The 57518-nt window shown below is 71.8% G+C and carries 48 protein-coding genes (2 of these 48 only partly in view); 10 read left to right on the forward strand and 38 right to left on the reverse strand.

Annotation, left to right across the window (positions count from 1 at the left end; translation table 11 throughout):
* The 4 genes from cimA to ACZ6MA_RS16425 form a co-directional block, all read right to left on the reverse strand.
* Positions 1-293, reverse strand: partial view of a citramalate synthase gene (gene cimA, locus ACZ6MA_RS16410; protein ID WP_469434326.1) — the start only. It extends 1360 nt beyond the left edge of the window; 293 of the gene's 1653 nt are visible here — the first part of the coding sequence; its start codon is at positions 291-293; the stop codon falls past the left edge of the window.
* Positions 294-693: 400 nt separating this feature from the next.
* Positions 694-2058, reverse strand: a complete 1365-nt coding sequence (locus tag ACZ6MA_RS16415; RefSeq protein WP_469434328.1) for an MFS transporter — start codon at positions 2056-2058, stop codon at positions 694-696.
* Positions 2059-2255: 197 nt separating this feature from the next.
* Positions 2256-3362, reverse strand: coding sequence for a branched-chain amino acid aminotransferase (locus tag ACZ6MA_RS16420; RefSeq protein ID WP_469434329.1), 1107 nt, complete (start codon positions 3360-3362; stop codon positions 2256-2258).
* Between the two features lie 262 nt (positions 3363-3624).
* Entirely contained in the window at positions 3625-4677 is a 1053-nt protein-coding gene (locus ACZ6MA_RS16425; protein WP_469434330.1) for a 3-isopropylmalate dehydrogenase, read from the reverse strand.
* Positions 4678-4817: 140 nt separating this feature from the next.
* Between ACZ6MA_RS16425 and ACZ6MA_RS16430 the strand changes: the two genes are divergently transcribed.
* Positions 4818-6398 carry a purple acid phosphatase family protein gene (locus tag ACZ6MA_RS16430; RefSeq protein WP_469434332.1) on the forward strand — a complete coding sequence of 527 codons (1581 nt, stop codon included), beginning with the start codon at positions 4818-4820 and terminating at the stop codon, positions 6396-6398.
* Positions 6399-6724: 326 nt separating this feature from the next.
* Here the strand turns inward: ACZ6MA_RS16430 and ACZ6MA_RS16435 are convergent, their stop codons facing one another.
* Positions 6725-6883, reverse strand: coding sequence for a hypothetical protein (locus ACZ6MA_RS16435; RefSeq protein ID WP_469434333.1), 159 nt, complete (start codon positions 6881-6883; stop codon positions 6725-6727).
* 350 nt (positions 6884-7233) lie between these two features.
* Here ACZ6MA_RS16435 and ACZ6MA_RS16440 point away from each other — a divergent pair, with 350 nt between their 5' ends.
* On the forward strand, positions 7234-8118 hold the full coding sequence (locus ACZ6MA_RS16440; protein WP_469434334.1) for a phosphatidate cytidylyltransferase: 885 nt from the start codon (positions 7234-7236) through the stop codon (positions 8116-8118).
* Between the two features lie 126 nt (positions 8119-8244).
* Positions 8245-8595 carry an SH3 domain-containing protein gene (locus ACZ6MA_RS16445; RefSeq protein ID WP_469434336.1) on the forward strand — a complete coding sequence of 117 codons (351 nt, stop codon included), beginning with the start codon at positions 8245-8247 and terminating at the stop codon, positions 8593-8595.
* A 143-nt stretch (positions 8596-8738) separates the two neighbouring features.
* Here ACZ6MA_RS16445 and pruA read toward each other — a convergent pair whose 3' ends face one another.
* Together pruA and ACZ6MA_RS16455 are read right to left on the reverse strand one after the other, a co-directional pair.
* Entirely contained in the window at positions 8739-10370 is a 1632-nt protein-coding gene (gene pruA, locus ACZ6MA_RS16450) for an L-glutamate gamma-semialdehyde dehydrogenase (protein ID WP_469434337.1), read from the reverse strand.
* A gap of 43 nt (positions 10371-10413) precedes the next feature.
* Entirely contained in the window at positions 10414-11340 is a 927-nt protein-coding gene (locus ACZ6MA_RS16455) for a proline dehydrogenase family protein (RefSeq protein ID WP_469434338.1), read from the reverse strand.
* A gap of 189 nt (positions 11341-11529) precedes the next feature.
* On the opposite strand from ACZ6MA_RS16455, the gene ACZ6MA_RS16460 reads away from it, so the two are divergent.
* Complete coding sequence (locus ACZ6MA_RS16460) at positions 11530-12789, forward strand: helix-turn-helix domain-containing protein (protein WP_469434340.1); 1260 nt, start codon at positions 11530-11532, stop codon at positions 12787-12789.
* Positions 12790-12861: 72 nt separating this feature from the next.
* Here ACZ6MA_RS16460 and ACZ6MA_RS16465 read toward each other — a convergent pair whose 3' ends face one another.
* The 5 genes from ACZ6MA_RS16465 to ACZ6MA_RS16485 form a co-directional block, all read right to left on the reverse strand.
* On the reverse strand, positions 12862-13734 hold the full coding sequence (locus ACZ6MA_RS16465) for a hypothetical protein (protein WP_469434341.1): 873 nt from the start codon (positions 13732-13734) through the stop codon (positions 12862-12864).
* 10 nt (positions 13735-13744) lie between these two features.
* Positions 13745-14305, reverse strand: coding sequence for a papain-like cysteine protease family protein (locus tag ACZ6MA_RS16470; RefSeq protein WP_469434342.1), 561 nt, complete (start codon positions 14303-14305; stop codon positions 13745-13747).
* A 283-nt stretch (positions 14306-14588) separates the two neighbouring features.
* Positions 14589-14783: a ferredoxin gene (locus tag ACZ6MA_RS16475; RefSeq protein ID WP_469434343.1), complete on the reverse strand. Its 195-nt coding sequence runs from the start codon at positions 14781-14783 to the stop codon at positions 14589-14591.
* An 80-nt stretch (positions 14784-14863) separates the two neighbouring features.
* Complete coding sequence (locus tag ACZ6MA_RS16480) at positions 14864-16123, reverse strand: cytochrome P450 (RefSeq protein ID WP_469434345.1); 1260 nt, start codon at positions 16121-16123, stop codon at positions 14864-14866.
* A 155-nt stretch (positions 16124-16278) separates the two neighbouring features.
* Positions 16279-16887 (reverse strand): TetR/AcrR family transcriptional regulator, encoded by a 609-nt coding sequence (locus tag ACZ6MA_RS16485; RefSeq protein ID WP_469434346.1) that lies wholly within the window; start codon positions 16885-16887, stop codon positions 16279-16281.
* A 94-nt stretch (positions 16888-16981) separates the two neighbouring features.
* On the opposite strand from ACZ6MA_RS16485, the gene ACZ6MA_RS16490 reads away from it, so the two are divergent.
* Positions 16982-18502 (forward strand): MFS transporter, encoded by a 1521-nt coding sequence (locus ACZ6MA_RS16490; RefSeq protein ID WP_469434347.1) that lies wholly within the window; start codon positions 16982-16984, stop codon positions 18500-18502.
* 91 nt (positions 18503-18593) lie between these two features.
* Here ACZ6MA_RS16490 and serA read toward each other — a convergent pair whose 3' ends face one another.
* The 6 genes from serA to ACZ6MA_RS16520 form a co-directional block, all read right to left on the reverse strand.
* On the reverse strand, positions 18594-20198 hold the full coding sequence (gene serA / locus ACZ6MA_RS16495; RefSeq protein ID WP_469434349.1) for a phosphoglycerate dehydrogenase: 1605 nt from the start codon (positions 20196-20198) through the stop codon (positions 18594-18596).
* Between the two features lie 319 nt (positions 20199-20517).
* Positions 20518-21519: a ketol-acid reductoisomerase gene (gene ilvC / locus ACZ6MA_RS16500; protein WP_469434350.1), complete on the reverse strand. Its 1002-nt coding sequence runs from the start codon at positions 21517-21519 to the stop codon at positions 20518-20520.
* 146 nt (positions 21520-21665) lie between these two features.
* Complete coding sequence (gene ilvN, locus ACZ6MA_RS16505; protein WP_469434352.1) at positions 21666-22190, reverse strand: acetolactate synthase small subunit; 525 nt, start codon at positions 22188-22190, stop codon at positions 21666-21668.
* A gap of 50 nt (positions 22191-22240) precedes the next feature.
* Positions 22241-24100 (reverse strand): acetolactate synthase large subunit, encoded by a 1860-nt coding sequence (locus tag ACZ6MA_RS16510; RefSeq protein ID WP_469434353.1) that lies wholly within the window; start codon positions 24098-24100, stop codon positions 22241-22243.
* A gap of 253 nt (positions 24101-24353) precedes the next feature.
* On the reverse strand, positions 24354-27311 hold the full coding sequence (locus ACZ6MA_RS16515; protein ID WP_469434355.1) for a putative bifunctional diguanylate cyclase/phosphodiesterase: 2958 nt from the start codon (positions 27309-27311) through the stop codon (positions 24354-24356).
* A 269-nt stretch (positions 27312-27580) separates the two neighbouring features.
* Positions 27581-28567 carry a 2-hydroxyacid dehydrogenase gene (locus ACZ6MA_RS16520; protein ID WP_469434357.1) on the reverse strand — a complete coding sequence of 329 codons (987 nt, stop codon included), beginning with the start codon at positions 28565-28567 and terminating at the stop codon, positions 27581-27583.
* Positions 28568-28639: 72 nt separating this feature from the next.
* Between ACZ6MA_RS16520 and ACZ6MA_RS16525 the strand changes: the two genes are divergently transcribed.
* The 3 genes from ACZ6MA_RS16525 to ACZ6MA_RS16535 all read left to right on the forward strand — a co-directional run bounded on the left by ACZ6MA_RS16525 (position 28640) and on the right by ACZ6MA_RS16535 (position 31384).
* Positions 28640-29632: an aldo/keto reductase gene (locus tag ACZ6MA_RS16525; protein WP_469434358.1), complete on the forward strand. Its 993-nt coding sequence runs from the start codon at positions 28640-28642 to the stop codon at positions 29630-29632.
* Positions 29633-29969: 337 nt separating this feature from the next.
* On the forward strand, positions 29970-31145 hold the full coding sequence (locus tag ACZ6MA_RS16530; protein ID WP_469434359.1) for a PQQ-dependent sugar dehydrogenase: 1176 nt from the start codon (positions 29970-29972) through the stop codon (positions 31143-31145).
* 74 nt (positions 31146-31219) lie between these two features.
* Positions 31220-31384, forward strand: a complete 165-nt coding sequence (locus tag ACZ6MA_RS16535; protein WP_469434361.1) for a DUF6191 domain-containing protein — start codon at positions 31220-31222, stop codon at positions 31382-31384.
* On the opposite strand, the gene ACZ6MA_RS16540 is transcribed toward ACZ6MA_RS16535, so the two are convergent.
* From ACZ6MA_RS16540 to ACZ6MA_RS16605, 14 genes are all read right to left on the reverse strand, one after another.
* Positions 31362-34391 carry a helix-turn-helix transcriptional regulator gene (locus ACZ6MA_RS16540; protein WP_469434362.1) on the reverse strand — a complete coding sequence of 1010 codons (3030 nt, stop codon included), beginning with the start codon at positions 34389-34391 and terminating at the stop codon, positions 31362-31364. The genes ACZ6MA_RS16535 and ACZ6MA_RS16540 overlap by 23 nt on opposite strands.
* A gap of 149 nt (positions 34392-34540) precedes the next feature.
* On the reverse strand, positions 34541-34759 hold the full coding sequence (locus tag ACZ6MA_RS16545; RefSeq protein ID WP_469434364.1) for a hypothetical protein: 219 nt from the start codon (positions 34757-34759) through the stop codon (positions 34541-34543).
* A 149-nt stretch (positions 34760-34908) separates the two neighbouring features.
* Positions 34909-37179: an MMPL family transporter gene (locus ACZ6MA_RS16550; protein WP_469434366.1), complete on the reverse strand. Its 2271-nt coding sequence runs from the start codon at positions 37177-37179 to the stop codon at positions 34909-34911.
* Between the two features lie 293 nt (positions 37180-37472).
* Positions 37473-38063 (reverse strand): AMIN-like domain-containing (lipo)protein, encoded by a 591-nt coding sequence (locus tag ACZ6MA_RS16555; protein ID WP_469434368.1) that lies wholly within the window; start codon positions 38061-38063, stop codon positions 37473-37475.
* Positions 38064-38277: 214 nt separating this feature from the next.
* On the reverse strand, positions 38278-39786 hold the full coding sequence (gene gatB, locus ACZ6MA_RS16560; RefSeq protein WP_469434370.1) for an Asp-tRNA(Asn)/Glu-tRNA(Gln) amidotransferase subunit GatB: 1509 nt from the start codon (positions 39784-39786) through the stop codon (positions 38278-38280).
* A 14-nt stretch (positions 39787-39800) separates the two neighbouring features.
* A complete protein-coding gene (locus ACZ6MA_RS16565) occupies positions 39801-40055 on the reverse strand; it encodes a hypothetical protein (protein ID WP_130880055.1) in 255 nt (84 codons plus the stop codon).
* Positions 40052-41551 carry an Asp-tRNA(Asn)/Glu-tRNA(Gln) amidotransferase subunit GatA gene (gene gatA, locus ACZ6MA_RS16570; RefSeq protein WP_469434372.1) on the reverse strand — a complete coding sequence of 500 codons (1500 nt, stop codon included), beginning with the start codon at positions 41549-41551 and terminating at the stop codon, positions 40052-40054. Before gatA ends, ACZ6MA_RS16565 begins: the two co-directional genes overlap by 4 nt.
* 1 nt (position 41552) lies before the next feature.
* Positions 41553-41849: an Asp-tRNA(Asn)/Glu-tRNA(Gln) amidotransferase subunit GatC gene (gatC, locus tag ACZ6MA_RS16575; protein WP_469434373.1), complete on the reverse strand. Its 297-nt coding sequence runs from the start codon at positions 41847-41849 to the stop codon at positions 41553-41555.
* 289 nt (positions 41850-42138) lie between these two features.
* Positions 42139-44268 (reverse strand): putative bifunctional diguanylate cyclase/phosphodiesterase, encoded by a 2130-nt coding sequence (locus ACZ6MA_RS16580; RefSeq protein ID WP_469434375.1) that lies wholly within the window; start codon positions 44266-44268, stop codon positions 42139-42141.
* Between the two features lie 297 nt (positions 44269-44565).
* Positions 44566-46863: an NAD-dependent DNA ligase LigA gene (gene ligA, locus ACZ6MA_RS16585; protein WP_469434377.1), complete on the reverse strand. Its 2298-nt coding sequence runs from the start codon at positions 46861-46863 to the stop codon at positions 44566-44568.
* A 33-nt stretch (positions 46864-46896) separates the two neighbouring features.
* On the reverse strand, positions 46897-47919 hold the full coding sequence (locus ACZ6MA_RS16590; protein WP_469434379.1) for a methionine synthase: 1023 nt from the start codon (positions 47917-47919) through the stop codon (positions 46897-46899).
* A 61-nt stretch (positions 47920-47980) separates the two neighbouring features.
* Complete coding sequence (locus tag ACZ6MA_RS16595; protein ID WP_469434380.1) at positions 47981-48670, reverse strand: SDR family oxidoreductase; 690 nt, start codon at positions 48668-48670, stop codon at positions 47981-47983.
* 15 nt (positions 48671-48685) lie between these two features.
* Positions 48686-49225 carry an LOG family protein gene (locus tag ACZ6MA_RS16600; RefSeq protein WP_469434381.1) on the reverse strand — a complete coding sequence of 180 codons (540 nt, stop codon included), beginning with the start codon at positions 49223-49225 and terminating at the stop codon, positions 48686-48688.
* Between the two features lie 259 nt (positions 49226-49484).
* A complete protein-coding gene (locus tag ACZ6MA_RS16605) occupies positions 49485-49790 on the reverse strand; it encodes a hypothetical protein (protein ID WP_469434383.1) in 306 nt (101 codons plus the stop codon).
* On the opposite strand from ACZ6MA_RS16605, the gene ACZ6MA_RS16610 reads away from it, so the two are divergent.
* Positions 49780-50073 (forward strand): hypothetical protein, encoded by a 294-nt coding sequence (locus ACZ6MA_RS16610; RefSeq protein ID WP_469434385.1) that lies wholly within the window; start codon positions 49780-49782, stop codon positions 50071-50073. The two genes, ACZ6MA_RS16605 and ACZ6MA_RS16610, sit on opposite strands and share 11 nt — an antisense overlap.
* Before the next feature lie 118 nt (positions 50074-50191).
* On the opposite strand, the gene mnmA is transcribed toward ACZ6MA_RS16610, so the two are convergent.
* Positions 50192-51349 (reverse strand): tRNA 2-thiouridine(34) synthase MnmA, encoded by a 1158-nt coding sequence (gene mnmA, locus ACZ6MA_RS16615; protein ID WP_469434387.1) that lies wholly within the window; start codon positions 51347-51349, stop codon positions 50192-50194.
* Positions 51350-51648: 299 nt separating this feature from the next.
* Here mnmA and ACZ6MA_RS16620 point away from each other — a divergent pair, with 299 nt between their 5' ends.
* Entirely contained in the window at positions 51649-52290 is a 642-nt protein-coding gene (locus tag ACZ6MA_RS16620) for an N-acetylmuramoyl-L-alanine amidase (protein WP_469434388.1), read from the forward strand.
* Positions 52291-52300: 10 nt separating this feature from the next.
* Here ACZ6MA_RS16620 and ACZ6MA_RS16625 read toward each other — a convergent pair whose 3' ends face one another.
* The 5 genes from ACZ6MA_RS16625 to ACZ6MA_RS16645 all read right to left on the reverse strand — a co-directional run.
* On the reverse strand, positions 52301-53470 hold the full coding sequence (locus tag ACZ6MA_RS16625) for a cysteine desulfurase family protein (RefSeq protein ID WP_469434389.1): 1170 nt from the start codon (positions 53468-53470) through the stop codon (positions 52301-52303).
* Positions 53471-53631: 161 nt separating this feature from the next.
* The gene (locus ACZ6MA_RS16630; protein WP_469434390.1) at positions 53632-54483 is read right to left on the reverse strand and encodes a thioesterase family protein; all 852 of its coding nucleotides are present in this window, start codon (positions 54481-54483) and stop codon (positions 53632-53634) included.
* A gap of 70 nt (positions 54484-54553) precedes the next feature.
* Positions 54554-55213 (reverse strand): trimeric intracellular cation channel family protein, encoded by a 660-nt coding sequence (locus ACZ6MA_RS16635; protein ID WP_469434392.1) that lies wholly within the window; start codon positions 55211-55213, stop codon positions 54554-54556.
* 92 nt (positions 55214-55305) lie between these two features.
* Positions 55306-56718 carry a M1 family metallopeptidase gene (locus tag ACZ6MA_RS16640; RefSeq protein WP_469434394.1) on the reverse strand — a complete coding sequence of 471 codons (1413 nt, stop codon included), beginning with the start codon at positions 56716-56718 and terminating at the stop codon, positions 55306-55308.
* 93 nt (positions 56719-56811) lie between these two features.
* A protein-coding gene (locus tag ACZ6MA_RS16645; protein WP_469434395.1) for an ABC transporter ATP-binding protein crosses the window boundary here: on the reverse strand, positions 56812-57518 show its 3' portion. It continues 397 nt past the right edge of the window; 707 of the gene's 1104 nt are visible here — the last part of the coding sequence; its start codon lies off the right edge, out of view; the stop codon is at positions 56812-56814.

Here is a 57518-nt window from a genome sequence, read left to right on the forward strand (position 1 = left end):
CCGAACGCGACGAGCTGCGCGTGCCGGAAGTCGATCTCGGTGGCGGCCCGCTGGAAGAACTCGGTGTCACGGGGGTTGGCGCCGGGCCAGCCGCCCTCGATGAAGCCGACGCCGAAGTCGTCCAGGTACCGGGCGATGGTCAGCTTGTCCGCGACGGTGAGGCTGATGCCCTCGCGCTGCGCGCCGTCGCGCAGTGTCGTGTCGAAGACGTGGAAGCCGTCGTCGATCCGCCGGCCGTCCTCGACCTGGGGGCCGTCCTCGGCGGGAAGGCCGTCCTCGGGTGCGTCCGTCATGCTGCTCTGACTCCTGTCGGGATCTCGGTCTACCGGAATGACCGGTTCCACCGTCCCCCTATGATCCCGCGCGGTACGCCTCCGGCGTGGTGGGCCGGGAAACGAAAAGACCTCTCGCGGGTGCGAGAGGTCTGCGCGCGGGTCTGGGACGACGGTGTCCGCGTCGTACGGGGTGGTACGAGGCGGTCACTGCGGACCGGCGCGCCTGCTGCCAATAATCATGGCGAACGAGAGCATGGCGCCATCCTGGCACGGTGTCTCGTATCGGCGCTGCCGGGTCTCACGATGTGGATGCGGTGGCCTCCAGCGGTCCGGCCGGCTTCCTCACACGCCGGTCGGTGTCGCCCTCAAACGCCGGGCGGGCTCGATTTCCGCGGGCTCGTGCGGGCTTACGACGTCGTCAGACACACGGCGGGCTGGAGGGTGCCGGGCTCGGCTTCGCCGGGTCGGGCGTGTCGTCGGTCGCCGCGCGGGCCGGGATCACGGCACCCGTGGCGCCCACGTTCTTCAGGTCGATGTCCCGCGTCTCGCGCATGCTCAGGTAGACGACCAGCGAGACGGCCGCGCAGCCCGCCACGTACCAGTAGTAGCCCGATTCCATGCCGCCCTTCTTGAACCACAGCGCCACGTATTCCGCCGTCCCCCCGAAGAGCGCGTTGGCGATGGCGTAGGGCAGGGCGACGCCCAAGGACCGCACGCCCGTGGGGAACAGCTCCGCCTTCACGCAGGCGTTGATGGAGGTGTAGCCGGTGACGACGATCAGCGCCAGCAGGGCCAGGCCCAGGGCCGGCCAGAAGGAACCCGCGTGCCCGAGCAGCGTCATGATCGGCACGGTCAGAAAGGTGGAGCCCACGGCGAAGGTGACGAGCAGCGGGCGGCGGCCGATGCGGTCCGAGAGGGCGCCCGCGAGGGGCTGGAGGCACATGAAGACGAAGAGGGCGCAGAAGCTGACGAGGGTCGCCGTCTGCTTGGACAGGCCCGCGCTGTTGGAGAGGTACTTGGTGAGGTAGGTCGTGTACGTGTAGTACGCGACCGTGCCGCCCATGGTCAGCGCGACGACGAGGAACGCCTCGCGCTTGTGCCGCAGCAGTGCCTTGATCGTGCCGCGTTCCTCGTGCGAGGTGTCGCCCGACTCCTCGTACACGTCCGTCTCCAGCATGTTGCGCCGCAGATAGAAGATGACGGCCGCGCCCACCGCGCCCACGACGAAGGGGATGCGCCAGCCCCAGCTGTGCAGGGCGCTGTCGGAGAGGGTGTGCTGCAGGAGAATCTGCAGCGCGAGGCCGACGAGCTGGCCCGCGGTCATGGACACGTACTGGAAGCTGGAGGCGAAGCCGCGGCGGCCGGGCGCGGACGCCTCGGTGAGGTAGGTGGCGCTGGCCGCGTACTCGCCGCCGACCGAGAGGCCCTGGAGCAGGCGGGCGACCAGCAGGACGGCCGCGCCGCCGTAGCCCGCGACCGCGTAGGTGGGCGCGACGGCGATCAGCACGGCGGAGGCCGACATCAAGGTGACGGTCAAGGTGAGCGCGGACTTGCGGCCGCGCCGGTCACCGACGCGGCCGAGCAGCCAGCCACCCAGGGGGCGCATGAAGAAGCCGACGGCGAAGAGGCCCGCGGTGTTCATGAGCTTCGCCGTGTCGTCCCCCGAGGGGAAGAAGGCGCCCGCGAAGTAGGTGGCGAAGCTGGCGTATACGAACCAGTCGAACCATTCGACCATGTTGCCGGCCGAGCCGACCCAGATCTTCTTCCAGTGCTGTCGTCCCATGGTCGATCACGGTGGCGGAGCGACACGTGTCGGGCAAGGGGCCCGGTGGCAACGATCATGCCAACTTGCGTGCGTTGCGTTCACGGCCCCGCCCGTACGGCCGGCGCGAACGTCCCGGCCGCGTACGGCCGCCGCATACGGACGAGGCCGCCCCGGCGCTCGGTGTCGGGACGGCCTCGGCGGTGACGGAAGGGGGTTCAGCCCAGCGGGTGCATCCAGCCGCGGGTGTCCTCGGCCTTGCCGGTCTGGATGTCGAGCAGCGCCTCGCGCAGCTTCATCGTGACCTCGCCCGGCTGCCCGTCGCCCTGGGTCCACTCGGCGCCCGCGGACTTCACGGAGCCGACCGGGGTGATGACCGCGGCCGTGCCGCAGGCGAACACCTCGGTGAGCGTGCCGTTCTCGGTGTCGCGCTTCCAGTCGGCGGTGGAGACGCGGCCTTCCTCGGACTCGTAGCCGAGGTCCTTGGCGAGCTTCAGCAGGGAGTCACGGGTGACGCCGGCGAGGAGCGAGCCGGTGAGTTCGGGGGTGACGATCCGGGGGTTCTCGTTGGCCTCGGCCCCGTACACGAAGTACAGATTCATGCCGCCCATTTCCTCGACCCAGCGGTGCTCCAGGGCGTCGAGCCAGACGACCTGGTCGCAGCCCTTCTCGGCCGCCTCGGCCTGGGCGAGCAGGGAGGCCGCGTAGTTGCCGCCGGTCTTGGCGAAGCCCATGCCGCCGGGCACGGCGCGGACGTAGTTCTCCGAGAGCCAGACGGAGACCGGCTTCACGCCGCCGGGGAAGTACGCGCCGGCAGGCGAGGCGATGACGATGAAGAGGTACTCGTTGGCGGGCCGCACGCCGAGGCCGACCTCGGTCGCGATCATGAACGGGCGCAGGTAGAGGGACTCCTCGCCGCCGTGCGCGGGCACCCACTGCTTGTCCTGCTGGACCAGCAGGTCACAGGCCTCGATGAAGGTCTCGACGGGCAGCTCCGGCATGGCCAGGCGGCGGGCGGACTTCTGGAAGCGCTCGGCGTTGGCCTCGGGGCGGAAGGTGGCGACCGAGCCGTCGGGGCGGCGGTAGGCCTTCAGGCCCTCGAAGATCTCCTGCGCGTAGTGCAGGGTCATGTTGGCCGGGTCGATCGACAGCGGCGCGTACGGCACGAGCTGTCCGTCGTGCCAGCCACGGCCCTCGGTCCACTTGATGGTGACCATGTGGTCGGTGAAGTGCCTGCCGAAACCGGGGGCGGCCAGGATCTTCTCGCGCTCCGCGTCGGACAGCGGGTGCGAGGAGGGCTTGAGCTCGATCGTGGGCGTCGTCATGAATGCGTGTCCTTCACCTTGGTGTGTGGCGGACCGCGCTATTCCGTCCCGATCGGCTCGAGGACGTCCGAGCTTCCCCTCATACCGCGGCCCCACGTTCGATTATCGCTCGACGTGGGGCCGTGGACGAAAAAACTGTGCGCGGCCCTGGATGGATGGTCGCACCCAACCGCGCGGTAGCACAGCGACCCATCTCATACAGCGGTGCTCCGCGTGCGCGGCACTGCCGTCGGGGAGGGGCGCCGGATCCGGGGCGGCCGGGTCAGCCGGATACTCGTGCGGCGAGTGCGTCGCCGATCTCGTCGGTCGTACGGGGGGCGCCGTCGCGTGCGGCGAGATCGTCGGCGACGGCGGCCTCGACGCGGGCCGCCTCCGTCTCGTGGCCGAGGTGGCGCAGCAGGAGCGCGACGGAGAGGACGGCGGCCGTGGGGTCGGCCTTGCCGGTGCCGGCGATGTCGGGCGCGGAGCCGTGGACCGGCTCGAACATCGACGGGAAGGCGCCGGTCGGGTTGATGTTCCCGGAGGCGGCCAGCCCGATGCCACCGGTGATCGCGGCGGCCAGGTCGGTGAGGATGTCACCGAAGAGGTTGTCGGTGACGATCACGTCGAAGCGCTCGGGCTGGGTGACGAAGAAGATCGTCGCGGCGTCGACATGCAGATAGTCGGTGGTGACCTCGGGATATTCCCGGCCGACCCGGTCGAAGACGTTCTTCCACAGGTGGCCCGCGTAGACGAGGACGTTGTTCTTGTGGACGAGGGTCAGCTTCTTGCGCGGCCGGGCCTGGGCCCGCTCGTACGCGTCGCGCACCACGCGCTCCACGCCCAGGGCCGTGTTGAGGCTGACCTCGGTGGCGACCTCGTCGGGGGTGCCGGTGCGCAGGCTGCCGCCATTGCCCACGTAGGGGCCCTCGGTACCCTCGCGGACGACGACGAAGTCGATGGCGCCCCGCTGCTCGTCGCGCACGGCCAGCGGGGTGTCCGTGTTGGGGAAGAGCTTCGACGGGCGCAGATTGACGTAGTGGTCGAAGGCGAAACGCAGCTTGAGCAGCAGCCCGCGCTCGAGCACGCCGGACGGTACGGAGGGGTCGCCGACCGCGCCGAGCAGGATCGCGTCGTGCTCCTTGAGGGAAGCCAGCTCGGCGTCCGTCAGCGTCTCGCCGGTCGCGTGCCAGCGCCGGGCGCCGAGATCGTACTCACGGGTCTCCAGCTTCATGTCCGAAGGAAGGACGGACCTGAGGACCTTGAGGCCCTGGGCCACGACTTCCTGGCCGATACCGTCACCGGGGATCACTGCGAGGCGCATGGTGCGAGACATACGGGGACCGTACTCCGCCGTCCCGGTGGCTGACACACATTGTCCACAATGCGGACGGACGGGGGGACACTCAGGTCCGGTCAGGTCATGTTCACCCCAAGTTCGGGACGATGCCGCTCGTTCCTGGGACGTTTTCGAGCATGGAGACACCACGGGTAGGCATCCCCGATCACCTCGCCGTCCGGATGACCATGGCCGAGCAGCACGAGTACCTGCGGGCGAAGCTGACCCGGCGCGGGCTGCTGCGCGCCGGTGCCGCCACGGCCGGCACGGTCGCCGGGGTGGGCGTCCTCGGTGGGGCGAGCGCGTACGCGGGGACCGGGCCCACCCTGGTCGGCGCGCCGGCGGCAGCCCGGGTGGACGGCGCGCTGGTGGCTCCCTTCGGCCGCCATCTCGCCTTCGGCGCCGATCCGAAGACGCAGATGCGGATCTCCTGGCAGGTGCCGTTGGCGGTCAAGGGCCCCTTCGTCCGGGTGGGCCTCCAGCCGTGGGACCTCGGCTCGCGCGTCGAGGCGGAGGTGCGCGCTCTGCACACGCCCGCGCTCAGCGCCAAGCTCCCGGCCGTCGACCAGTTCTATCTGCACGCCGCGCTGGACGGGCTGCGCCCCGGCACGACCTACTACTACGGTGTCGGCCACGCGGGCCACGACCCCGCCGACCCGCGCCACTTCGCGACCGTCGGAACCTTCCGCACCGCCCCGGAGCGGGCGGAGAGCTTCGTCTTCACCGCCTTCGGCGACCAGGGCGTCAGCTACGACGCGCTCGCCAACGACCAGCTGATCCTCGGCCAGAACCCGGCCTTCCATCTCCACGCGGGCGACATCTGCTACGCCGACAACAGCGGCGCGGGCAAGCCGACGGACGTCTACGACGCCCGGGTGTGGGACCAGTTCCTCGCGCAGACCGAGTCGGTGGCGGCACGCGTGCCGTGGATGGTGACCACCGGCAACCACGACATGGAGGCCTGGTACTCCCCCAACGGCTACGGCGGACAGCGCGCCCGCTGGACCCTGCCGGACAACGGCTTCGACGCGCGCCACGCACCGGGGGTCTACTCCTTCACCTACGGGAACGTGGGCGTCGTCGCGCTGGACGCCAACGACGTCTCGTACGAGATCGCCGCCAACACCGGCTACAGCGGCGGCAGACAGACCGCGTGGCTGGACCGGCGGCTGCGGGAGCTGCGCGGGCAGCGCGGCATCGACTTCCTCGTCGTCTTCTTCCACCACTGCGCGTTCTCGACGACGAAGGCACACGCGTCGGACGGCGGGGTGCGCGACGCGTGGCTGCCGCTGTTCGAGAAGCACCGGGTGGATCTGGTCGTCAACGGCCACAACCACGTCTACGAACGGACCGACGCGATCCGGGGCAAGCGGGTGGGGAAGAAGGTCCCGATCGGCGGGAGTGTCGACTCGACGCGCGACGGCATCGTGTACGTCACCGCGGGCGGGGCGGGCAAGGCGCTGTACGACTTCCCCGTGCCGGACAGCTACGAGGGCCATGTGAAGGACCTCGACGGTGTCGCCAGCTACCACTGGGAGAAGGGCCGGGTGAAGAGCCCGGAGACGGTGGAGTGGTCACGGGTGCGCTACACCGGCTTCTCCTTCCTGGCCGTCGAGTCCGAACCGGGCCGCCGGCCGCGGCTGCGGGTGACGGCACTGGCGGAAAGCGGGGCGCGGGTGGATCACTTCACGGTTTCCCACGGGGCCGGGCAGGGATAGGGCCCCTGCCCGGCGGGGTGTCTGCCGACGGGCGCGGTGCCGCCTGCGGCGGTCGGCGGGCCTGATGGGGCTGAGCCCAGCCAACCAGCCCGTCCGGCGCTTGAGGACACCGCCGCGCAGCGGTGGTTCCGGCGGTTCTTCGGCTGCCGGCCGTCCTGGCCGCCTGCGGCGGCTCAGCGCCCTGCGGGCGCGTCCTCAATCGCCGGACGGGCTTGATGTGGCCGGCCTCAGCCGCCAGCCCGCAGGCCTGCAGACAGCGGCCAGTCCAGCCAACCAGCCCGTCCGGCGCTTGAGGACACCACACAGCAGCCCGTCCGGCGTAGCGCTCAGTGGCCCGTCGCGCCGCCGTTGTCGCGGCGGTCGAGGGCTCGCTGGAGGGCGGCGGCGGCGTTGGCGCGGTCGGTGGTGCGGGCGGTGTTGTCGGTGGTGGGTGTGGCGCGGCGGGTCCTGCGGGCGGCGGGCTCGCGGACGGCGGTCTCGGCCATGAAGTCACGTCTCCTCTTGATGGAAGCCCCGAGAAGTGCGGATGAATGCCGGAAGGAGTGCGGGGGCCCGCGTACGGCAGGGGTCACCTGCGCCGACGCACCGGGCCGCAACCGCCTTCGCTCGATGGAGCGGGACGTTCGGCTTCTTCCACGCTAGGTCAGCGACGCCGCGCTGTCTGCGGATTTAGTCGGTCTTCCTACTATCTGAGACGGCGGCGGGGTGCACGGCGGGGCTCCCCGCCCGCTCGGCGCGGAACCGGGTCGGCGACAGTAGGGCCCATGAACGGCCAGTACGTACCCGGACCCTGGGCCCCGGCCCGGCTCACCCTCCTCGCGCCCGACGAGGCACGATGAGCGCTCTGTTGGAGAACAAGGAGGCGTACGGGCGCGCCCTGCCCGTCGTCGCCGCGGCGTTGGCCGTCGGGGGTGTGGCCGTGGCGGCCCTCCCCGCGCGCGTCACGGCCCGGCGCGCGCTGCGCCGCGGTTGGGGCACCTCGGTCGTGGTGGCGCTGTTGTTCGGCGCCGCGTGGTACCCGGTGGACTCGCCGGGGCGCGTGCTGCTGCCCGCCGTGCTGGGGCTGGTCGCGGTCGCCGAGTACGCGCGGCTGATGCGTCTGGGCGGGGGCGAGCGCGTGGTGCTGGGTGTCGCGGCCGTGCTGCTGCCGCCGCTGGCGGGGGTGGCCCACGCGCTGCCGCACACCTTCGCGTCCGCTCTGCGGTTCCCGGTGTTCGTCCTGGTCGCGTGCGTGCTGGCGGCGGTGCTGTCCGGGGACCGGGCGCGGGCCGGTGAGCGGGCGGCACGCACCGTCTTCGGGCTGTTGTGGATCCCGGTGACGCTGACCGGGCTGGTGGTGCTGGAGGGCACGGCGATCGCCGTCACCGTGGCCGTCGCCTTCGGTGACGTGGCGGCCCGGGCCGGAGGGGCCCTGCCGGCCGGATGGGGCGGCGGGCTCGCCCGGCCGCTGTCCGGGCTCCGCCCCGGCCGGACCTGGGCGGGGGTGCTCACCGGGGGCATGGGCGTGGCCGTCGGCCTGAGCGCGGTCGGCGGGTTCACGGTCACGCTGTGGGCCGCGGTGCTGTGCGGCTGCGTGGTCGGGGACCTGCTGTGCTCCGCGGTCGTCCGTGAGGCGGGAGCGCGCGAGGCGGGCGGCCCGCTGCCGGGTTCCGGCGGCCTGCTCGGCCGGTCCGGTCCTCTGCTGTTGGCGCTGCCGCTCGCGATGACGGTGGCGCTGTGACGGCCGCCGCCGTGACAGGGGCGTGACAAAACCGCCATACGCGCACGACCCGGCGGCGTTTAAGGTGATCGCCGCGGCGTCAGCCGTGATCTTCACTTACCGTTCCACCCACCGGAGGACATGCCCGTGCGTCGAATATCCCTCGCGCTCACCACGGTCGCGCTGATCGGCGGGGCCGCTCTGGCCGCCCCGGCCCAGGCGGCCACGGCGGCACCACAGCGCGCGGCGGCCGCCAAGCCGTGCAACGAGGACAACGCGGTCATCTACACCGACGGCACCCGGCTGCGCGCCAAGGCGAGCGCGTCGAGCGCCGTCAAGGGCCAGCTGTACTTCAAGGACCCGATCCGGATCCTCGGCAAGTCGGGCAAGTGGGACTACGTCCAGCTGAAGGCCAAGAGCAGGGGCGGGCTGCCCAAGGGCACCCGCGGTTACGTGGCCCACGCCAACATCATTCCCCCGTACTGCGGCGGGCTGTAGCACCACCGCGGCACTCCCCCACGGCCGGTCCGGCGGCCCGCCGTGGGGGGCCGGGGACACGCCGCGTCAAGACGCGGCCGCGAACGGCGACGCCCCCGCCCGGCTGGGGAGCCGGGCGGGGGCGTCGTCGGTCACCGGGCGGATCAGCCCATGTGCGGGTAGCCGTACTCGGTCGGCGGGACCAGCGTCTCCTTGATGGAGCGGGTCGAGGTCCAGCGCATCAGGTTGGACGCGGCACCGGCCTTGTCGTTGGTGCCGGACGCGCGGCCGCCACCGAAGGGCTGCTGGCCGACGACGGCACCGGTCGACTTGTCGTTGATGTAGAAGTTGCCCGCGGCGAAGCGGAGCTTCTCCATCGCGTCGGCCGCCGCGTAACGGTCCTGGGCGATGATCGAGCCGGTCAGGGCGTACGCCGAGACGGACTCCATCTGGGCCAGCATCGCGTCGAAGTCGGCGTCCTCGTAGACGTGGACGGCGAGGATCGGGCCGAAGTACTCGGTCGTGAAGACCTCGTTCTCCGGGTCCGTGCACTCGATGACCGTCGGGCGGACGAAGTAGCCGACCGAGTCGTCGTACGTGCCGCCCGCGACGATCGTGCAGGTCGGGTCTGACTTGGCACGGTCGATCGCGGCCTTGTTCTTGGCGAACGAGCGGTCGTCGATGACGGCGCCGATGAAGTTCGACAGGTCGGTGACGTCACCCATGGCGATGCCGTCGACCTCGGCCGCGAACTGCTCCTTGAAGCCGTTGTCCCAGAGGGAACGCGGGATGTAGGCGCGGGAGGAGGCCGAGCACTTCTGACCCTGGAACTCGAAGGAGCCGCGGGTCAGCGCGGTCTTCAGGATCGCCGGGTCGGCGCTCGGGTGCGCGACGACGAAGTCCTTGCCGCCGGTCTCGCCGACCAGACGCGGGTAGGACTTGTACTTCTCGATGTTGTTGCCGACCGTCTTCCACAGGTACTGGAAGGTCTTGGTCGAGCCGGTGAAGTGGATGCCGGCCAGCTCGGGGTGGTTCAGGGCCACCTCGGAGACGGCGAGGCCGTCACCGGTCACCAGGTTGATGACGCCCTTGGGCAGGCCCGCCTCCTCCAGGAGCTGCATCAGCAGCACGGCGGAGTGGGTCTGGGTGGGGGACGGCTTCCAGACGACCACGTTGCCCATCAGGGCCGGTGCGGTCGGCAGGTTGCCCGCGATGGCGGTGAAGTTGAACGGCGTGATCGCGTAGACGAAGCCCTCGAGGGGGCGGTGGTCGCTGCGGTTCCACACGCCGGCGGAGTTGGCGACCGGCTGCTCGGCGAGGATCTGGCGCGCGAAGTGCACGTTGAAACGCCAGAAGTCGACCAGCTCACAGGGGGTGTCGATCTCCGCCTGCTGGGCGGTCTTCGACTGGCCCAGCATGGTGGAGGCGGCCAGCGTCTCGCGCCAGGGGCCGGCCAGCAGCTCGGCGGCGCGCAGGATGATCGCCGCGCGGTCGTCGAAGGACATCGCGCGCCACGCCGGGGCGGCGGCCAGGGCGGCGTCGACCGCGTCCTGGGCGTCCTGGGTGGTGGCGTTGTTGAAGGTGCCGATGACGGCCGCGTGGTTGTGCGGCTGTACGACCTGGAACGGCTCGCCGCCGCCCATCCGCTTCTCGCCGTTGATGGTCATCGGCAGGTCGACGGGGTTGCCGGCCAGCTCCTTGAGCTTGGCCTCGAGGCGGGCACGCTCCGGGGAACCGGGGGCGTAGCTGTGCACCGGCTCGTTGACCGGCGCGGGGACCTGGGTGACGGCGTCCATGAGTTCCGTGTCTCCTTCGGGGCTCTTACGGGGGGTCGGGGGGTCAGCCCGTGGTGAGGATGGAACGGGCGAAGAACAGCAGGTTCGCGGGCTTCTCGGCGAGGCGCCGCATGAAGTAGCCGTACCAGTCGGTGCCGTAGGCCGTGTACACCCGCATCCGGTGGCCCTCGGCGGCCAGCCGGACGTGCTCGTCGCTGCGGATGCCGTACAGCATCTGGAACTCGTACTCATCCAGTTTGCGCCCCGCCTGCCGGGCCAGCTCCTGCGAGATGGCGATCAGACGCGGATCGTGCGACCCGATCATCGGGTAGCCCTCGCCCTGCATGAGGACCTTGACGATACGGACGAACGCCTTGTCGATCTCGGCCTTGTCCTGGTACGCGACGGAGGCGGGCTCCTTGTACGCACCCTTCACGATACGCACCCGGCTGCCGGCCGCGGCGAGCCGGCGGGCGTCGTCCTCGGTGCGGAAGAGGTAGGCCTGGATCACACAGCCGGTCTGCGGGAAGTCCTTCCGCAGCTCCTCGTGGATGGCGAACATCGAGTCGAGGGTGGTGTGGTCCTCGGCGTCCAGCGTGACCGTGGTGCCGATGGCGGCGGCGGCCTCGACGACCGGGCGGACGTTGGCGAGCGCCAGCTCGTGGCCGCCTTCCAGGGCCTGGCCGAACATGGAGAGCTTGACCGACATCTCGGCCTTGGTGCCGAGGCCGAGCGTCTTCAGGCGGCCGACCAGCGCCAGGTAGGCGTCACGGGCGGCGTGCGACTGCTCGACCGTGGTGATGTCCTCGCCGACCACGTCCAGGGTGACCTCGAGGCCCTTGGCCGCGGCGTCCTGCACGATCGGGATGACCTGGTCGACGGTCTCGCCGGCGATGAACCGGTCCACGACCTGCTTGGTGCCCGGGGCGGCCGACACGAAACGGCGCATCTTGTCGCTGCGCGAAGCGGCGAGAATCACGGGAGCCAGCACGGGCACCTCCACAAGGACGGCCGCCCCCACGTGGGGAGTCGGCAGAAGTAACTCAACGTGAAACGTAGAGTTCACGCCACCGTGCGGCCATCGACAGCTGTCACGCATCCGTGGCCGGGATCTCAGACATATGTATGACAATGGGGAAGGGGGCATGGGGAATACCCGAGGAAAGGAGCGGAGCACGGCATGCGGGGCGACTATCAGCAGCTCGTGGACGACATCTCGGCGGCGCTCGGCGCGCCCGCGACGCTTGAGGACCGTGACTTCGGGCTGATCGCGTTCGGCGCCCACGGCGGTGACGACGATCTCGACCTGATGATGGACCCGGTCCGTACCCGCTCCATCCTGCAGCGCCGGTCGACGGCGGCGGTCCGGGCGTGGTTCGAGGCGTTCGGCATCGCCCGGGCGCAGTCGCCGCTGCGGATTCCGCCGGACCCGGCGGCCGGGGTGTTCAAGGGGCGCGTCTGTCTGCCCGTGCGCCACCGGGGGGTGGTGCACGGCTATGTCTGGCTGCTGGACGACGAGCAGCTGGCGGGGCTCGATCTCAGCCTGCCGTACGCGGACCCCCGGCTCGCGCACGCCATGGAGACCGCCGACCGGATCGGGGCGCTGCTGGCCGCCGAGGCCAGGGCCGGGGCCGAGCTGGGCGAGCTGCTGCGGGAGCTGCTGACGGCCCGCCCCGCCGGGCGGGACGCGGCGCGCGGCGCCCTGCGGGAGGCGCTCGGCGCGGCGGCGGACGGCCCGCTGGCACTCGTCGCGGTGGCCCCGTGGCACCCGGTGGGCGAACCCGGCTCCGCCGCCGACGAGCCGGACCGGCCGACGGCGCAGCCGGACGCGGGCCCCGGTTCGCTGCTCGCCGCGCAGTCGGGGGTCGCCGCGCTCTGCGCGGTCCCGGACTGTCTGCCCGACGGCTCGGCGGCGCTGGCCGCCCTGGTCCGGCTGCGTGCCGTCACCACCCCCGCGCCGGCCCGCACGGCGGCCGAGCGGCTGCTGCGCTCGCCGCGCGCGGCCGGCACCGCCCCGGCCGCGGCGGCGGGGATCGGCACCCCGCGCCGGGGCCTGGCCGAGCTGCCCACGGCCTGGGCGGAGGCGTTGGCCGCGGCCCGCGCGGCGGGTGCCGCGGCCGGATCGGGGCGGCGGCTGGGGCCGGTGGCGGAGTGGGAGGCGCTCGGCGCGTACCGGGCGCTGACGGCGCTGCCGGCCGACCGCGCGGCGGATCCGGCGGTGCTGCGTCTGCTGGAGCCCGCGCACACCGAGCTGGCCCGCACGGCGGAGACCTTCCTCGACTCCGCGGGCCAGGCGGGCCGGGCGGCCGCCGCCCTCGGCATCCACCGCCAGACCCTCTACTACCGCCTCGCGCGCGTGGAGCAGCTGACCGGCCTCGACCTGGACGAGGGCGAGGACCGGCTGCTGCTGCACATGTCGCTCAAGGCGTCCCGGCTGTGACACCGGTGACCGGGCACGGCTTCGCCCCGGCGCCCGGCGGAGTGCCGGGGGCCGGGGCGAAGGGGACCGGGGTCAGCCAGTGGCGGTGCGCCGACGGCGTCGCAGTACGAGCGCGCCGCCCGCGAGCACGAGCGCCGCGCCCGAACCGCCGACGAGTACCGGTGCCGAAGGCGCGGCGTCCCGCGTCTTCTTCGCGGTGCCGTAACCGCTGGACATGCCCTTGGTGTCGTACTCCGAGCCGGGCAGCTTGTCCGCGTACCGGGCCTTGACCAGCTTCTGGTAGTCGCTCAGCGAGACCGACGACTGGCCGCCCAGGCCCTGCCGTGCCTGGTCGTTGAGCGGCTCGACCGTGGTGAGCTTCAGCTGGTACCAGCCGCGGATCTGCGGCTCGGTGAACACCAGGGTTCCCAGCGCGGCCTTGCCGGCGTACGTGGCGTCGCTGTCACCGTCGCGCACGCCCGCCAGATGCCAGCCGCCGCCCTGGGTGGGGGCGAGCATGACGGTGGCGTTCCGCCCGTTGACCGAGGCGCTGAGCGCGGAGACCAGATAGCTCAGCTTGACCGCCTCGGTGGCGATCGGCTGGGACGTCCCCGCGACGAAGCCCGGGGTGATCTCGTTCAGGGCCAGCGGGTCCTTGACGGTGAACGCCGGCATGCCCTCGCAGGGGTTGGCCTTGTCGGGGAGCGGCTGTACCGTCCCGCCCCCGTCGCCCTGGGGCACCGGGACGCTGAGGAAACGGCAGACGGCGTTGCGGACGGCGGTCGACTTCACCAGGTCGAGGGCGGCCTGGTAGTCCGGGATGTCCGCCGGGAGGGGGTCCTTGGCCGGGGCCGCCTGGGCGGGGCCGACGACGGGCAGCAGTGCGGAGGCGCCCAGTACCAGGACGGTGGTCAGGCGGGCGAGGCGGGAGGCCGCCCGGCCGCTGGACGTTCTTGTTTCGCGCATGTCGCCTGCCTTAGCGGGAGATGCCGACGCGGGAGTGGGTCCACTTGGACGAGCTGTTGCTCACGTAGTCGTTGTAGTTCCACCACGTGTAGGTGGCGGTGTCCGGCCAGGGGTCGGCCACGGCGATGGTGTTGTTCGACGTGTCGAAGCCGTAGACGACGTTCATGTGGCCACCGCCGGAGGTCCACCCGATGCGCGCGCCGATGGGGCGGGCCGCTTTGACGTCGGTGTAGATCTGGTTGAACGAGGCCGCGCTGCTCAGGCCCGAGCCGGTGTGGGTCAGCCCGAGGCTGCCCCAGCCCCTGGCCATGTCGTCGAGGGTGGCGGGCTGGTTGTTGCACCCGTAGGCGGGCTGGGCCCGGGTGCAGAAGTCCGTCTGCGTGCTGCCGTAGCCCTGGAACTTGGCGATCGTCAGGCCGGAGGCGACCCAGCACCACTGGGTCTTCTCCTGCTTGTACATTCCGATGTTGTCCTGCCCCGCTTCGGCGTGTGCCGTGCCGGTGGCGCCGAGCAACCCCGAGACCGTCAGCGCGAGAGCCGACGCCGTGGTCGCGTATGCGAATCTGCCCATCTTCCTGCCTTCCCGCGTAAGTGCGATGAGTGCCGGGTGAGCTGGCAGAAATATGACAGCGTGAAATGGCGCCGACATACAGAAGCGGTACAGAACTACACCCATAAGGGCAGCTCGTCGTATAAGCGGGATATTCCTTACGGGTCGGGCGGCCCGGACCCTTCCGAAAGCCCCGCCGACCGTCGCCACCGCTGGTCAAGGGCCCGCGACCGCACAAGGAATCGCGGGCCCCGGACGTGGCCCCGTGGGTGGCCGGGGGCCGGGTCGGTGCTCCGGTGTGCCGTCAGTCCTGCCCGGTCGTGATCGCCTGTACGGGGCAGGCCCGCGCCGCCTCCCGCACGAGCGGTTCCCCGGCGCCGTCCTCCCGGCCCGGCAGGACGGCGCCGAATCCGTCGTCGTCCTGGGTGAAGACACCGGGCGCGGTGAGGGCGCACTGGCCGCTCCCGATGCAGGTGTCCGTGTCGATGGCGATCCTCATGACGGGCTCCGTTCCTTCCATGCCGCTTCGGGCCCCGGCCGGCTGCGGCCGGCCTCCGCCGGCCCCGGGGGTCGCGCTCGTCACCACGCCACCGGCAGGCTGAACAGCCCCTGCAGGGTGGTCGCGGGCTTGATGCGCACCTCGTCACGGGCAACGGTGATCCGCAGGGTGGGGATGCGGCGCAAAAGGGTGGTGAGGGCGATTTCCAGTTCGGCGCGGGCCAGGTTCTGCCCCAGGCACTGGTGGATGCCGAAGCCGAACGCGACGTGATGCCGGGCCGAGCGCCGGACGTCGAGCACCTCGGGCCGCTCGTAGACGCCCGCGTCCCGGTTGATCAGCGAGACACCGAGGACGACGCCCTCGCCCGCCCGTACCGTCTCACCGGCGATTTCGATGTCCGAGGTGGCGACCCGCACCATGAAGTCGGCGATGGACAGATAGCGCAGCAGCTCCTCGACCGCGCCCGGCATCAGTGCCGGATCGGCGCGCAACGCGGCGAGCTGCTCGGGGTGTTCGTGCAGGGTGTACAGGCCGAGGGAGATCATGTTGGCCGTGGTCTCGTGCCCGGCGACGAGCGTGACCATGGCCGTCATGACCAGCTCGCGGCGGTCCATCTGGCCCTCCGCGAACCGGTCGGCGATGAGTTCGTCGAGCAGCCCGTCGCCCGGATCCCTTTCCTTGCGGGCGATGAGCCCTTCGAGGTAGGCCTCGAACTCCCGTCGCGTCTCCCGCGCTTCGGCCGCCGTCTCCGCGATCAGCAAGCCCCGCGACAGGGATTCGAAGAGTTCGTGCTCCTCATAGGGGGCGCCCAGCAGTGAACAGATGACCATGGACGGCAGGGGCAGGGCGTACGCGGAGACCAGCTCCGCCTCCGTTCCGCCCGCGAGCATCGCGTCGATGAGCTGGTCCGCGATCCGCTGGATCTGCGGACGCATGGCGGCGACGCGCTTCAGTCCGAAGCTGGGAATGAGCATGCGGCGCTGCCGGGCGTGCTCGGGGTCGTCGAAGCCGATGAGCGGGGCGGGTGCCTCGCCCTGCCCCTCGGCGCGGGGCGCGAACACCGGAAAGGCCGGATTCTGCCGGTCCGAGGAGAGCCTCTGGTCGGTGAGCAGGGCCCGCCCCTCGGCGTGCCCGGTCACCAGCCACACCTCACGGCCGTCGTACAAGGTCACCCGTGACAGGGGGCCGCGCGCGGCGAGGGCCTGGTGGTCGGCGGGGGGCTGGTAGGGGCAGGTGCGGGCACGGGGGAAAGCGGGGGCGGGGGCTTGCTCCACGCCGCCGTCGGCGTCGGTGGTGCCGTCGTCGACAACGACATCGCTGCTGGTGTGGCTCCGGTTCACGGTCGACCTCCCGGTTCGGGACTGACGACTTGTCATTCCCTACCCGGGTCCTACCCATGACGGTGGCCGGACTGCCCGGACTGCATACGGTTCGGGCCATATTTCCGTTCAACCGCCAACAAGTCCCCCGCGCCCCTCGGGCACCGGTGCGCCCCTCAGGACTCCGGCACCGGTTCACCGCTCAGGGCCGTGCCGGCCATCACCCTGCGCATGCCCTCGACCAGCTCGGCACCGGTCGGCGCGGACGAGGGGTCCATGAGCCACTGCACGAACAGGCCGGTGAACAAGGCGTGATAGAAGGCACCCGCGGTCCGGGTCGCCTCCGCGGGGACCTCCGTGTCCTCGACGCCCTCGAACATGGCGACCATGCCCTCGCGGCCACTGGGCAGCACCTCGGCGAACCTCCGCTTGAGGTCGGGATTGCCCTCCAGCTGCCCGATCACTTCGAGCTGCGCGGCCCAGAAGGGCCGGTTCGTCGCGAACCCGGCGAGCAGCGCGTCGAGCACCGTCGCGAGATGCTCGCCCCGCGATCCGCGGGGCGAGTCCTCGGCGGCGGCCAGCGAGCGGCCGACCTCGTCACCCCACTCCTCGGTCACCTTCACGAACGCCGCCATCATCAGCGCGTCCTTGGAGCCGTAGTGGTAGCCGATGGAGGCGAGGTTGGCGCCGGAGGCGGCGACGATGTCGCGCGCGGTGGTGCGCACCCAGCCCTTCTCGAGCAGGCAGCGCTTCGCGCCTTCGAGCAGATCTTCGCGATGTCCCATGCCGGAACCCTACGCCGCCCCATACGCCCGTACCAGACGATCGTCTTATACGAGCGTCATAGACAAGCGTTTAAGACACTTGTATATTCGCGGCATGACGAACCCCAGCACACGCGCCGGGCGCAGGGAATGGACGGCTTTCGTCGTCCTCCTGCTGCCGCTCCTCCTGGTCTCGATGGACGCCTCCGTCCTTTTCTTCGCGGTCCCCTCCATCAGCGAGTCGCTCGACGCCACCGCCACCCAGCAGCTGTGGATCTTCGATGTCTACGCCTTCGCCCTCGCCGGGCTGCTGATCACGATGGGGTCGCTGGGCGACCGGATCGGCCGGCGCCGACTGCTGATGTACGGGGCGGCGGCCTTCGGAGTGGCCTCGGTGGCGGCCGCGTACGCGCAGAGCGCGGAGATGCTGATCGCGGCGCGTGCCGTGCTCGGGATCGGCGGGGCCACCTTGATGCCGAGCACCATGGCGCTGGTGCGGAACCTGTTCCACGACGACGCCCAGCGCACCAAGGCCATCGGCATCTGGTCCGGGGCGATGGCTGGCGGGATCGCGCTCGGGTCGGTGCTGGGCGGTGTGCTGCTGGAGCACTTCTGGTGGGGCTCGGTCTTCCTGATCAACGTCCCGGCGATGATGCTGCTGCTGGTGCTCGTGCCGTTCCTCGTGCCGGAGCACAAGGACCCGGATCCCGGCCGGTTCGACCTGCTGAGCGTGCCGCTGTCGATGGCCGCCGTGCTTCCGGTGACCTACGGGCTCAAGGAGATCGCCGCCGACGGGCTCGACGCGCCGAGGGCGCTGTGCGTCGCCGCGGGGCTGGTCGTCGGCTGGCTGTTCGTCCGGCGCCAGCGCACCCTGCGGTCCGCGATGATCAGTCGTGAGCTGTTCCGCCACCGCGCCTTCGGGACGGGTATCGCGCTCAACACGGCCGCGGCCTTCGGCATGATGGGGTCGGTCTACTTCACCACCCAGTACCTGCAGTCCGTGCTCGGCAAGGGCCCCATGGAGGCCGCGCTGTGGAGCGTCGTGCCGTCCCTCGCGGTCGGTGTCACCGCACCCGTCGCGACGGTGGTCGCGCAGAAGGTCGACAAGGCGTACGTCATCGCCGCCGGGTTCGTCGTCGCCGCCCTGGGCTACGCCGTGCTGACCCTGGCCGGTACCGACTCGCTGTGGACCACGCTGATCGGCGCCGGCGTCATCGGCTGCGGCATCGTGACGGTCATGGCCGTGGTCTCCGACATGGCGCTGGCCACCGCCCCGACGGAGAAGGCCGGTTCGGCCGCCTCACTGCTGGAGACAGGGCAGGAGTTCGGCGGTGCGCTCGGCATGGCGGTCTTCGGCAGCGTCGGCGTCGCCGTCTACCGCCGCGACATGACCGGCTCCCTGCCCGCCGACGTGCCGCACGGGGCGATGGAAGCGGCCCGCGAGACGCTCGGCGGGGCGGCGGGCGCGGCGGCCGGGCTGCCGGGCCGGGCGGGTGAGACGGTCATGACCATCGCCCGCGAGGCCTTCACCCACGGCATGCACGTCGCCGCCTTCGGCGGAGCCGCCGTGCTGGCCCTCGCCGCGGTGGGCGCGGTGGCGCTGCGGGGCGGTTATGGCCGGCGGATCTCCGGCTGACAGCCTGTTGCGGCGGCGAGGCGCCCTGCGGGCGCGTCCTCAAGCGCCGGACGGGCTTCATAGCCCGTCCGGCGCTTGAGGACGCCATGACTCAGTCGGTCAGATTCACCGCGCGAGCGGACACCGCGCCGATTTCCTCGGCGATTTCCGCGAGCACCGGCGCCGGGATCGACTCGTCGACCGTGAGGGCGACCAGCGCCTCGCCGCCCTCCGTCGCGCGGGAGACCTGCATTCCGGCGATGTTGATGCCCGCCTCACCCAGGATGCGGCCGACCGTGCCGACGACGCCGGGGCGGTCGCCGTAGCGGAGGAAGGCCATGTGGTCGGCGAGCCCGAGGTCCACATCGTGCTCACCGACGGCGACGATCTTCTGGAGGTGCTTCGGGCCGGCCAGCGTGCCGGAGATGGACACCTCGCCGCCGTCCGAGAGCGTGCCGCGCACGGTGACCACATTGCGGTGGTCGGGCGACTCCGAGCTGGTGGTCAGCCGGACCTCGACGCCGCGCTCCTGCGCGAACAGCGGGGCGTTGACGTAGCTCACCGTCTCGTCGACGACGTCCTCGAACACACCCTTGAGCGCGCTGAGTTCGAGCACCTTCACATCGTGCTGGGTGATCTCGCCGTAGACCTCGACGTCGAGGCGGACCGCGACCTCGCCCGCGAGGGCGGTGAAGATCCGGCCCAGCTTCTCGGCCAGCGGCAGCGCGGGCTTGACGTCCTCGGCGATGACACCGCCCTGGACGTTGACCGCGTCCGGCACCAGCTCGCCCGCGAGCGCGAGCCGCACCGACCGCGCGACCGCGATGCCCGCCTTCTCCTGCGCCTCGCCCGTGGAGGCGCCGAGGTGCGGGGTGGCGACCACGTTGTCGTACTCGAAGAGCGGGGAGTCGGTGCACGGCTCGGTGGTGTAGACGTCCAGGCCCGCCGCCGCGACCCGGCCCTCCTTCAGGGCCGTCGCCAGCGCGGCCTCGTCCACGATCCCGCCGCGCGCGGCGTTGACGATGCGGACCGAGGGCTTGACCTTGTGCAGCGCGTCGTCGCCGATCAGCCCGAGGGTCTCGGGGGTCTTCGGCAGGTGCACGGTGATGAAGTCCGCGACCTCCAGCAGCTCGTCGAGGGTGAGGAGCTTGACGCCCATCTGCGCGGCGCGCGCGGGCTGCACGTAGGGGTCGTAGGCGACGACCTTCATGCCGAACGCGGACATGCGCTGGGCGACGAGGACACCGATCCGGCCGAGGCCGACGACGCCGAGGACCTTTTCGGACAGCTCGACGCCGGTGTACTTCGAGCGCTTCCACTCACCGTTCTTGAGCGCGGTGTTGGCCTGCGGGATGTTGCGGGCGGTGGCGATGAGCAGACCGCAGGCCAGCTCGGCGGCGGTGACGATGTTGGACGTCGGGGCGTTGACGACCATCACGCCGGCCTTGGTGGCGGCGGAGACGTCGACGTTGTCCAGGCCGACTCCGGCGCGGGCGACGACCCGCAGCTTCTTCGCGGCCGCGATGGCCTCGGCGTCGATCTTGGTGGCGGAGCGCACGAGGATGGCGTCCACGTCGGCGACGGCGGGCAGCAGCTCGGCACGGTCCGCGCCGTTGCAGTGCCGGATCTCGAAATCCGGACCGAGGGCGTCGACGGTGGCGGGCGACAGCTCTTCGGCGATGAGTACGACGGGTTTACGGGACGAAGCAGTGCTCACGTGGTCCTCACAAGTCCATTGCGGACGGCCGTCCCAACGGCCGAAGGCGGTGAAGGGGGCAGCCGCGTGGAAGACGCACGACGCTGTGAGCCTGACGCGTTTGTGCTCCGCAGTGTATCGGGGGTTGCGCCCCGGCCCCGTGCCGACGGGAAAACGTCACCCGCCCGGTACGGACAGGTGGTAACCCGCTCGCATACGGACACGTGCCGCCCCCGGTCGCCGGACGGGCTCGTCGTCGAGCCCGCCCGGCGACCGGGGGCGGGGGCCCGGGGGCCGGGCCCCGGACGGCCCGCACACCGGGACGAAGGCGCCGGAGCGCCTACTCCTTGTCGTCCACCCAGCTCATCAGCTTGCGGAGCTTCTTGCCGGTGGTCTCCAGCAGGTGGTCCTCGTCGGCCTTCTTGTACTCGTTGTACTTCGGCAGACCGTCGTTGTACTCCTTCATCCAGTTGTTGGCGAAGGTGCCGTCCTGGATCTCCCCGAGGACCTTCTTCATCTCGGCCTTGGTCTGGTCCGTGATGATCCGGGGGCCGGTGATGTAGTCGCCCCACTCGGCGGTCTCGGAGACCGACCAGCGCATCTTCTCCAGGCCGCCCTCGTACATCAGGTCCACGATCAGCTTGAGCTCGTGGAGGCACTCGAAGTACGCGATCTCCGGCTGGTAACCCGCCTCGACCAGGGTCTCGAAGCCGGCCTTGACCAGCGCGGAGGCACCGCCGCAGAGCACGGCCTGCTCACCGAACAGATCGGTCTCGGTCTCCTCGGTGAAGGTCGTCTTGATGACGCCGGCGCGGGTGCCACCGATGGCCTTGGCGTAGGAGAGCGCCAGGGCGAAGCCGTTGCCCGTGGCGTCCTGCTCGACGGCCGCGATACACGGAACGCCACGGCCCTCCTCGTACTGACGGCGCACCAGGTGGCCGGGGCCCTTGGGGGCGACCATGCAGACGTCGACACCGGCCGGGGGCTTGATGAAGCCGAAGCGGATGTTCAGACCGTGGCCGAAGAACAGCGCGTCGCCATCCTTGAGGTGCTCCTTGACGGACTCCTCGTAGACCTTGCCCTGGATGGGGTCCGGAACGAGGATCATGATGACGTCGGCCTCGGCCGCCGCCTCGGCCGGGGTGACGACCCGCAGGCCCTGCTCCTCGGCCTTCGCCTTGGACTTGGAACCCTCGTGCAGACCGACGCGGACGTCCACACCGGAGTCGCGCAGCGACAGCGCGTGGGCGTGGCCCTGGCTGCCGTAGCCGAGAACCGCGACCTTGCGGCCCTGGATGATGGACAGGTCGGCGTCGTCGTCGTAGAACAGCTCGGCAGCCACGTGGGGTATCTCCTTGATTTCCGGTTGTACGTCCCACCGTATGACGGGCGGGTGCGGGAAGGTGTTCGGGTCTCGGTATCCGGGCGCGTCCCGGTCCGGGGCGGGCGGCGGCGCCCGCCGGGGGCGCCGCGCACGGGGGGTGCGGGTCAGGCCGAGCGGTCCAGGGCACGCAGGCTGCGGTCCGTGATGGACCGGGCGCCGCGCCCTATGGCGATCGTCCCGGACTGCACCAGCTCCTTGATGCCGAAGGGCTCCAGCATCTTGAGCATCGCGCCGAGCTTGTCGCTGCCGCCGGTGGCCTCGATGGTGACGGCCTCGGGGGAGACGTCGACGGTCTTGGCGCGGAAGAGCTGGACGATCTCGACGATCTGGGAGCGGGTCTCGTTGTCGGCGCGGACCTTCACCAGGACCAGTTCGCGCTGGATCGCGTTGCTGTCCTCCAGCTCCACGATCTTCAGCACGTTGACGAGCTTGTTGAGCTGCTTGGTGACCTGTTCCAGCGGCAGCGTCTCGACGTTGACGACGATGGTGATGCGGGAGATGTCGGGGTGTTCGGTGACCCCGACCGCGAGCGAGTCGATGTTGAAGCCCCGGCGGGCGAACAGGGCGGCGATCCGGGTGAGGATGCCGGGGGTGTTCTCCACCAGGACGGAGAGCGTGTGCTTGGTCATCTCGTTCTTCCTCGTCGTCCTCGAAAGTCCTCGGTAGTCCTCGGCGGTCCTCAGTCGTCCTCGTTGTCGCCGAAGTCCGGGCGGACCCCGCGCGCCGCGAGGATCTCGTCGTTGGAGGTGCCGGCGGCGACCATCGGCCAGACCATCGCGTCCTGGTGGACGATGAAGTCCACCACCACGGGGCGGTCGTTGATGGCGTTGGCCTGCTCGATGACGGCGTCGAGCTGGGCCGGGTCCTCACAGCGCAGCCCCACGCAGCCCATGGCCTCGGAGAGTTTGACGAAGTCGGGGACCCGGGTGCCGGCGGCCGCCGCCTTGCCGTCGTGCTCGGGGCCGGAGTGCAGCACGGTGTTGGAGTAGCGCTGGTTGTAGAAGAGCGTCTGCCACTGGCGGACCATCCCGAGCGCGCCGTTGTTGATGATCGCGACCTTGATCGGGATGTTGTTCAGCGCGCAGGTGACCAGTTCCTGGTTGGTCATCTGGAAGCAGCCGTCGCCGTCGATGGCCCACACCGTGCGCTCGGGCACGCCGGCCTTGGCGCCCATGGCGGCCGGGACCGCGTACCCCATCGTTCCGGCGCCGCCGGAGTTCAGCCAGGTGGAGGGCTGCTCGTAGTCGATGAAGTGCGAGGCCCACATCTGGTGCTGGCCGACGCCGGCCGCGTAGACGGTGCCCTCGGGGGCGAGTTGCCCGATGCGCTGGATGACCTGCTGCGGGGAGAGGCTGCCGTCCTCGGGCTGGTCGTAACCGAGCGGGTAGGTGTCGCGCCAGCGGTTGAGGTCGGTCCACCAGTCGGTGTAGTCGCCCCGGTGCCCGGCCGCGTGCTCCGTCTGGAGGGCGACGATCAGGTCCGCGATGACCTCACGGGCGTCACCGACGATGGGGACGTCGGCGGCACGGTTCTTGCCGATCTCGGCGGGGTCGATGTCCGCGTGGACGATCTTGGCGTAGGGGGCGAAGGAGTCGAGCTTGCCGGTGACGCGGTCGTCGAAGCGCGCACCGAGGGCGACGATCAGATCCGCCTTCTGCAGGGCGGTGACGGCGGCGACCGCACCGTGCATGCCGGGCATGCCGACGTGCAGCGGGTGGCTGTCGGGGAAGGAGCCCAGCGCCATCAGGGTGGTGGTGACGGGCGCGCCGGTCAGCTCGGCGAGGACCTTCAGCTCGGCCGTGGCCCGGGCCTTCTGCACACCGCCGCCGACGTACAGCACCGGCCGTCTGGCCTGCGTGATCAGCTTGGCGGCCTCACGGATCTGCTTGGCGTGCGGCTTGGTGACCGGACGGTAGCCGGGCAGGTCGGTGTGCGGCGGCCAGACGAAGGTGGTCTGCGCCTGGAGGGCGTCCTTGGCGATGTCGACGAGCACCGGGCCGGGCCGGCCGGTGGAGGCGACGTGGAAGGCCTCGGCAATGGTCCGGGGGATCTCGGCCGGGTCGGTGACCAGCCAGTTGTGCTTGGTGATCGGCATGGTGATGCCGCAGATGTCCGCCTCCTGGAAGGCGTCCGTACCGATCGACTTGGACGCGACCTGACCGGTGATGGCGACCAGCGGGACGGAGTCCATGTGCGCGTCGGCGATCGGCGTGACGAGGTTGGTGGCCCCGGGGCCCGAAGTGGCCATGCACACCCCGACCTTGCCGGTGGCCTGCGCGTAGCCGGTGGCCGCGTGACCGGCGCCCTGCTCGTGCCGGACGAGGATGTGGCGGACCTTCGAGGAGTCCATCATCGGGTCGTACGCGGGGAGGATCGCACCGCCCGGGATGCCGAACACGGTGTCCGCCCCGACCTCCTCCAGCGCACGGATGAGGGACTGCGCGCCCGTGACGTGCTCGACGGTGGCGGGCTGCTGCTGCGCCGCGCCGCTACGGGCTCGCGGCTGCGGATGATGGGCCCCGGTGGCCTGCTCGGTCATCGACTTCTCTTCTCGAAGGATTCGGCGATTTCGGCGGATTCGATGGATGCGATGGAAATACGGCGGGGATTTGTGGGGGTCTGCGAGGTTCCGGTGCAACAAAAAACCCCTCGTGCCGGGAGGCAAGCGAGGGGAGCGCGTCGGGGTGGTCGACAGGGGATCAAGACGATGCCCTGCTTCAGCCGACGCGCTTTCCAAGTACGAGAATTCGGGTGCGCATGGCACTGACCCTCCCCCCGCCGCCCACAAGGTGTCAAGTGGGTGGGACGGGCGTCTCATTATTTGAGCGCAATGGAGCATGGGCGAGCGAACCCGCGCCGCCCGCCGCCCCGGATCGTACGGGCAGCGAACCCCCGACGAGCACCTGTTCCACGTCGTCCATCGGGACGGACTCGGCGGCCGGTACGGGGTACGCGCCCCGGTCGAGGGCGTGGCGCAGCCGGTGCTCGTCGACGGGGCCCGCGAAGGCGGCGCCCAGGGCGTGGGTGCAGCCCATCGTGCGCAGGGCGTGCGCCTGCTCGGGCACGTCCACGCCCTCGGCGACGGACTGCATCCCGAGGTCGGCCGCGATCTTCAACAGCCCGGCGGTGATCTTGTGCAGCCGGGGGGATTCGATGACCCCTTCGACCAGCCCCCGGTCGATCTTGAGCACATCGATCGGGAGCCTGCGCAGCGCGCTGATCGCGGCGTAGCCGCTGCCGAAGCCGTCGAGGGCGATCCGTACGCCGAAGCGGCGCAGGGCGACCAGCCGGCGTTCCAGCTCGTCCAGCGGGATCCGCGGATCGCTGCCGGAGAGTTCCAGGGTGAGCGCACCGGTGGGCAGGGCGTGCCGGATGAGCAGCGCCTCCAGGTTCTTGGGGGGCTGCGACTTGTCCAGCAGCCGGGCGCCGGACAGCCGGACGTAGACGGGCACCGCGTAGCCCGCGAGGCGGCGCTGCGCGGCGTGCTCGAGGGCCTTCTCCAGCGTCCAGCGGCCCAGCTCGGCGGTGCGGGCGCTCTCGTCGGCCCGCTCCATCTCGGCCACCCGGAGGAACTCGGCCGGGGTGAAGAGGATGCCCTGGGTGGAGCGCCAGCGGGGCTGTGCGGCGACCGCGGTGATCCGGCCCGTCGACAGCTCCACCACCGGTTGGTGCAGCAACGCGAACTCGCCGTCGTGCAGGGCGGTGCGCAGCCGCGTGGCCTGCTCGGCCCGTCGGACGACGTCGGCCTGCATCTGCGGTGCGTACAGCTCGACGCGGCCCTTTCCGGCCTGCTTGGCGCGGTACATCGCGAGGTCGGCGTTGCGCATCAGGCCGCCGGGGGTGATGCCGGGCTCGGCGAAGGCGACGCCGATGCTGGCGGCGACGCGGACCTCCTGGCCGCCCTCCACCTTGTACGGCTGGGAAAGGGTGAGCCGCAGCCGGTCGGCGATCTCGTGGATGCGGTACTCGCGCGCGGCGGGGTCCCGTGTGCCGTCGCCGATGATGAGCGCGGCGAACTCGTCGCCCCCGAACCGCGCGGTGCTGTCCCCGGCCCGTACGGACTCCTGGAGGCGGCGGGCCGCCTGGACGAGCAGTTCGTCGCCCGCCTGGTGTCCGACGGTGTCGTTGACCGCCTTGAAGCCGTCCAGGTCGATGAAGAGCACGGCGGTGCCCGCGTCGGTCGCTCTGCGGCCGGCGAGGGCCTGTTGGACGCGCTTGGTGAACAGGGCCCGGTTGGGCAGGTCGGTGAGCGGGTCGTGCTCGGCCGTGTGCTGCAACTGGGCCTGGAGGCGGACCCGCTCGGTCACGTCCCGGCTGTTGAAGATCAGGCCGCCGTGGTGGCGGTTGACGGTGGACTCCACGTTGAGCCAGTCGCCGCTGCCCGACCGGAAGCGGCACTCGATGCGGGTGGTGGGCTCCTCGGCGGGTGGGGCGGCGAGGAAGCGGCGCACCTCGTGGACGACCCGGCCCAGGTCCTCGGGGTGGATGAGGGAGGCCAGCTCGGAGCCGACCAGCTCCTCGGCGTCCCGCCCGTAGACCCCGGCGGCGGCGGGGCTGACGTACCGCAGTATCCCGGTGGGAGCGGCGATCATGATGACGTCGCTGGAGCCCTGGACCAGGGAGCGGAAGTGGTTCTCCTTCTGCGCCAGTTCCTGGGTGAGCGAGATGTTGTCCAGCAGCATGATGCCCTGCCGGATGACGAGGGCCAGCACGACCGTACAGCCCGTGAAGAGCACGACGCGGTCGACCTGGTGGCCGTCGAGGACGTTGTACAGGATGCCCAAGGTGCAGACGGCGGCGGCGAGATACGGGGTGAGCGCGGCGAGCGAGCCGGCGATGGGCCGGCTGGGGTGCAGGCCGGTCTTGGCGCCGCCCTGCCCCGACTGCCCTGATGGCGCTGCCTGTGCCGACCGGCCGGCTTGCCCCGCCCGCCCGGCCTGGCCCCCGGTGTCGTCGCCCTTCTCGCGGGCCACCCAGGGCGCGTACGCCATCAGCATGTACCCCGCGAACCAGCCGGCGTCGAGGATCTGGCCGGAGCGGTAGTTCGCCTTCAGCAGCGGCGAGGTGAACAGCGCGTCGCACAGGACGGTCAGGGCGAGGGCCGCGATGGCGGTGTTGATCGCGGAGCGGTTGGCGGACGAGCGGCGGAAGTGCAGGGCCAGCACCATGGAGACCAGCACGATGTCGAGCAGGGGGTAGGCCAGCGAGAGCGCGGCGTGTGCCACGGTCTCGCCCTCGAAGTGCGCGGTGTGCGCGAGTGCCAGGCTCCAGGAGAGCGTGAGCAGGGAGCCGCCGATCAGCCAGGCGTCGAGCGCGAGGCAGACCCAGCCAGCGCGGGTGACCGGGCGGCGGGCGAGGACCAGCAGGCCGATGATGGCGGGCGGCGCGAAGAGCAGGAAGCAGAAGTCGGCCGGGGACGGGGTGGGCACCGGCTGGCGCAGGATCACCTCGTACCAGCCCCAGACGGCGTTGCCGAAGCCGGCCATCGCGGAGGAGGCGGCGAACAGCAGCCAGGCGGGGCGGAAGCGGGTGTTGCGGGTGCGGCTGTACCAGGAGCAGGAGATCGCGGCGAGTACGGCGGCGCCGCTGAGCCCGAAGTCGCCCATGACGCGGGCCAGCTCGGGCGAGCCCCAGCCGAGGGCGGCGCCCGTGGCGTAACCGCCGCAGACCATGGCCAGCAGGAGTTGGGACCACAGCCCGGAGCCGGCGGGTACCGGCTGCCGGGGCAGCGTCGCTCCGGGGGCGCTCACCGCGCCGCCGTCCCGGGCCGGGGGCTCCCAAGGAGCCGCGGGACCGGGGTCGCGGCGCGGCGAAGTCGTGATCGGCGCTTGAGCCGCGTCGGGTAGATCGTCCATTGGCCGTGCATCGCCCGTCGCCCCCCTCGAGTCGCGGTACCTCGCTGCGGCCGTACGGTGCGCGGCGCAGCCCCCGGACGGGACGATACACCAGACTCGTCACTCAGGGACATAGGTCATATACGCAGCGTAACTAGTCATGGGTCTATGGACACGCAGTGCAGTCAAACGGTACCTCTACGTGCCGCCTGGGTGGTGTCGACTACGACATTTCGCAGAGGCTCGTCCAGTACAAATCTGGCCAGTTGATCGCGGAGCAGGGCCTTGGCGCGGGGCAAGAAGGCCGACGAAGGACCACCCACATGGGGGGTGACGAGGGTCCCCGGAGCGGCCCACAGCGGGTGCCCCGGGGGCAGCGGCTCGGGGTCGGTCACATCCAGCGCGGCCCGTAGCCGGCCGCTCTCCAGCTCGGCGAGGAGCGCCCCGGTGTCCACGACGGCACCGCGCGCGACGTTCACCAGGAGGGCCCCGTCCTTCATCCGGCCGAGGAACCCGGCGTTGACGAGTCCCCGGCTCTCCTCCGTGAGCGGCATCGCGAGAATCACCACGTCGGCGTCGGGAAGCAACTCGGGCAGGGAGGCGACCGGATGCACTGGACCGCGCGCGGTGTTACGAGCGGAGCGCGCGACGCGCGCCACCCGCGCGCATTCAAAGGGCGCAAGCCGGTCCTCGATCGCACTGCCGATCGAGCCGTAGCCCACGATGAGTACGGAACGGTCGGCGAGCGCCGGCCGGAAGCCCTGCCGCCACTCCCCCGCGTCCTGGGCCCGTACGAAGCCGGGGATGTCCCGCAGGGACGCGAGGGTGAGGGCGAGGGCCAGCTCGGCGGTGCTCGCGTCGTGCAGCCCGCGGGCGTTGCACAGCAGGGTGCCCGCCGGCATCCGCGGCACGGCGGGCAGGATGTCGTCCACGCCGGCGGTGAGGGTCTGCACGACCCGGAGGCGCGGCATGTGCGCCAGGGGACGGGCGGACACCTCGGGGGGCGCCAGATAGGGGACGCCGTAGAAAACGCACCGGGCGGGATCGGTGGGGAAGTCCGGCTCCCCGGCCCAGTAGGCGTAATCGAGTTCGGCGGGCAGCCCGTCGATCTCCTCGGGGTGGAGGGGCAGCCACGCCAGTGGGCGCCCGGAACCGCTGTGATCTGCACTCATGCCAGGAGGCTATGCGAACCGGGCCGGAGCGCAGAGGTTAGTTTGGGGGCGAGGAACGGGAGGGAACGGCGGGTGGAGCGCAGGACAATCGGTGCGACGGCGCTCGAGGTGGGCGCGATCGGCCTCGGGTGCATGCCCATGCACTGGGCGTACACCGCCTCCCAGCAGAGCGGCGAGGGAGCGCTGCGCACGGTGCACGCGGCGCTCGACGCCGGGGTGAGCCTGCTGGACACCGCCGACATGTACGGCCCCTTCACCAATGAGCTGCTCGTGGGACGGGTCCTGCGGGAGCGGCGCTCGGAGGCGTTCGTGTCGACCAAGTGCGGGCTGCTGGTGGGCGAGCAGCACGTCGTCGCCAACGGCCGCCCCGGCTATGTGAAGCGGGCGTGCGACGCCTCGCTGCGCCGCCTCCAGACCGATGTCATCGACCTCTACCAACTCCACCGGCCCGATCCCGAGGTGCCGGTCGAGGAGACCTGGGGCGCGATGGCGGACCTGGTCGCCGCCGGCAAGGTCCGCGCGCTGGGGTGGTGCGCGATAGGGGCGCGCACCCGGCGCCGCTCCCGGGCGGGGCTCTACGACGCGACGATCCGGCAGCTGGAGCGGGTGCAGCAGGTCTTCCCGGTGAGCTGTGTCCAGGCGGAGCTGTCGGTGTGGTCCCGGGAGGCGCTGGACGCGCTGGCCCCGTGGTGCGCGTCGCGGGGCGTCGGGCTGCTGGCCGCGATGCCCCTGGGGAATGGTTTCCTCAGTGGCACGCTCACTCCGGGCCAGGGCTTCGAGCCGGACGACATCCGGGCCCGCCATCCGCGTTTCACGGCGGAGATGATGGCCGCCAACCAGCCCATCGTGGCGGGGCTGCGCCGGGTCGCGCACCGGCACGACGCGTCCGCCGCGCAGGTCGCCCTGGCCTGGGTGCTGGCCCAGGGCCGGCACGTGGTGCCCGTGCCGGGCACGAAGAAGGCCCGGTGGGCGGTGCACAACGCCGCGGCGGCCGAACTGCGGCTCACCGGAGAGGACTTGGCGGAGCTGACGGCCCTGCCGAGGGCGCTGGGCTCCTGGTACTGAGCCGGTACCGGGCAGATACCGGCCTGACGACGACCTGGCACCGATCCGGTACCGGCCGGACGCGGACCGCGACGCGGCCCGGGGTCACGGCGGGCGGGCCGGGGCAGGGCCCGTGGCGCGGGGCGGGCCCGTGGTGCGGCGCGGCCTATGGCGGTGCGGTGCGGTGTATAAGGAACGCAGTACAGGAGAACGCGTTCGAGGAACGCGGACCGGCCCCGGGGAACGCTTCGGGGACCGGCCGGCGGGGACCGGCGCCCACCCCTGTGGCGAGGACCGAACGACCCCGGCGAGGAACGCGGCCGCGCTCCGGCGGCCGTCCCCGTGAGAGGAACGAACCGTGCGCCGTACCGCCGTCACCGCCGCGCTGGCCGCCGTGCTGCTGCTCGTCGCGGGCTGCTCCACCGGCGAGCTCCCCGAGGGCGTCACGACGTCCGGCGACCGGGCGCCGTCCGGTGCCAAGTCCCCCGGGGCGGGAGGGCCTTCGCGCTCCGCCACGGCCGCCGCCTCCCCCGCCCCGGCCAAGGGATCGGTCGAGGTCGTCCGTACGCTCACCACGAAGCTCGGCTCCCCCTGGGGCGTGGCCACGCTGCCGGACGGGGACCTGCTGGTGGCCTCCCGCGACACGGCGAAGATCTTCCGGGTCGCGGCGAAGGACGGCGGGCGGACGGAGCTGGGCTCGGTGCCCGGTGTCGCGCCGGGCGGCGAGGGCGGGCTGCTGGGTCTCGCCGTGTCCGCCGGCTTCGACACCGATCACCAGGTGTACGCCTACTTCACGACCGAGTCCGACAACCGGATCGCGAGCATGCTCTACGAGGACCAGAAGCCCGCGGGGCGCCGGCTGGGCGCGCCGAACACGGTCTTCCGGGGCATCCCCAAGGGCACCGTCCACAACGGCGGCCGGATCGCCTTCGGCCCGGACGGGATGCTCTACGCCGGTACGGGCGAGAGCGGGCGGCGCGGCCTGGCCCAGGACCAGGACTCGTTCGGCGGGAAGATCCTGCGTATGACCCCGGACGGCAGGCCCGCCCCGGGCAATCCGCGGGCCGATTCGGTGGTCTATTCCTCGGGGCACCGCAATGTGCAGGGTCTGGCGTGGGACGCGGACAAGCGGCTGTGGGCCGCGGAATTCGGCCAGGACACCTGGGACGAGCTGAACCTCGTCGAGCCGGGCAAGAATTACGGCTGGCCGCTCGTGGAGGGCAAGGCCGGGCGGGCCGGCTTCGTGGACCCGGTCGCGCAGTGGAAGACCGCCGACGCCTCCCCCAGCGGGCTCGCCTACGCGCGGGGCTCGCTGTGGCTCGCCGGTCTGCGCGGCGAGCGGCTCTGGCGGGTCCCGCTGGCGGGTGCCGGGCCGGCCGCCGACCCGCAACCGTTCCTGTCCGGCGCGTACGGGCGGCTGCGGACGGTCGTCGCCACGGACGACGGCGGCCTGTGGCTGACGACGAGCAACACCGATGGTCGCGGCAAGCCCGGTGACCTGGACGATCGCCTGCTGCGGCTGAAGGTGGGCTGACCGGCGGGGGCGCGCGCCGGGGGGCGCGCGGGCCCTCTGCCTACACTGAGGGGGACCGTGGAGAGGGGGTCGCGTTGTTCAACGTCTTCGAGGAAATGTTCGCCCCCGGGCGGAAGCACGAGGAAGAGGAACAGAACCGGCTGGAGCTGGTCCGCGACGACGTCGGCGACGCCGACCCGGGCAACGGCCCGATCGACCTCGAGTCCGGCCACGTGGTCATCCGGCCTCGGCAGGGCTGAACAACCGGAACCGGTGGGCCAGGGCCGCCGCCTCGCCGCGGCCGGAGACTCCCAGCTTGGCGAGGATGTTGGACACGTGCACGCTCGCCGTCTTCGGCGAGATGAACAGCTCCTCGGCTATCCGGCGGTTGCTGTGGCCCAGCGCGACCAGCCGGAGCACGTCCCGCTCGCGCGGGGTGAGGCCGAGGGAATCGGCGGGCGCGGGCTCCTCGGCGGCCACCGGCGCCGCGACGGCCGGGCCGAGCGGCAGCCGGGCGCGGCGGGCCAGCAGCTCCACGGCCTCCCGCAGGGGCCCGGCGCCGATCCGTTCCGCCGTCTCGTGGGCCTGCCGCAGCGGCACCGCGGCCGCTTCCGCGCCGGATCCGCCGGTGGCGAGCAGGGCCTCGGCCCAGCGGTAGCGGGCCCGGGCCAGCTCGTAGGGGCGGTCGGTGGCCTCGAAGGCGGCCACCGCGTCCGCCCAGCGGCACGCGTCCTGCCGGTCGTCCCCGGCCCGCTGGAGTTCGCACTCCAGGAAGATCGCGTGCGCGTCCCAGACGGGCACGGTCCGGGCCAGCCGCTCGGCCGCGGCCCGGATCCGGGCGAGCACGCCGGCCCGGCCGGGCTCGGCGGCGGGCAGCCCGCGGGCGTCGGCCTCGGCCGTGGCGGCGGCCACCAGCAGCGGCCAGACGTAGCGCTGCACGGCCGGGTTCACCCCTTGGTCCAGCACCTCGGCCAGGGCGGCGCGGCCCTCGGTGATCCTGCCCCGGGCGGCGGCCAGCTCGATGGCGAAGCGGGCGAGGGGGATGGTGTGCTGCGGCTCCGGCTGATGGGCGTCGTAGTGTTCCCGGGCGGTGGCCAGTTCCCGTTCGGCCGTCTCCCAGTGGCCGCGGACCAGCGCCAGCCGGGTGAAGCGGCTGGCGGCGATGCCCCGCGACTTGCGGCTCTGGGCGATGCGCAGGCACTCGCGGGCGGCCTCCTCCGACTCCTCCCAGCGGCCGAGCGAGAAGAGGGACTCGGCCTTGTTCCCGAACACCCAGGACCGGGCGTCGGGCAGGCCGTAGCGGCCCAGCTCCCGGCCCCCCTCGGTCGTCACCTCGACGGCTTCGGCCGACCTGCCGACGCCCTCCAGGGCGGATGCCAGGTTGATGTAGCACCGGCCGAGCACATGCACGTTGCCCAGCTCGACGACGCGCCCGCAGACCGCGCGCATCTCCGCGATGCCCGTCTCGGCGTCCCCGGCGTCGATCTTGAGCCCGGCCAGGGTGAGGCGGGCGTTGAGTTCGGTGGTCTCGGCCCCGACGAGGCGGGACAGCTCGACGGCCCGCTCGGCGGCGTCGTAGCTCCCCGCGCCCGGGGTGTGGGTGGCCTCCCAGGCGGCGACCTGCGTCAGCACCTCGGCGTGCACGGCGGAGGGCGGGAGTCCGCGCACCAGTTCCTGCGCGTGCGCGAACTCCACCCGGGCGTCGCCCCGGCCGAGCTGCCCCAGCAGTCTGCCGCGCTGGGTCCAGAACCAGGCGGCCCGCAGCGGGTCAGTGTGCTCGTCGAGCTGGCGCAGCCCTCGCTTGATGATCGCCAGGGCCCGTTCCCGGTCGCCCGCCATCTGCGCGGCGACGACGATCTCGGCCAGCAGGTCCAGCCGGCGCAGGGCCTCGTCGCTGCAGCCGCACGCCGGGTACGCCCCGGTGTCGTCGACGGGGCGCTGGCGTTCGAGGACCTCGGCGGGGACGTCCTCCCACAGTTCGAGGGCGCGTTCCAGCAGCCGTAGTTGCTCGGCGTAGGCGTAGCGGCCACGGGCCCGCACCGAGGCGTCGAGCACGGCGGGCAGCGCCTTGGCGTGGTCGTGGGCGTGATACCAGTAGCTGGCCAGCCGGGCGGGGCGTTCGTCGGCCCGGACGATCGCGGGCTCGGCCTCCAGCGCCTCGGCGTAGCGGCGGTTGAGGCGGGACCGCTCGCCGGGCAGCAGGTCGTCCACGACGGCCTCGCGCACCAGGGCGTGCCGGAAGCGGTAGCCGTCGCCGTCGGGGGTGGGGTGCAGGATGTTGACGCCGACGGCGGTGCGCAGCGCCTCGATCAGCTCGTCCTCGCCGAGGCCGGTGACGGCGCGCAGCAGTTCGTACTCGACGGCGGAGCCGCCCTCGGCGGCGATGCGGATCACGCGCTGGACCCGGTCGGGCAGTGCCTCGACCCGCACGAGCAGCAGGTCGCGCAGGGATTCGCTGAGTCCGGTGGAGCAGCCGCAGGAGAGGGAGGCGACGATCTCCTCGACGAAGAAGGCGTTGCCGTCGGAGCGCTCGAAGACCCGGTCGAGGAGTTCGCGGTCGGGGCGGGCGCCGCTGATGCCGGTGAGCTGGGCGCCCACTTCGTCGCGGGTGAAGCGGGAGAGTTCGACGCGGCGCACGCTGCGCGTGCGGTCGAGTTCGGCGAGGAAGGGGCGCAGCGGGTGGCGGCGGTGGATGTCGTCGGAGCGGTAGGTGGCGACGATGACCAGCCGGGCGGTCTGCAGCGAGCGGAAGAGGTAGCCGAGGAGTTCGCGGGTGGAGCGGTCGGCCCAGTGCAGGTCCTCGATGGCGAGGACGAGGGTGCGGTCGGCGGTGAGCCGCTCCAGCAGCCGGGCGGTCAGCTCGAACAGCCGGGCGCGGCCGTCCTCGTCGTGGGCCGCGTGGGCGGTCTCGCCCAGTTCGGGCAGCAGTCGCGCGAGTTCGCCCTCCTGGCCCGCGGCGGCGACGGCGAGGGCGTCGCCGAGCTTGCGGTGCAGGGCGCGCAGGGCGGTGGAGACGGGCGCGAACGGCAGTCCGTCGGCGCCGATCTCCACGCATCCGCCGACGGCGGTGACGGCGCCCGCCGTCACGGCGGCGGAGAGGAACTCCTCGACGAGCCGGGACTTGCCCACGCCGGCCTCGCCGCCGATGAGCACCGCCTGCGGCTCGCCCTCGGCGGCACGGGCGAGGGCGTCGGTGAGCGCGGCCAGTTCGTCGGTGCGGCCGACGAACACGGGGCTGACGTTGGTGTTCTGCACGGTGCCGAGCATCGCACAGCCGTCCGATGACGGGATACGGGTTTCCGCGGGTCCGGGGGCCGGCCCGGTCGGCGCGGGCCCACTGTGGACGGGCGCGGTGGCCGCCGGACCGGTCGGCATGGGCTGCGTGGGCTGCGTGGGCATGAACGCCGCCACGGTGCTCAGGCGGTGGCGCGGTGTGCACGGCCGTGGTGCCGGGCGAGGCGCCGGGTACCGGTGGTCTTCGCCCGCCCCTCGGCTTCCCGGCGTACCCGGCGGGTCTCGCGGGTGTCCTCGGTGCGGGCGGCGAGCCGGGCCTCCTGGGCCAGCCGGTGGTCGGCGGCGTCGCGGGCGAAGTCGGCGGCACGGAAGTGGTGGAGTGCGAGGTTGAAGTCGAACATGGTGTTTCCCCCAGGTATGGACGGGCTTCTCGGTTTCGGCGGGCCGTTGCTGCCTGTTTTCCGGCCCAAGAGAAGCTTCGTCTCCCAGGGGGGTCGCGCACATCGGGCGACTGCCTCATCCACGGCCCCGGTGGGGCCTTAGACCTGCCTCAGACCCTGCTCAGAGAGGTAGGGAGGGGTCCTTGGCCGGGCGCTGCCGCCGTCGGGACCGGGATGAGGTCCGCCGGTCCGGCCGGGCCGGCCGGGCTCGGTGGTCCGGCCGGGCTCGCCGGGCTGTGCTCGGGCGGTTCGATGCTGATCCGCGGCAGCCCGCGGTCCAGCCACTTCGGCAGCCACCAGTTGGCGCCGCCCAGCATGTGCATGAGGGCCGGGACCAGCAGGGTCCGCAGGACGAAGGCATCCAGGGCGACGGCCGAGGCCAGTCCGATGCCGAACATCGCGATGACGCGGTCGCCGCTGAGCACGAAGGCCAGGAAGACGACGATCATGATGACGGCGGCGGAGTTGATGACACGGCTGGTTTCGGCGAGGCCGACCCGTACGGCCCGGGTGTTGTCGCGGGTGGCGAGCCACTCCTCGTACATCCGGCTGACCAGGAAGACCTGGTAGTCCATGGAGAGCCCGAAGAGCACCGACACCATCACGACCGGCAGGAACGGCTCGATCGGGCCCGCGGCACCGAGGCCGAGGTGCTCGCTCCCCCAGCCCCACTGGAAGATCGCGACGACGACTCCGAAGGAGGAGGCGACGGCGGCGATGTTCATCGCGGCGGCCTTGAGCGGGATGCCGATGCTGCGGAACGCCAGGAGCAGCAGCACGCAGCCGAGGCCGACGACCGCGCCGACGAACAGCGGCAGCTTGCCGAGGATGACCCGGGCGAAGTCGTCGTAGCTGGCGGTCACCCCGCCGACGTGGACGTCCATGCCGCTGGTGGCGGTGGCCTTCGGCAGGACGTCGGCGCGCAGCCGCTGGACGAGGTCGCTGGTCTCGGTGGACTGCGGAGAGGTGGTGGGGACGACGGTGATCACACCGGTGTCGCCGCTGCCGCTGAGGGTGGAGGAGCTGACGGAGGCGACGCCCTCGGTCTGGCGCAGGGTGTCGGGCAGCTTGTCGAAGGCGAGCCGGTCGGCGGCGCCGCCGAGGTCGGCGACGAGGGTGAGCGGGCCGTTGACGCCGGGGCCGAAGCCTGCGCCGAGCATGTCGTACGCCTGGCGGGTGGAGGAGGCCGCCGGGTTGTTGCCCTGGTCGGAGGTGCCCAGATGCAGGGAGAGGGTGGGCAGGGCCAGCCCCAGCATGACGGTCGCGGCGAGGGTGCCCAGCAGCTTGGGGTGGCGCTCGACGAACGCGGACCAGCGGGCGGCGAGCCCGGTGGGGACCTCCGGCCGGGGGCCGTGCTCGGCCAGCCGGCGGCGTTCGCGGCGGCCGAGCGCGCGCGGCCCGATGACCTGGAGGAGGGCTGGCAGCAGGGTGACGGAGGCGGCGACGGTGAGGACGACGGTGAGGGAGGCGGCGATGGCGACGCCGTTGAGGAAGCCGAGCCGCAGGATGAGCATGCCGAGCAGGGCGACGCACACGGTGCCGCCGGCGAAGACGACGGCCCGCCCGGTGGTGGCGACGGCCCGTTCCGCCGCGATGTGCACCGGCAGCCCGGCCCGCAGGCCCCGCCGGTGCCGGGTGACGATGAAGAGGGCGTAGTCGATGCCCACCCCGAGCCCGATGAGGGTGCCCAGCATGGGTGCGAAGTCCGCGACGGTCATCAGATGACCGAGCAGGACGGTGCCCATGGCGGCGGTGCCCACGCCCACCAGGGCCGTGGCGATGGGCAGCAGGCTCGCGGCCAGCGAGCCGAAGACCAGGAAGAGCACGACGGCGGCGATGACGACGCCGATGATCTCGCTGAGGTGGCCGCTCTTGCCCTCGGCGGAGCCGGCGGCGCTGCCGCCGACCGCGACGTCCAGATGGCCGGTGGCGGCGGACCGCGCGGTGTCGATCACCCGCTGGACCTGGCCCTCGCCGAGCCGGCCCGAGGCGTGGGCGAAGCTGAGGGAGGCGTAGGCGGTGTGCCCGTCGGCGCTGATCCGGCCCGCGCCGTCGCTGCCGTAGGGGCCGCCGACCGACGCCACACCGGGCAGCTCGGCGATCTCGCGCAGGGTGTCGGTCATGCGCTGCTCGACGTCGGCCGCGCGCACGGTGCCGTGGTCGGTGTGCCAGACCAGGGTGGCACTGTCGCCGCCCTGGCCGGGGAACGCCTTCTCCAGGAGGGCCGTGGCACGGGACGCCTCGGTGCCGGGGACGGTGTAGTCGTTGGAGTACGCGGACCCCGTCAGCATGGCGGCGGCCGTCGCGCCCCCGAGGGCGACGAGCCACAGCACGATGACGACGAAACGGCGGCGCAGGCACCACCGGGCAAGTGAGGTCAAGATCGCTGCTTCCCGGGTGTCGCGTCGATCTCACCGGGCGGAACCCGTGGTGCCGATCGCATGGCTACTGGGACGGATGGGGCGCCGCCGATAATGACCGGGGGTCCCATGCCGAGCAACTCTGACAGCCAGAAAAGATCATTTGTCCCTTTTGTGGGTTAGCCCACAAGGAGCTGACAATAGGCCGGACAGGCGTGTCAGCGGATGACGGCGGGTGGCCGGGGGCTTCTCGCCCCCGGCCACCCGCCGTCACCGTCGTCGCGGTGTTCCCGCGCCACCGCCGCGCGATCACATCAGCGCAGCACACTCCACCGGTGGGCGACGTCGATCACGATGCGGTGGTCCCACTGGAAGACCCGGAACGGCAGCCGCGCCCGGACCCCCAGACCGATCTGGGTCTCACCCTCGAAGCTGCTGGCGAACCGGGTGTCCTTGAAGGTGCGGTAGTCCGTGATGTCCACCCCCGGCAGCCGCTGCCCGGCCCTGGCCGGGTAGGTCGCCCTGCCCGTGGCCGGGTCGTAGCTGGGCGCCGCGACCCGGACCTCCAGGATCGCGCCGCCGGCGACGGGGATGACATCGCCGGAACCGTCCTGATTCAGCTTGTCGACGTAGCCGACCCGGTACCCGATCGGGCGGTGTCCCGCGCTCTGTACGTCGAGGACCATCCGGTCGAAACACTCGTGCCGCCCGGTTCTCACCTCGGTCAGCGGCTTGTACGAGGTGTCGACACTGGTCTTGCCCTGGCTTCCCCAGCCGGCCTCGCACCTCGCCGAGAACGGATCGGTCCCCGCCGGGGCCCGGGACGCCGAGGCCGGAGCCGTCGTCGCCGTCAGCCCGGCACCCGCCAGTACCAGCGCGGCCAGCGCTGTAGTCCACCGTCGCATGCACCTACCCCCAGCCTTCGCGTACGGACCTCTGAACCCGCCCGTTTCCCGGGATCATGCCGGACCATTCGGAACGCACATCCCACACCGACCAATTCCGGCCAATGCACCCATGCGCAAAGGCCGCCCCTCGGTGAGAGGGGCGGCCTTTTGCGTTCTTCTTTCAGGCTGTACTGACTATTCCTTCGCGGCTAGCCGCTCAAGGCTGTGCCGACTATTCCTTCACGGCAAGCCGCTCAAGAATGAGTTCCCGAACCCGTGCCGCGTCCGCCTGGCCACGGGTGGCCTTCATGACCGCGCCGACGAGCGCGCCCGCCGCCGCGACCTTGCCGGAGCGGATCTTGTCGGCGATGCCCGCGTTGGCCGCGATGGCCTCGTCCACGGCGGTGCCCAGCGCGCCCTCGTCGGAGACGACCGCGAGGCCGCGACCGGCGACGACCGCGTCGGGGTCGCCCTCGCCCGCGAGCACGCCCTCGATGACCTGACGGGCGAGCTTGTCGTTGAGGGAGCCCTCGGCGACCAGCGCGCACACCCGGGCGACCTGCTCCGGGGTGATCTTCAGGGCGGCGAGGTCGGTACCCGCCTCGTTCGCCCGGCGGGCCAGCTCGCCCATCCACCACTTGCGCGCGGCCGCGGCGTCCGCGCCCGCGTCGATGGTGGCGACGATCAGATCGACGGCACCCGCGTTGAGGATGGACTGCATGTCGTGCGCGGAGACGCCCCACTCCTCGCGGAGCCGGTTGCGGCGCACGCGCGGCAGCTCGGGCAGCGCCTTGCGCAGCTCCTCGACCCACTCCCGGGAGGGAGCGACCGGCACCAGGTCCGGCTCGGGGAAGTAGCGGTAGTCCTCGGCGTTGTCCTTGATGCGACCCGCCGTGGTCGACCCGTCCTCCTCGTGGAAGTGCCGGGTCTCCTGCACGATCGTGCCGCCGGAGGACAGCACCGCCGCGTGCCGCTGGATCTCGAAGCGCGCCGCCCGCTCGACGGAACGCAGCGAGTTGACGTTCTTCGTCTCCGAACGGGTGCCGAACTTCTCGGTGCCGTTCGGGCGCAGCGACAGGTTCACGTCGCAGCGCATCTGGCCCTGCTCCATGCGGGCCTCGGAGACGCCGAGCGCCTTGATGAGCTCGCGCAGCTCGGCGACGTAGGCCTTGGCGACCTCGGGGGCCCGCTCGCCCGCGCCCTCGATCGGCTTGGTGACGATCTCGATGAGCGGGATGCCGGCCCGGTTGTAGTCGAGCAGGGAGTGGGACGCGCCGTGGATACGGCCGGTGGCGCCGCCGACGTGCAGCGACTTCCCGGTGTCCTCCTCCATGTGGGCGCGCTCGATCTCCACGCGGAAGATCTCGCCGTCCTCCAGCTGGACGTCCAGGTAGCCGTTGAAGGCGATGGGCTCGTCGTACTGGGAGGTCTGGAAGTTCTTCGGCATGTCCGGATAGAAGTAGTTCTTCCGGGCGAAGCGGCACCACTCGGCGATCTCGCAGTGCAGCGCCAGACCGATCTTCACGGCCGACTCGACGCCGATCGCGTTGACGACCGGCAGCGAGCCGGGCAGGCCGAGGCAGGTGGGGCAGGTCTGCGAGTTGGGCTCGGCGCCCAGCTCCGTGGAGCAGCCGCAGAACATCTTGGTCCTGGTGCCCAGCTCGACATGGACTTCGAGGCCCATGACGGGGTCGTAGGACGCCAGGGCGTCCTCGTACGACACCAGATCAATGGTGGTCACGGAAAACTAACCTCTCAGTCCGCGAGGACGTCGTCGCTGCTCATCCGGCGCAGTTCGCGCACGAGCAGGGCGACACCGGTGGCGATGGCGGCGGCGGAGACGACGGCGTCCACGAGCTGGAGGGTGTCCTGCTCGCCCCGGGCCTTCTTCGCCTGCTTGATGACGCTCACGGCGCCGAAGAGCGTGGTGCCGATGGACAGGTACGTACCGGGCCGGGACTTCTTGAAGCCCTTGGCCTTCGCGAGCTTTCCGCCCTTTTCGGTGTTCACAGTGACGGTGCCTCCTCGAGCAGCGAGTGTCCCCAGCGGGCGTTGAACGCGGCCTCGACGGCCGCGCCCACCCGGTAGAGCCGGTCGTCGGCCATGGCGGGCGCGATGATCTGCAGACCCACCGGCATCCCGTCCTCGGGTGCCAGACCGCAGGGCAGCGACATGGCCGCGTTGCCCGCCAGGTTGGTCGGGATGGTGCACAGGTCGGCGAGGTACATCGCCATCGGGTCGTCGGCCCGCTCGCCGATCGGGAACGCCGTGGTCGGGGTGGTCGGCGAGACGAGCACGTCGACACCGCCCTCCCCGAAGGCCTTCTCGAAATCGCGCGTGATGAGCGTACGGACCTTCTGCGCGGAGCCGTAGTACGCGTCGTAGTAGCCGGAGCTGAGGGCGTACGTGCCCAGGATGACGCGGCGCTTCACCTCGTCGCCGAAGCCGGCCTCGCGGGTGAGCGCGGTGACCTCCTCGGCGGACTTCGTGCCGTCGTCGCCGACGCGCAGGCCGTAGCGCATGGCGTCGAAGCGGGCCAGGTTGGAGGAGCACTCCGACGGCGCGATGAGGTAGTACGCGGCCAGGGCCAGGTCGAAGGAGGGGCAGTCCACCTCGACGACCTCGGCGCCCAGCTCCTTCAGCAGCTCGACGGACTCGTCGAAGCGCTGCAGGACGCCGGCCTGGTAGCCCTCGCCGCGGAACTGCTTGACGACACCGACGCGCATGCCCTTGACGTCGCCGTTCCGCGCCGCCTCGACGACCGGCGGGACCGGGGCGTCGATGGAGGTGGAGTCCAGCGGGTCGTGGCCGGCGATGGCCTCGTGCAGCAGGGCCGCGTCCAGGACCGTACGGGCACAGGGCCCGCCCTGGTCGAGGGAGGAGGAGAAGGCGACCATGCCGTAGCGGGAGACGGCGCCGTAGGTCGGCTTGACGCCGACGGTGCCGGTGACGGCGGCGGGCTGGCGGATGGAACCGCCGGTGTCCGTGCCGATGGCGAGCGGCGCCTGGTAGGAGGCCAGCGCGGCGGAGGAACCGCCGCCGGAACCGCCGGGGATCTTGGTGAGGTCCCAGGGGTTGCCGGTGGGGCCGTACGCGCTGTTCTCCGTCGACGACCCCATGGCGAACTCGTCCATGTTGGTCTTGCCGAGGATGACGACGTCCGCTTCCTTGAGCTTGCGGGTCAGCGTCGCGTCGTACGGCGGGATCCAGCCTTCGAGGATCTTGGAACCGACGGTGGTCGGGATCCCCTTGGTGGTGAAGATGTCCTTCAGCGCCAGCGGCACACCGGCCAGCGGGCCGAGCTTCTCGCCGCGCTCGCGCTTGGCGTCCACCTCGCGCGCCTGGGCGAGCGCGCCCTCGCGGTCGACGTGCAGGAAGGCGTGCACCTTCTCGTCGACGGCCTCGATCCGGGCCAGATGCGCTTCGGTCACCTGTACGGCGGTGACCTCGCCCGAAGCGATCTTCGCGGCGGTCTCGGCCGCGGTGAGCTTGATCAGGTCGGTCATGTCAGTCCTCCCCCAGGATCTGCGGCACCTTGAAACGCTGCTGCTCCTGGGCCGGGGCGCCGGACAGCGCCTCCTGCGGGGTCAGCGACGGACGGACCTCGTCCGAGCGCATGACGTTGGTCAGCGGCAGCGGGTGGGACGTCGGCGGTACGTCCTCGTCGGCCACATCGGAAACGCGGGCGACCGCGCCGATGATGTCGTCGAGCTGCGTGGCGAAGTGGTCGAGCTCTTCGTCCTTCAGCTCCAGACGTGCCAGCCGTGCGAGGTGGGCGACCTCCTCGCGCGTGATGCCAGGCATGCGGCGATCCTCAGGGTTCGTGACGGTACTGGGCGGGTTGATGCGCCCAATCCTATGGCGCCGCACGCACTGCCCGCGAAACGGTTTCGCTGGGCGCTGTGCCGGTGCCGGATTCCGGGCCTCCGGGGGAGGGATTCGCAGCTGCGCGCGGGCCGCCTGCGGCGGCGGTCCGTCGTTGCCGCCTGCGGCGGCGGGCGCCCTGCGGGCGCGTCCTCAAACGCCGGACGGGCTGGTTTGGCCCCCCGGCGGAGCCGACCCGCGGGGGGAACCGCCGTACCTGCCCGACCGGCTAGGTCACCGGCTGGTCCGCTTCCTCCTCCGCCGGTGCGGTGGACGTCGCGGCCGCCGCCGCGGCGGCGGCGTGGAGGGGCTCGTCCTCGCGGTGCCAGCCGCATTCGCTGCGCAGCCGCAGCCACGCCGTCGTCTCGTCCGGCGGCATCGCCGCCGCGACCAGCCAGCCCTGGACCGCGTCACAGCCCAGGTCCCGCAGGCGTTCCCAGGTCTCGTCGTCCTCGACGCCCTCGGCGACGACGACCAGGCCCAGGGAGTGGGCCAGGTCGAGCGTGCAGCGGACGATCTCGGCGTCCTCGTTGTCGATGGCGAGGCGGGCGACGAAGGAACGGTCGATCTTGAGTTCGCTGACCGGCAGCCGGCGCAGGTGGACGAGGGAGGAGTAGCCGGTGCCGAAGTCGTCCAGGGACATCTTCACGCCGTGGCCGGTGAGCCCGGCGAGGGTGTCGGCGGCGCGCTGCGGGTCCTCCAGGAGGACGTGCTCCGTTATTTCCAGCTGGAGCGACCCGGCGGGGACGCCGTGCCGGGCGAGGCGGGCGGCGACCGAACCCGCGAAGCCCGGGGTGTGGACGTCGCGCGGCGAGACGTTGACCGCGACGGGTACCTCCAGGCCCATGGCCCGCCACTTGGCGACCTGTCCGAGGGCGGTCTCCAGGACGTATTCGGTGAGCCGGGGCATCAGGCCGGACGATTCGGCTATCGCGATGAACTCGTCCGGGGAGACCCGGCCGCGCTCGGGGTGGACCCAGCGCACCAGCGCCTCGAGCCCGGCCACGTGCCCGTCGAAGCCGACCTTGGGCTGGTAGTGCAGCTCCACTTCGCCCGCGTCCAGGGCGCGCCGCAGATCGCCCAACAGGCCGAGCCGGTCGGGGGTGTTGCCGTCGCGGCGGGCCTCGTAGACCTCGACTCCGCTGCGGTCCCGCTTCGCCTGGTACATCGCCACGTCGGCGCGGCGCAGCAGCCCTTCCGCGTCGAGGGCGTGGTCGGGGTAGACGGCGACGCCGGCGCTCGCCTCCAGGACGAGGGTGAGGCCGTCGAGGTCGAGCGGTGAGCCGAGGGCGGCGACCAGCGACCGGGCCACCCGCTGGGCGCTGGTGAGGGAGTCGGTGGTGGGCAGCAGGACGGCGAACTCGTCGCCGCCGAGCCGGGCGGCCTCCGCGCCGTGCGGCAGGGCCAGCCGCAGCCGATCGGCGATCTGGAGCAGCAGCCGGTCGCCGGCGAGATGGCCGAGGGTGTCGTTGACGGACCGGAACCGGTCGAGGTCGATGAGGACGAGGGCGGCGCGGTCGCCGGCCTGCTCGGCCTCGTCGAGGGCGTTCCAGGTGCTCTCCAGCAGCCATTGGCGGTTGGGCAGCCCGGTGAGGGGGTCGCGGAGCTGTTCCTCGGCACGCGCGTGGGCGATCCACAGGGTGGAGTCCAAGGCGATGAGCGGCACCGCGAAGAGCGGCAGCAGCAGGGGCGCGTGATCGGCGACGACGGCGATGAGCGGGGCGATGCCGAGGAGGGCGCCCCCGACGAGGGCCTGCCGGACCAGGGCGGTGCGGGCGATGCTGCTGATGCCGCCGTTGCGCGGGGCCATGGAGTACCAGAGCAGGGCGCGGGTGACGACGAGATAGAGGAAGGCCGCGACGGCGATCGGGGGGATGTCGGTGAGCTGCCAGCTGTCCGGGAGCCAGGGGTCTTCGACGCTGGCGGCCGTCCCGCACAGGGCGAGGGCGAGACCGGCGGCGACGATGCCGAGGATGTCGACCGCGCCGTGGAGTAACGCCTGCCGCCAGCGGTGCCTGCGCGCGGTGGCGACCAGGGTGACGACGGCGATGCTGATGAGGGCGGCCGGGACCCAGCCGTAGAGCAGCAGGACGGCGAGGGTGAGGGCGGCGCCCGATCCCGTGCCGCCCCACCAGCGGTCCCGGCCGAGGGCGACGAGGTGCGCGACGATGAGCGCCGTCAGGGTCGCCAGCGACCAGCCGACGGCACGGCCGGGAAAGAGGCCGTGCCCGCTGGTGAGTGCCCAGCAGATCCCGGCGGCGAGCGCGAGCGCGGCCATCAGGACGCAGACCGCCGGCAGGGCGGGCGGGGGGACCCGGCGCAGCCGCGAGGCCGGTTCGGCGCTGTCGGTGGGTTTCATGCCCGTCCCTCTCACAGCCGGCGGTGCCCGCGCCACGGCAGGCGCACATCTCAACAGTAGGCCGCGGAAGGGCACGACGGGCAGCGATCGGCAGCGGTTGCCCGATTGCGGTCCGCCCTCCTCCGGCCTTTGGTAGGCGCTGTAGAGGTAATGCCCACTGACTATGCGGGCATTACTCCGCAGGGGTGGCGGCTGGGTCCCGCCGCCGCCGCGCGCCCCCGGGCGAGCCGGGGAGCGGGCCGGGCCGGCTCGCCCGTACCACCGCTACCGGCGGTGTCCTCCATCGCCGGACACGCCCTAGGCCGGATCGCCGGGCTTGCCGTCACCCGAACTGTCGTCCGTGCCGGCGTCCGTGTCACCCTCCTGGGGGACGGCCGCCGCGCGGGCGGCCTCCGGCCCTTCCGCGAGCAGTACGGCGAAGCCGTCCTCTTCCAGGACGGGGACCTTCAATTGCATGGCCTTGTCGAACTTCGACCCGGGGTTGTCACCCACGACCACGAAGTCCGTCTTCTTGGAGACCGATCCGGTCACCTTCGCGCCCCGGCTCTGGAGGGCTTCCTTCGCCCCGTCACGGGTGTGGGAGGCCAGCGTTCCGGTGACGACGACGGTCAGCCCCGCGAGCGGGCGCGGCCCCTCGTCCTCGCCGGCCTCTTCCTCCATGCGGACCCCGGCGGCCTTCCACTTCTCCACGATCTCGCGGTGCCAGTCCTCGGCGAACCACTGCCGTACCGAGGCCGCGATGGTGCCGCCGACGCCCTCGACGGCCGCCAGTTCCTCCTCGCTCGCCTCGGCGATCCGGTCCAGCGAGCGGAACTCCCGCGCCAGCGCGACCGCCGCGACCGGGCCCACGTGGCGGATCGAGAGGCCGGTGAGGATGCGGGACAGCGGGCTGGACTTGGCCCGTTCCAGCTCGTTCATCAGCTTTTTGGTGTTCTCCTTCGGCTCGGGGGGCAGCGTGCGCTTCTCCTCCCCCCGGCCCACCGTCTTCCCCTGGCCGTAGAAGTACGGGACGAGGAGGCGGTCGTCGTCGGCCGCGCCCTTGCGGGTGTCGCGGCGCCACATGCGGATGTCGCGCAGGTCCTCGACCTTCAGGTCGAACAGGTCGGCCTCGGTGGTGAGCGCGCGGGGGCCCTCGTCGGGGCTCGTGAGCGCCCGGACCGTCTCCTCGCCGAGCGCCTCGATGTCGAGTGCCTTACGCCCCGCCAGGTAGAAGATGCGCTCGCGCAACTGGGCGGGACAGGACCGGGCGTTGGGGCACCGGAGGTCGATGTCGCCCTCCTTCATCGGGCGTAGCCCGGCCCCGCACTCCGGGCACTCGGCGGGCATCACGAACTCCCGCTCGGTGCCGTCGCGCAGATCCACCACCGGGCCCAGGATCTCGGGGATCACATCGCCGGCCTTGCGCAGCACGACGGTGTCACCGATGAGGACGCCCTTGGCCTTGACGACCTCCTGGTTGTGCAGGGTGGCGAACTCGACCTCGGAGCCCGCGACCGTGACGGGCTCCACCACCGCGTAGGGGGTGACACGCCCGGTGCGGCCGACGCCGACGCGGATGTCGACCAGCTTGGTGTTGACCTCCTCCGGGGCGTACTTCCAGGCGATGGCCCAGCGCGGGGCGCGCGAGGTGGAGCCGAGCCGCCCTTGGAGGGGGATCTCGTCGACCTTGACGACGGTGCCGTCGATCTCGTGCTCCATCGAGTGCCGGACCTCGGGGTCGCCGTAGTGGGCGATGAACTCCCGCACGCCCTCCAGCGAGTCGACGACCCTGGCGTGCGCGGCGGTGGGCAGGCCCCACTCGCGCAGCAGTTCGTAGGCGTGCGACTGGCAGTCGATGTCGAAGCCCTCGCGGGCGCCGATGCCGTGCACCACCATGTGCAGCGGGCGGGACGCGGTGACCTTGGGGTCCTTCTGGCGCAGCGAGCCGGCCGCCGCGTTGCGCGGGTTGGCGAACGGCGGCTTGCCGGCCTCCACCAGGCGGGCGTTCAGCTCCTGGAACTTCTCCATCGGGAAGAAGACCTCGCCGCGCACCTCGACCAGGGCGGGGACCCGGTCGCCCGTCAGCTCGCGGGGCACCCCGTCGATCGTCCGCACGTTGGGCGTGATGTCCTCGCCGGTGCGGCCGTCGCCGCGGGTGGCGGCGCGGACGAGCCTGCCGCGCTCGTAGGTGAGGTTGACGGCGAGGCCGTCGACCTTGAGTTCGCACAGGAAGTGGTACGGGGTGCCCTCGCCGATGTCCTTGGCGACGCGCTCGGCCCAGCCCGCCAGCTCTTCGTCGTCGAAGGCGTTGTCGAGGGAGAGCATGCGCTCGCGGTGCTCGACGGCCGTGAACTCCGTCTCGTAGGAGCCGGCGACCTTCTGGGTGGGCGAGTCGGGTGTGCGCAGCTCCGGATGCTCCTCCTCCAGGGCCTCCAGCGAGCGCAGCAGCCGGTCGAACTCGGCGTCACTGACGACCGGGGCGTCCTTCACGTAGTACCGGAAGCGGTGCTCCTCGATCTGCTCGGCCAGCAGCGCGTGCTTCTCCCGCGCCTCCGCGGGTGCCGTAGCGAGCGGCGTCCTCGCCTCGAGCTGTCCGCCGTGCTGTTCGCCAGCCACCGTCTCGTCCTCCCGTGTGTTCCAAGAGCGCAGTCACTCAGGGTTGTCTGCGAGTGATCTCGCCGCCCGGGCGCAGTGGGCGAGGGCCGCCCGGGCATATGCGGGCGAAGCGCCCGCGAGCCCGCACGACGGGGTGATCACCACGGACTCCGCGAGAGTCCCCGGCGAAAGCCCCAGCCTGCGCCACAGCGTCCTGACACCCATGACGCTACCGGCAGGGTCCGACAATGGGCCGTCCACGCCCGGCACCACGCCAGCGAAGAGCTTGGTGCCGGCCTCGGCGGCCTCGCCGATCGCCTCGTCATCACGCTCGGTGAGTAGGGAGAAATCGAACGAGACGCCCTCGACGCCGGCCCGGCGCAGCAGCGCGAACGGCACGCCGGGGGCGCACGAATGTACGACGGGAGGTGCGCCGGTGACGTCCCGCGCGAGACTCACCAGGTCGCGCAGCGCGCCCTCGACGACGGCCCGGTCGACGGCGCGGTGGGTGCGGTAGCCGCTGGCGGTGCGGACCTGGCCGAGCAGCACGGCGGTCAGGGACGGCTCGTCTAGCTGGAGCACCACCTGGGCGCCGGGTACCCGGCGTCGTACCTCGGTCAGGTGGTTCCGCAGGCCCTCCGCGAGGGAGGCGGCCAGGTCCCGGCAGGCACCGGGGTCGCTGAGCGCCGCCTCGCCGCCGCGCAGTTCCAGAGCGGAGGCCAGCGTCCACGGGCCGACGGCCGAGACCTTCAGGGGGCCCTCGTAGCCCTGGGTGAACTCCTCGATCGCGTCCAGGTCCTCGCCCAGCCACGACCGCGCGCGCCGGGTGTCCCGGCCCGGCCGGTCGCTGATCCGCCATCCGCTCGGCTCGACGTGCGCGAACACCTCCACGAGCAGCCCGGCGGTCCTGCCGATCATGTCGGCGCCGGGCCCGCGCGCGGGCAGCTCCGGCAGATACGGCAGGGCCTCCAGCGACCCCGTGACGGTTTTCGCGGCCTCGCGCGCGTCCGTCCCGGGCATCGAACCGACCCCGGTGGCGACGCCCGCACCCCAGCTGAACTTGCTCTTCTCGCTCACGCAGGAAGGGTACGGGGCCCGGCCGGGGTCCCGCCCGCGCCGGTGTCCGCCGGCCGCCGGCTCAGCGGCCCGGCCGGACCGTCAGGTCGTTGATCTCCGCGTCCCGGGGCAGGTCGACGGCCAGCAGGATGGTCGTCGCGACGGACTCGGGGTCGATGTACGCCTCCGGGTCGTAGGCCCTGCCCTCCTGCTGGTGCACCTTCGCCTGCATGGGGGTGGCCGTGCGCCCGGGGTAGACGCTGGTGACCCGCACGCCGTTGCCGTGCTCCTCCTCGCGCAGCGCGTCCGCGAGCGCCTTGAGGCCGTGCTTGCTCGCCGCGTAGGCGCCCCAGTTGGCGTGGGCGCGCATCCCGGCACCGGAGTTGACGAAGACCACGTGCCCCTTGGTGATCCGCAGCTGCGGCAGGAACAGCCGGGTCAGCTCGGCCGGGGAGACGAGGTTGGCGGCGAGCTGACGGTTCCACGCCTTGGGCGCCAGGTCGCCGACGCCGCCGAGGTCGCAGACACCGGCGATGTGCAGCAGCGAATCGACGTGGTCGGGCAGCGTCTGCTGGCTGAGGGCCCAGGCCAGCCGGTCGGGGTTGGACAGGTCGCCGACGAGCGTCCGGGCGCCGGGGAACAGCGCGGCCAGTTCCTTCGCCCGGCCCGCGTCCCGGGCGAACAGATACAGCTCGTCGCCGCGCTCGAGCAGCCGCCGGGCGACCGCCGCCCCGATGCCGGAACCGGACCCAGTGATCAGATGTGTTGCCATACCGCCCAGCTTGCCCTACAGCGTCCCGGCCGACTCCTCCAGGTACGCCATGGCCCCCACCCCGTCCTCCGCGAAGAAGACCAGGTCGGTCAGGGGAATCGGCAGAAACCCCTCCGCCTCCATCCGCTGGAACTGCTGCTTGAGCCCGTCGTAGAAACCGGCGGCGTTCAGCAGCACCACGGGCTTGGTGTGCATTCCGTGCTTCTTCAGCTCCAGGATCTCCGTCGCCTCGTCGAGGGTTCCCGTACCACCGACCATGATCACTACGGCGTCGGCCCGGGCGAGCAGCTGCGCCTTGCGCTCGGCGAGATCCTTGGTGATCACCATTTCGTCGGCGTTCTCACGGGCCTTCGCCGCGAGGAATTCCACCGAGATCCCGACCAGCCGCCCGCCGTGCTCCTGGACGCCGTCCGCCACGACCTTCATCAGGCCCGACTCCGAACCGCCCCAGACCAGGGTGTGCCCGCCTTTGCCGATGAGTTCGGCGAATTCCCGGGCGGGGACGGTGTAGCGGTCGGCGAGGTCGGCGGCGGAGCAGAAGACGGAAATACGCATAAGCCCACGGTACGCGCCGGGATATACGGCCCGACGGCGACTCGGCACCCACCGGAACTAGGGCGCGAATCGTGCGGACCCCCGCTATGACCTGCTTTCGGACATCCTCTGTCCCGTTTCCGGATCTGTTCCGTCGCGGCCTCGTCACAGTATCCGCCGCGATTTGGGGGCGGCGCCGGGCATTGCTAGCCTGACGTGCGCTCGTCAAGCGGGCACGATTCAAGCCAATTCCTCGGGGGAGTTCTCACGTGAAGCTTCGTCATGTCCGCGGCGCCGCGGTATTCGTCATCGCCGTCGTCGCCCTGACCGGTGCGCGCGGCAGCCACGGCGGCAGCTGTGGCGGGTCCAGCCACCACAGCTCCTCCTCGTCCTCCTCCGGCGGCAGCACCTCGGGCGGCACCTCGGGCGACTCCACCGGTGGTCTCACGAGCGGCGGCACGACCTCGTCCGGCACGACGAGCGGCACGACGAGCGGCACGTCCGGTGACTCGACGACCTCGTCGGGCTCGACCACCTTCGGTTCGACCGGCGGCAGCGGAAGCCGGAACTCCGCGATGCGGGACATCAAGATCCTCGACTGCGCGTACACCGACCGGCTGGGCATCACCGCGAAGCTGGCCGCCACCAACAGCAGCTCGACGGCCTCCTACGACTACCGCGTCACCGTGAAGTTCACCGGTCCGGACGGCGCCCTCATCGGCACCCGCAACCCGACCATCCCGTGGGTCCAGCCGGGCAAGACGAGCAACCTCGACGTGTCGACCCCCTACGTCCCCAAGCCGGGCGCGTCGACGAGCGGCGGCAAGTGCGAGGTCACGGACGTCTCGCGCACCACGACGCAGCACTGACCCGGCGCCCCTCCCCTCGGGGGGCACCACCTGTTCATCCGGCGGCGCCGGGTGCCGGATGACACCGGCGCCCGGCGCCGCCGTGTGCGCGGGCCGGGCGAAGCGGGTGCGGGCGTCGTCAGCCGCGGTGGGCCGTGCCCGCCGGGGCGCGGTCCGTCGCCGCGATCGTGGCCGAACCGACGACACGGGTGCCGTCGTAGAGCACGATCGCCTGGCCGGGGGCCACCCCGCGGACCGGCTCGGCGAAGGACACCCGCAGCTCGTCGCCGATCAGCTCGGCCGTCACCTCGGTCTCACCGCCGTGCGCGCGCAGCTGGGCGGTGTACGTACCGGCACCCTCCGGCGCCACCCCGCACCAGCGGGGCTTGATCGCGGTCAGGGCGGTGACGTCCAGGGCCTCCACCGGGCCGACCGTCACCGTGTTGTTCACCGGGGAGATGTCCAGGACGTAGCGCGGCTTGCCGTCGGGTGCCGGGTGGCCGATGCGCAGGCCCTTGCGCTGGCCGATGGTGAAGCCGTACGCACCCTCGTGGGTACCGATCTTGGTGCCGGACTCGTCGACGATGTCCCCCTCGGACGTGCCCAGGTGCTTGGCGAGGAAGCCCTGGGTGTCGCCGTCGGCGATGAAACAGATGTCGTGGCTGTCGGGCTTCTTCGCCACGGCCAGGCCGCGCCGCTCCGCCTCGGCCCGGATCTCGTCCTTGGTCGTCAGGGTGTCGCCCAGCGGGAACATCGCGTGCGCCAGCTGCTTCTCGTCCAGCACGCCCAGCACGTAGGACTGGTCCTTGGCCATGTCGCTCGCGCGGTGCAGCTCGCGGGTGCCGTCCTCGTTCAGCACGACCGTCGCGTAGTGGCCGGTGCACACGGCGTCGAAGCCGAGCGCGAGGGCCTTGTCGAGCAGCGCCGCGAACTTGATCTTCTCGTTGCAGCGCAGGCAGGGGTTGGGCGTGCGCCCGGCCTCGTACTCGGCGATGAAGTCCTCGACGACGTCCTCGCGGAAGCGCTCGGCGAGGTCCCAGCAGTAGAAGGGGATGCCGATGACATCGGCGGCCCGGCGGGCGTCGCGCGAGTCCTCGATGGTGCAGCAGCCGCGCGCTCCGGTGCGGAAGGACTGCGGGTTCGCGGACAGGGCGAGGTGCACGCCGGTCACGTCGTGCCCGGCTTCGGCGGCACGGGCGGCCGCCACGGCGGAGTCGACGCCGCCGGACATGGCGGCGAGTACGCGCAGGCGACGGCCGTCGCGAGGCCCTGAGGGTGCACCGGGGAAGTCAGTCATAGCTGTACCAGGGTACGGGGTGGCTGCTGGCCGGGATGCCGGTCGCCCACCGTCGTGGTGCGGGTCACCGATGTCCTCAATCGCCGGACCGGCTTGTTCCAGTGTCCTCAATCGCCGGACGGGCTGGACTTCGCCGGAACCGGCGGGGTGCCGTGTGCCTCCGGCGGTTTGCCGGGCCTTGCTCGCCGGACGGGCTGGATATTCCAGCCCGTCCGGCGATTGAGGACCGGGGTCCGGGGCGGAGCCCCGGCTGGAACCAGGGGGACGCCGTACGCGTTCTGCGCATCAGGGGGTCGGACGTGGAACGAGAACGCATAAGCCGTCGCGGGCTGCTGATCGGCGGAGCCGCCGTGGCGGCCGCGGGCGCGGCGGGGTACGCCGGGCGCAACGGGTTCGCGCGGTGGTGCTGGGGCGCCGCCGGGCTGGAGCGCCCTCGCACGGACGGCGTGCTCGATCACGCGGGCGCCGAGTGGGTCGCCGCCTCGTCCGCGAACTGGCGGCGCGCGGACCGGCCGGCCGACTACACCGTCGACCGGGTCGTCGTCCACGTCGTCCAGGGCAGCTACGGCGACGCCCTGCGGGTCTTCCGCGACCCCCTGCACGAGGCCGCCGCGCACTACGTCGTGCGCAAGGACGGGCACATCGCGCAGACCGTCCGCGAGCTGGACGTGGCCTTCCACTCCGGCAACCGCCGCTTCAACGAGCGCAGCGTCGGCATAGAGCACGAGGGCTACGTGGACCGGCCCGCCGATTTCACCGACGCGATGTACGAGGCGTCGGCCCGGCTCACGGCCGGGATCTGCGCGCGCTACGGGATCCCGGCGGACCGGGCTCATATCGTCGCCCACTCCGAGGTACCGGGGACGGACCACACCGATCCCGGTCCGCACTGGGACTGGGACCGGTACGTGGCGCTCGTACGGCGCGCACGGCGCCCCTGACCGGCGACGGTCAGCTGAGGCCGGCCGATCGGGCTCGTTCCACCACCGGGCCGATGGCGTCCCGGACGGCGGCCACGTCCTCCTTGGTGGAGGTGTGGCCGAAGGAGAAGCGGAGGGTGCCGCGGGCCAGGTCCGGGTCGGTGCCCGTGGCGAGGACCACGTGGCTGGGCTGGGCGACCCCGGCGGTGCAGGCGGAGCCGGTGGAGCACTCGATGCCCTGGGCGTCCAGCAGCAGGAGCAGCGAGTCGCCCTCGCAGCCGGGGAAGGAGAAGTGGGCGTTGGCGGGCAGCCGGCCCGCCGGGTCCGGGTCGCCGCCGAGCACCGCGTCGGGCACGGCCGCCCGGACGGCCTCGACCAGCTCGTCACGGAGCGCGCCGACCTCGCGCGCGAAGTCCTCGCGCCGCTCGGCGGCGAGCACGCCCGCGACCGCGAAGGAGGCGATGGCGGGCACGTCGAGCGTCCCGGAGCGGACGTGCCGCTCCTGCCCGCCGCCGTGCAGCAGGGGTACGGGCGCGTAGCGGCGGCCCAGCAGCAGGGCGCCGATGCCGTACGGGCCGCCGACCTTGTGGCCGCTGACGGTCATGGCGGCCAGCCCCGAAGCGGCGAAATCGACGTCCAGCTGGCCGAACGCCTGCACCGCGTCGGCGTGCAGGGGAATGTCGAACTCGGCCGCGGCGTCGGCCAGTTCGCGGACCGGCATGACCGTGCCGATCTCGTTGTTGGCCCACATGACGGTGACGAGGGCCACGTCGTGCGGGTCGCGGGCTATGGCCTCGCGCAGCGCGTCGGGACGCACCCGCCCGAGGGAGTCGACGGGGAGGTACTCCACCGTCGCCCCCTCGTGCTCGGCGAGCCAGTCGACGGCGTCGAGCACGGCGTGGTGCTCCACGGGGCTGGCGAGGATCCGGCGCCGGGCGGGGTCGGCGTCCCGGCGTGCCCAGTACAGGCCCTTGACGGCGAGGTTGTCGGCTTCGGTGCCGCCCGCGGTGAAGACCACCTCGCTGGGCCGCGCGCCGAGTGACGCCGCGAGCGACTCGCGCGACTCCTCGACGGTACGGCGCGCGCGACGTCCGGCGGCGTGCAGCGAGGAGGCGTTCCCGGCGAGGGCGAGCTGGGCGGTCATCGCCTGCACCGCTTCCGGGAGCATCGGAGTGGTGGCGGCGTGGTCGAGGTAGGCCATGGTGGGACGATTCTACGAGCTGGGCCGGGGCTCCGTACCGGGCGTTCCCGGTCTCCCTCGAAGCGGTGCCCGGGCCGGGGTGCGGGCCGGGGCGCGGGCCGGCTCCGCTTCGGGCCGCGGCCTCCCCGGGCCCGCTCCCGCGATCCGCGGCCGGCCGCGGGTCAGGAGGCGCGCAGCACCCGGGCCAGCTGGCGTGACTGTGCCACCAGGCGGTCCTGGCTGTCCCAGACCTCGGCGTCCTCCTCCAGGTAGCCGCCCGCGAGGTTGCGGGTGGTGAGGGAGACCCGCAGCGGGCCGGGGGCGGGACGGCAGCGGATGTGGGCGGTGAGTTCGATGGTGGGCACCCAGCCGGTCACGCCCAGCTCGAAGACGGCGGGCGGCAGCGCGTCGACGGCCAGCAGCAGCGCGAGCGGGTCGGGGTCGCGGCCGTCGGCCAGGCCGAACCAGCCGCGCATCGCGCCCTGGCCGCCGGGGGTGCCCAGCGCCCAGCCGGCCGTGGCCGGGTCGAGCCGGATGTCGAGGCGTCCGGCGATCTCGGGCGTGGTCGCCGGGTCGCCGTCCGCGCTGCTCAGGCAGCGTTCGTACGGCGGGAGGGCCGGCGGTTTCGCGGTGGTGCGGACGTCGTCGGGGAGGGCGTCCAGCTCGCCGTAGGTGGCCAGGACGCGGATGCGCTCGACCTCGGCGCCGTTCTCGTCGAACTGGAGCAGCGTGGCCTGGCCCGTGGAAAGCGAGCGGCTGGCGCGGATCTGTTCGGTGCGGATCTCGGCGGGGCTGGGCAGCGAGGCGGACAGGTAGTGGGCGGTGATGGAGAAGGGATCGGGGTGCCGGAGCGTCTCGCCGAGGGCCCGGCCCAGGAGGGCGAGGAGGTAGCCGCCGTTGACGGCGTGACCGATGGTCCACCCCGCGGAGAGGTCCGCGTCGAACACCGCGGAGGTGCCGGGGGTGCCGGGTGCGCGCCGCGCGAGGGCGGTGTCCCGGTCGAATTCGCTGGTGCCGATGGTTCCCTGTGCCATGTCGGCACGCTACACCCGGAAGTTACTGACTGGTAGGTCCAGCAAGGGGCCGACCTGGGCCGAGCCCCCGTCACACCTCTTCGGCGGCGGCGCTGCGCCGGTGCCAGGCGCGCGGCGCCCGCCAGTGGAAGCGCATCGACAGCAGCCGCAGCACGAACGCCGTCAGGACCGGGATCACACTGGTGGTGGCGGACAGCGCGTCGAAGTGGATCAGCACGGCGGCCATGGTGGCGCCCATCATCGCGGGCACGGCGTACAGATCGCGGTCCCAGCGCAGCAGCGAGGGCACCTCGTGGGCGAGGATGTCGCGCAGCACGCCGCCGCCGACCGCCGTGGCCACGCCGAGCGCGGCGGCGAAGGTCAGGCCGAGGCCGTGGGCATGGGCCTTCATCGTGCCGGTGACACAGAACAGGCCCAGTCCGGCGGCGTCGAAGACGCCCACCGCCTTGGTGATCCGTTCGACCTCGGGATGCAGGAAGACCACGAGCAGGGTGGCCAGCATCGGGGTCAGGAAGTAGCCGAGGTCGGTGAAGGCGGCGGGCGGCACGGCACCGATGATCAGGTCCCGCAGCACCCCGCCGCCCAACGCCGTGACCTCGGCGAGCACGGTCATGCCGAAGACGTCGAAGTTCTTCCGCACGGCGAGCAGCGCACCCGAGATGGCGAAGACGAAGATCCCGACGAGGTCCAGGGAATGCTGGACTGAGGGGCTGAACAGATCGGTGAGCACGCGACATTCTTACCCGTCGCGGACAGTGGTCCCGACCTCCCCACTGTCCCCAGCGTCCTCACCGACTCTACCCAGCCCCATGTCCCTCGGCGCTACGGCTTCGCGGGCTTGCCCGGCTTCCCGATCCAGGTGTCGAAGAGACCGCCGAGCTTCTGGCCCGAGACCTTCTCGGCGAGAGCGATGAACTGCTTGATGTCGGCGTTGCCGTAGCGGTGCTGCGAAGTCCACAGCGGCAGCAGCTTGAAGAAGGCCTTGTCGCCGATCCGCTCGCGCAGCGCCTGCAGGGCCATCGCCCCGCGCTGGTAGACCGCCCGCGAGAACATCGTGTCGCGCTGCGGGTCGGCGACGACGATCTTCCAGAAGGGGTCGTCGGCGCCGTAGCGGTTGTAGGCGTCCAGGAAGGACTGGTGGGCGCTCTTGCGGCCCTTGTGCTCGTCCCACAGCCACTCGGAGTAGGAGGCGAAGCCCTCGTTGAGCCAGATGTTCTTCCACTCGCGCACCGAGACGGAGTCACCGAACCACTGGTGGGCCAGCTCGTGGACGATGGTGCCCTCGTCCCGGACCGCCGAGTAGACCGGCTTGGTCTGGGTCTCCAGCGAGAACTCGGCGTCCGGCATGTCGTCGACGATGGCGCCCGTCTCCTCGAAGGGGTACGGACCGAAGACCTTCGACCAGTAGTCGGTGGCCTCGGCGGTGATCCCGTAGAAGTCGACGGGGTTCTTGCCCTTGAGCACCGGGTCGACGGCCACGTAGATCGGGGTGCCGGCGGGGGTCTTGCCCGTGCGCACGTCGAATTTCCCGATGGTGGCGGTGGCGAGGTAGGGCGCCATGGGCCGGGTGGCCCGCCAGTGCGAGACGGTCTTGGAGCCCTGGGTGCGGGTGGAGACCAGCCGGCCGTTGGAGATGCCGGTGAGGCCCTTGGGGGCCTTGATCCGGACGTCGAAGGCGGCCTTGTCCGAGGGGTGGTCGCTGGAGGGGAACCAGGTGGAGGCGGCATTGGGCTCGCAGGCGACGAAGACGCCGTCGGGGGTCTTCATCCAGCCGTACTTGGAGCCGAAGATGATGGGGCCGCTGAGCGGCTTGGGTATACCGCCGTACGTCACCGTGGTGGTGAAGGTCCGGCCCTTGGCCAGGGAGTTGCGGGGGCGGATGTTGATCTCGTCGCCGGTGCGGGTGAAGGCGGCGCGCCGGCCGTTCACCTCGACCGAGGTGACCTTCAGCTGCTGCAGGTCGAGGTGGAAGGACGAGAGCGACTTCGTGGCCCGCGCGGTGACGGTCGCCTTGCCGTCGAGCCGCCCGGTCTCGGGGGTGTAGCCGATATCGAGCCCGTAGTGCCGGACGTCGAAGCCGCCGTTGCCCAGGTTCGGGAAGTAGGAGTCCCCCACCCCGGGGGCGCCCGGGGTGGGCGCCGGGGCGGCGGAGATCACCCATACCGACGCGGCGGCGGTGGCGAGGGCGAGAAGTCTGGTCGAGCGGTGCCGGGCGGAGCGGCGGGAGAGAGCCATGAGTCGTTCCTTTCGAACACGCGAACGCCAATGCAGCGCACGCGCCGACTCTGCCCCCTCCCGCCCCAACCAGCCAAGAGCTTTACCGATTTGTCATACCGGGACGTTCGTCACAGCCTCGTCCGGAATGTTCTCCGGGTGATGGCAAGCCACTTGATGCCCTGTCACCAGCGGGATCAGCGGTGGTTCCTGCCGCTCGCACACCTCCGTCGCCTTCCAGCACCGGGTGTGGAAGCGGCACCCCGACGGCGGGGAGATCGGCGAGGGCACATCGCCCTTGAGGAGAATGCGCTCCCGCTTCGCCCGTCGTTTCGGGTCCGGCACCGGCACCGCGGACATCAGCGCCTTGGTGTAGGGGTGCATCGGCGTCGCGTACAGCGCCTGGCGGTCGGCCAACTCCACGATCTTCCCGAGGTACATGACCGCGATCCGGTCGGATACGTGCCGGATGACCGACAGGTCGTGCGCGATGATGACGTACGTCAGGCCCAGCTCGTCCTGGAGGTCGTCCAGCAGGTTGACCACCTGGGCCTGGATCGACACGTCCAGCGCGGAGACCGGCTCGTCCGCGACCACCAGCTTGGGCTTGAGCGCGAGCGCCCGGGCGATGCCGATGCGCTGCCGCTGGCCGCCGGAGAATTCGTGCGGATAGCGGTTGTAGTGCTCCGGGTTGAGGCCCACCAGCCCCAGCAGTCGCTGGACCTCCTTCTTCACCCCGCCCTCGGGGGTGATCTTCTGGAGCTTGAAGGGCGCGCTGACGATCGAGCCGACCGTATGCCGGGGATTGAGCGAGGAGTACG

The sequence above is a fragment of the Streptomyces sp. NPDC042259 genome (genome assembly GCF_055582085.1).

Bases quoted from the DNA above. Each gene is read 5' to 3' on its own strand.
- ACZ6MA_RS16415 (WP_469434328.1), bottom strand. From the start codon at position 2,058: ATGGGACGACAGCACTGGAAGAAGATCTGGGTCGGCTCGGCCGGCAAC.
- ACZ6MA_RS16420 (WP_469434329.1), bottom strand. From the start codon at position 3,362: ATGACGACGCCCACGATCGAGCTCAAGCCCTCCTCGCACCCGCTGTCC.
- ACZ6MA_RS16425 (WP_469434330.1), bottom strand. From the start codon at position 4,677: ATGTCTCGCACCATGCGCCTCGCAGTGATCCCCGGTGACGGTATCGGC.
- ACZ6MA_RS16430 (WP_469434332.1), top strand. From the start codon at position 4,818: ATGGAGACACCACGGGTAGGCATCCCCGATCACCTCGCCGTCCGGATG.
- ACZ6MA_RS16435 (WP_469434333.1), bottom strand. From the start codon at position 6,883: ATGGCCGAGACCGCCGTCCGCGAGCCCGCCGCCCGCAGGACCCGCCGC.
- ACZ6MA_RS16440 (WP_469434334.1), top strand. From the start codon at position 7,234: ATGAGCGCTCTGTTGGAGAACAAGGAGGCGTACGGGCGCGCCCTGCCC.
- pruA (WP_469434337.1), bottom strand. From the start codon at position 10,370: ATGGACGCCGTCACCCAGGTCCCCGCGCCGGTCAACGAGCCGGTGCAC.
- ACZ6MA_RS16460 (WP_469434340.1), top strand. From the start codon at position 11,530: ATGCGGGGCGACTATCAGCAGCTCGTGGACGACATCTCGGCGGCGCTC.
- ACZ6MA_RS16465 (WP_469434341.1), bottom strand. From the start codon at position 13,734: ATGCGCGAAACAAGAACGTCCAGCGGCCGGGCGGCCTCCCGCCTCGCC.
- ACZ6MA_RS16470 (WP_469434342.1), bottom strand. From the start codon at position 14,305: ATGGGCAGATTCGCATACGCGACCACGGCGTCGGCTCTCGCGCTGACG.
- ACZ6MA_RS16475 (WP_469434343.1), bottom strand. From the start codon at position 14,783: ATGAGGATCGCCATCGACACGGACACCTGCATCGGGAGCGGCCAGTGC.
- ACZ6MA_RS16485 (WP_469434346.1), bottom strand. From the start codon at position 16,887: ATGGGACATCGCGAAGATCTGCTCGAAGGCGCGAAGCGCTGCCTGCTC.
- ACZ6MA_RS16490 (WP_469434347.1), top strand. From the start codon at position 16,982: ATGACGAACCCCAGCACACGCGCCGGGCGCAGGGAATGGACGGCTTTC.
- ilvN (WP_469434352.1), bottom strand. From the start codon at position 22,190: ATGACCAAGCACACGCTCTCCGTCCTGGTGGAGAACACCCCCGGCATC.
- ACZ6MA_RS16510 (WP_469434353.1), bottom strand. From the start codon at position 24,100: ATGACCGAGCAGGCCACCGGGGCCCATCATCCGCAGCCGCGAGCCCGT.
- ACZ6MA_RS16520 (WP_469434357.1), bottom strand. From the start codon at position 28,567: ATGAGTGCAGATCACAGCGGTTCCGGGCGCCCACTGGCGTGGCTGCCC.
- ACZ6MA_RS16540 (WP_469434362.1), bottom strand. From the start codon at position 34,391: ATGCTCGGCACCGTGCAGAACACCAACGTCAGCCCCGTGTTCGTCGGC.
- ACZ6MA_RS16545 (WP_469434364.1), bottom strand. From the start codon at position 34,759: ATGTTCGACTTCAACCTCGCACTCCACCACTTCCGTGCCGCCGACTTC.
- ACZ6MA_RS16555 (WP_469434368.1), bottom strand. From the start codon at position 38,063: ATGCGACGGTGGACTACAGCGCTGGCCGCGCTGGTACTGGCGGGTGCC.
- gatA (WP_469434372.1), bottom strand. From the start codon at position 41,551: ATGACCGACCTGATCAAGCTCACCGCGGCCGAGACCGCCGCGAAGATC.
- gatC (WP_469434373.1), bottom strand. From the start codon at position 41,849: ATGCCTGGCATCACGCGCGAGGAGGTCGCCCACCTCGCACGGCTGGCA.
- ACZ6MA_RS16580 (WP_469434375.1), bottom strand. From the start codon at position 44,268: ATGAAACCCACCGACAGCGCCGAACCGGCCTCGCGGCTGCGCCGGGTC.
- ACZ6MA_RS16595 (WP_469434380.1), bottom strand. From the start codon at position 48,670: ATGGCAACACATCTGATCACTGGGTCCGGTTCCGGCATCGGGGCGGCG.
- ACZ6MA_RS16600 (WP_469434381.1), bottom strand. From the start codon at position 49,225: ATGCGTATTTCCGTCTTCTGCTCCGCCGCCGACCTCGCCGACCGCTAC.
- ACZ6MA_RS16610 (WP_469434385.1), top strand. From the start codon at position 49,780: ATGCGGGACATCAAGATCCTCGACTGCGCGTACACCGACCGGCTGGGC.
- ACZ6MA_RS16605 (WP_469434383.1), bottom strand. From the start codon at position 49,790: ATGTCCCGCATCGCGGAGTTCCGGCTTCCGCTGCCGCCGGTCGAACCG.
- mnmA (WP_469434387.1), bottom strand. From the start codon at position 51,349: ATGACTGACTTCCCCGGTGCACCCTCAGGGCCTCGCGACGGCCGTCGC.
- ACZ6MA_RS16625 (WP_469434389.1), bottom strand. From the start codon at position 53,470: ATGGCCTACCTCGACCACGCCGCCACCACTCCGATGCTCCCGGAAGCG.
- ACZ6MA_RS16630 (WP_469434390.1), bottom strand. From the start codon at position 54,483: ATGGCACAGGGAACCATCGGCACCAGCGAATTCGACCGGGACACCGCC.
- ACZ6MA_RS16640 (WP_469434394.1), bottom strand. From the start codon at position 56,718: ATGGCTCTCTCCCGCCGCTCCGCCCGGCACCGCTCGACCAGACTTCTC.